This window comes from Sinorhizobium sp. KGO-5, assembly GCF_036245905.1.
In the GTDB taxonomy this organism is placed as follows: domain Bacteria; phylum Pseudomonadota; class Alphaproteobacteria; order Rhizobiales; family Rhizobiaceae; genus Sinorhizobium; species Sinorhizobium meliloti_A.
Map to the genome: position 1 here is coordinate 1093666 of NZ_BDIZ01000001.1, position 57671 is coordinate 1151336.

The 57671-nt window shown below is 62.6% G+C and carries 46 protein-coding genes, 1 tRNA gene and 1 pseudogene (2 of these 48 only partly in view); 32 read left to right on the forward strand and 16 right to left on the reverse strand.

Going from position 1 to position 57671, the window contains the following annotated elements; genetic code table 11:
• The 7 genes and pseudogenes from fliQ to BHD07_RS05200 form a co-directional block, all read left to right on the forward strand.
• On the forward strand, positions 1 to 45 hold the 3' end of the coding sequence (gene fliQ, locus BHD07_RS05170) for a flagellar biosynthesis protein FliQ (RefSeq protein ID WP_018094245.1). 222 nt of this gene lie to the left of the window's left edge; only the last 45 of its 267 coding nucleotides appear in the window; its start codon lies off the left edge, out of view; its stop codon occupies positions 43 to 45.
• A gap of 149 nt (positions 46 to 194) precedes the next feature.
• Entirely contained in the window at positions 195 to 2282 is a 2088-nt protein-coding gene (gene flhA, locus BHD07_RS05175; RefSeq protein ID WP_100669557.1) for a flagellar biosynthesis protein FlhA, read from the forward strand.
• Positions 2279 to 3031 (forward strand): flagellar biosynthetic protein FliR, encoded by a 753-nt coding sequence (gene fliR, locus BHD07_RS05180; RefSeq protein ID WP_324762917.1) that lies wholly within the window; start codon positions 2279 to 2281, stop codon positions 3029 to 3031. The genes flhA and fliR overlap by 4 nt, the downstream gene beginning before the upstream one ends.
• A 4-nt stretch (positions 3032 to 3035) precedes the next feature.
• Positions 3036 to 3444, forward strand: a pseudogene (locus BHD07_RS05185) (hypothetical protein).
• 101 nt (positions 3445 to 3545) lie between these two features.
• Positions 3546 to 4100 carry a rod-binding protein gene (locus BHD07_RS05190; RefSeq protein ID WP_338278219.1) on the forward strand — a complete coding sequence of 185 codons (555 nt, stop codon included), beginning with the start codon at positions 3546 to 3548 and terminating at the stop codon, positions 4098 to 4100.
• 124 nt (positions 4101 to 4224) lie between these two features.
• Positions 4225 to 4593, forward strand: coding sequence for a hypothetical protein (locus tag BHD07_RS05195; RefSeq protein ID WP_338278221.1), 369 nt, complete (start codon positions 4225 to 4227; stop codon positions 4591 to 4593).
• Positions 4593 to 5159: a hypothetical protein gene (locus tag BHD07_RS05200; RefSeq protein ID WP_100669551.1), complete on the forward strand. Its 567-nt coding sequence runs from the start codon at positions 4593 to 4595 to the stop codon at positions 5157 to 5159. Before BHD07_RS05195 ends, BHD07_RS05200 begins: the two co-directional genes overlap by 1 nt.
• A gap of 35 nt (positions 5160 to 5194) precedes the next feature.
• On the opposite strand, the gene BHD07_RS05205 is transcribed toward BHD07_RS05200, so the two are convergent.
• Positions 5195 to 6184, reverse strand: a complete 990-nt coding sequence (locus BHD07_RS05205) for a glycosyltransferase family 2 protein (RefSeq protein WP_338279320.1) — start codon at positions 6182 to 6184, stop codon at positions 5195 to 5197.
• A gap of 318 nt (positions 6185 to 6502) precedes the next feature.
• Here BHD07_RS05205 and folD point away from each other — a divergent pair, with 318 nt between their 5' ends.
• A complete protein-coding gene (folD, locus tag BHD07_RS05210) occupies positions 6503 to 7402 on the forward strand; it encodes a bifunctional methylenetetrahydrofolate dehydrogenase/methenyltetrahydrofolate cyclohydrolase FolD (RefSeq protein WP_324762920.1) in 900 nt (299 codons plus the stop codon).
• A gap of 82 nt (positions 7403 to 7484) precedes the next feature.
• On the opposite strand, the gene BHD07_RS05215 is transcribed toward folD, so the two are convergent.
• Positions 7485 to 8516, reverse strand: coding sequence for a substrate-binding domain-containing protein (locus BHD07_RS05215; RefSeq protein ID WP_338278224.1), 1032 nt, complete (start codon positions 8514 to 8516; stop codon positions 7485 to 7487).
• A 317-nt stretch (positions 8517 to 8833) separates the two neighbouring features.
• On the opposite strand from BHD07_RS05215, the gene BHD07_RS05220 reads away from it, so the two are divergent.
• The 6 genes from BHD07_RS05220 (at position 8834) to BHD07_RS05245 (ending at position 15801) form a co-directional block, all read left to right on the forward strand.
• Entirely contained in the window at positions 8834 to 10192 is a 1359-nt protein-coding gene (locus BHD07_RS05220) for an ABC transporter substrate-binding protein (RefSeq protein ID WP_338278226.1), read from the forward strand.
• Positions 10193 to 10341: 149 nt separating this feature from the next.
• A complete protein-coding gene (locus BHD07_RS05225) occupies positions 10342 to 11352 on the forward strand; it encodes a carbohydrate ABC transporter permease (RefSeq protein WP_338278228.1) in 1011 nt (336 codons plus the stop codon).
• Position 11353: 1 nt separating this feature from the next.
• Positions 11354 to 12496 carry a carbohydrate ABC transporter permease gene (locus BHD07_RS05230; RefSeq protein ID WP_275596752.1) on the forward strand — a complete coding sequence of 381 codons (1143 nt, stop codon included), beginning with the start codon at positions 11354 to 11356 and terminating at the stop codon, positions 12494 to 12496.
• 35 nt (positions 12497 to 12531) lie between these two features.
• Entirely contained in the window at positions 12532 to 14181 is a 1650-nt protein-coding gene (gene bglA, locus BHD07_RS05235) for a beta-galactosidase BglA (protein ID WP_275598139.1), read from the forward strand.
• An 18-nt stretch (positions 14182 to 14199) separates the two neighbouring features.
• Positions 14200 to 15288, forward strand: coding sequence for an ABC transporter ATP-binding protein (locus BHD07_RS05240; RefSeq protein WP_275596751.1), 1089 nt, complete (start codon positions 14200 to 14202; stop codon positions 15286 to 15288).
• Between the two features lie 102 nt (positions 15289 to 15390).
• Positions 15391 to 15801 carry a hypothetical protein gene (locus tag BHD07_RS05245; RefSeq protein WP_275596750.1) on the forward strand — a complete coding sequence of 137 codons (411 nt, stop codon included), beginning with the start codon at positions 15391 to 15393 and terminating at the stop codon, positions 15799 to 15801.
• A gap of 764 nt (positions 15802 to 16565) precedes the next feature.
• Here BHD07_RS05245 and edd read toward each other — a convergent pair.
• The 5 genes from edd to BHD07_RS05270 form a co-directional block, all read right to left on the reverse strand.
• Positions 16566 to 18386, reverse strand: a complete 1821-nt coding sequence (gene edd / locus BHD07_RS05250; RefSeq protein ID WP_275596749.1) for a phosphogluconate dehydratase — start codon at positions 18384 to 18386, stop codon at positions 16566 to 16568.
• Between the two features lie 102 nt (positions 18387 to 18488).
• Positions 18489 to 19187, reverse strand: coding sequence for a 6-phosphogluconolactonase (gene pgl / locus BHD07_RS05255; RefSeq protein WP_275596748.1), 699 nt, complete (start codon positions 19185 to 19187; stop codon positions 18489 to 18491).
• Positions 19188 to 19195: 8 nt separating this feature from the next.
• Complete coding sequence (zwf, locus tag BHD07_RS05260; RefSeq protein ID WP_018094259.1) at positions 19196 to 20671, reverse strand: glucose-6-phosphate dehydrogenase; 1476 nt, start codon at positions 20669 to 20671, stop codon at positions 19196 to 19198.
• Positions 20672 to 20868: 197 nt separating this feature from the next.
• Complete coding sequence (locus BHD07_RS05265) at positions 20869 to 22155, reverse strand: NAD(P)/FAD-dependent oxidoreductase (RefSeq protein WP_275596747.1); 1287 nt, start codon at positions 22153 to 22155, stop codon at positions 20869 to 20871.
• Positions 22156 to 22171: 16 nt separating this feature from the next.
• Positions 22172 to 23608 carry a glutamine synthetase family protein gene (locus BHD07_RS05270; protein WP_003527057.1) on the reverse strand — a complete coding sequence of 479 codons (1437 nt, stop codon included), beginning with the start codon at positions 23606 to 23608 and terminating at the stop codon, positions 22172 to 22174.
• A 124-nt stretch (positions 23609 to 23732) separates the two neighbouring features.
• Between BHD07_RS05270 and BHD07_RS05275 the strand changes: the two genes are divergently transcribed.
• The 3 genes from BHD07_RS05275 to BHD07_RS05285 all read left to right on the forward strand — a co-directional run bounded on the left by BHD07_RS05275 (position 23733) and on the right by BHD07_RS05285 (position 28190).
• The gene (locus tag BHD07_RS05275; protein WP_338278243.1) at positions 23733 to 24917 is read left to right on the forward strand and encodes an NAD(P)/FAD-dependent oxidoreductase; all 1185 of its coding nucleotides are present in this window, start codon (positions 23733 to 23735) and stop codon (positions 24915 to 24917) included.
• A 279-nt stretch (positions 24918 to 25196) separates the two neighbouring features.
• Positions 25197 to 25337, forward strand: coding sequence for a hypothetical protein (locus BHD07_RS05280; protein ID WP_010968761.1), 141 nt, complete (start codon positions 25197 to 25199; stop codon positions 25335 to 25337).
• 327 nt (positions 25338 to 25664) lie between these two features.
• The gene (locus tag BHD07_RS05285; protein WP_275596745.1) at positions 25665 to 28190 is read left to right on the forward strand and encodes a methyl-accepting chemotaxis protein; all 2526 of its coding nucleotides are present in this window, start codon (positions 25665 to 25667) and stop codon (positions 28188 to 28190) included.
• Positions 28191 to 28241: 51 nt separating this feature from the next.
• On the opposite strand, the gene BHD07_RS05290 is transcribed toward BHD07_RS05285, so the two are convergent.
• The gene (locus BHD07_RS05290) at positions 28242 to 28448 is read right to left on the reverse strand and encodes a hypothetical protein (protein ID WP_100669521.1); all 207 of its coding nucleotides are present in this window, start codon (positions 28446 to 28448) and stop codon (positions 28242 to 28244) included.
• Positions 28449 to 28537: 89 nt separating this feature from the next.
• On the opposite strand from BHD07_RS05290, the gene BHD07_RS05295 reads away from it, so the two are divergent.
• The gene (locus tag BHD07_RS05295) at positions 28538 to 29413 is read left to right on the forward strand and encodes a LysR family transcriptional regulator (RefSeq protein WP_100669519.1); all 876 of its coding nucleotides are present in this window, start codon (positions 28538 to 28540) and stop codon (positions 29411 to 29413) included.
• Positions 29414 to 29577: 164 nt separating this feature from the next.
• Here BHD07_RS05295 and BHD07_RS05300 read toward each other — a convergent pair whose 3' ends face one another.
• Together BHD07_RS05300 and aceA are read right to left on the reverse strand one after the other, a co-directional pair.
• Positions 29578 to 29817: an SMc00767 family acetate metabolism repressor gene (locus tag BHD07_RS05300; protein ID WP_003527087.1), complete on the reverse strand. Its 240-nt coding sequence runs from the start codon at positions 29815 to 29817 to the stop codon at positions 29578 to 29580.
• A 109-nt stretch (positions 29818 to 29926) separates the two neighbouring features.
• The gene (aceA, locus tag BHD07_RS05305) at positions 29927 to 31216 is read right to left on the reverse strand and encodes an isocitrate lyase (RefSeq protein ID WP_100669517.1); all 1290 of its coding nucleotides are present in this window, start codon (positions 31214 to 31216) and stop codon (positions 29927 to 29929) included.
• A 227-nt stretch (positions 31217 to 31443) separates the two neighbouring features.
• Here aceA and BHD07_RS05310 point away from each other — a divergent pair, with 227 nt between their 5' ends.
• The 5 genes from BHD07_RS05310 to BHD07_RS05330 all read left to right on the forward strand — a co-directional run bounded on the left by BHD07_RS05310 (position 31444) and on the right by BHD07_RS05330 (position 37227).
• Entirely contained in the window at positions 31444 to 32856 is a 1413-nt protein-coding gene (locus BHD07_RS05310; protein ID WP_275596740.1) for a helix-turn-helix domain-containing protein, read from the forward strand.
• Positions 32857 to 33133: 277 nt separating this feature from the next.
• Complete coding sequence (locus BHD07_RS05315) at positions 33134 to 34228, forward strand: polyamine ABC transporter substrate-binding protein (protein ID WP_018094267.1); 1095 nt, start codon at positions 33134 to 33136, stop codon at positions 34226 to 34228.
• A gap of 115 nt (positions 34229 to 34343) precedes the next feature.
• Complete coding sequence (locus tag BHD07_RS05320; RefSeq protein ID WP_338278258.1) at positions 34344 to 35486, forward strand: ABC transporter ATP-binding protein; 1143 nt, start codon at positions 34344 to 34346, stop codon at positions 35484 to 35486.
• Positions 35487 to 35490: 4 nt separating this feature from the next.
• Positions 35491 to 36402, forward strand: a complete 912-nt coding sequence (locus BHD07_RS05325) for an ABC transporter permease subunit (RefSeq protein ID WP_338278259.1) — start codon at positions 35491 to 35493, stop codon at positions 36400 to 36402.
• A gap of 3 nt (positions 36403 to 36405) precedes the next feature.
• On the forward strand, positions 36406 to 37227 hold the full coding sequence (locus BHD07_RS05330) for an ABC transporter permease subunit (RefSeq protein ID WP_100669509.1): 822 nt from the start codon (positions 36406 to 36408) through the stop codon (positions 37225 to 37227).
• A gap of 197 nt (positions 37228 to 37424) precedes the next feature.
• On the opposite strand, the gene BHD07_RS05335 is transcribed toward BHD07_RS05330, so the two are convergent.
• Entirely contained in the window at positions 37425 to 39251 is a 1827-nt protein-coding gene (locus BHD07_RS05335; RefSeq protein ID WP_338278261.1) for an AsmA family protein, read from the reverse strand.
• A 172-nt stretch (positions 39252 to 39423) separates the two neighbouring features.
• On the opposite strand from BHD07_RS05335, the gene BHD07_RS05340 reads away from it, so the two are divergent.
• The gene (locus BHD07_RS05340) at positions 39424 to 41376 is read left to right on the forward strand and encodes an acetoacetate--CoA ligase (RefSeq protein ID WP_338278262.1); all 1953 of its coding nucleotides are present in this window, start codon (positions 39424 to 39426) and stop codon (positions 41374 to 41376) included.
• A gap of 6 nt (positions 41377 to 41382) precedes the next feature.
• Here the strand turns inward: BHD07_RS05340 and BHD07_RS05345 are convergent, their stop codons facing one another.
• Together BHD07_RS05345 and BHD07_RS05350 are read right to left on the reverse strand one after the other, a co-directional pair.
• Positions 41383 to 43065, reverse strand: a complete 1683-nt coding sequence (locus tag BHD07_RS05345) for an ABC transporter permease (protein ID WP_275596735.1) — start codon at positions 43063 to 43065, stop codon at positions 41383 to 41385.
• Between the two features lie 122 nt (positions 43066 to 43187).
• Entirely contained in the window at positions 43188 to 46583 is a 3396-nt protein-coding gene (locus tag BHD07_RS05350; RefSeq protein ID WP_338278265.1) for a PAS domain S-box protein, read from the reverse strand.
• A gap of 232 nt (positions 46584 to 46815) precedes the next feature.
• Here BHD07_RS05350 and phaP1 point away from each other — a divergent pair, with 232 nt between their 5' ends.
• Together phaP1 and BHD07_RS05360 are read left to right on the forward strand one after the other, a co-directional pair.
• A complete protein-coding gene (gene phaP1, locus BHD07_RS05355) occupies positions 46816 to 47262 on the forward strand; it encodes a phasin PhaP1 (protein ID WP_003527110.1) in 447 nt (148 codons plus the stop codon).
• A gap of 161 nt (positions 47263 to 47423) precedes the next feature.
• A tRNA-His gene (locus tag BHD07_RS05360) sits at positions 47424 to 47500 on the forward strand.
• 93 nt (positions 47501 to 47593) lie between these two features.
• On the opposite strand, the gene BHD07_RS05365 is transcribed toward BHD07_RS05360, so the two are convergent.
• Entirely contained in the window at positions 47594 to 48412 is an 819-nt protein-coding gene (locus BHD07_RS05365) for a helix-turn-helix transcriptional regulator (RefSeq protein WP_338278269.1), read from the reverse strand.
• 194 nt (positions 48413 to 48606) lie between these two features.
• Here BHD07_RS05365 and BHD07_RS05370 point away from each other — a divergent pair, with 194 nt between their 5' ends.
• A complete protein-coding gene (locus BHD07_RS05370) occupies positions 48607 to 49374 on the forward strand; it encodes an SDR family NAD(P)-dependent oxidoreductase (protein ID WP_100669497.1) in 768 nt (255 codons plus the stop codon).
• A gap of 10 nt (positions 49375 to 49384) precedes the next feature.
• Positions 49385 to 50623 (forward strand): D-arabinono-1,4-lactone oxidase, encoded by a 1239-nt coding sequence (locus BHD07_RS05375; protein WP_338278271.1) that lies wholly within the window; start codon positions 49385 to 49387, stop codon positions 50621 to 50623.
• A 71-nt stretch (positions 50624 to 50694) separates the two neighbouring features.
• On the opposite strand, the gene BHD07_RS05380 is transcribed toward BHD07_RS05375, so the two are convergent.
• Positions 50695 to 51576, reverse strand: coding sequence for a LysR family transcriptional regulator (locus BHD07_RS05380; protein ID WP_100669493.1), 882 nt, complete (start codon positions 51574 to 51576; stop codon positions 50695 to 50697).
• Between the two features lie 115 nt (positions 51577 to 51691).
• Between BHD07_RS05380 and BHD07_RS05385 the strand changes: the two genes are divergently transcribed.
• Positions 51692 to 53188 (forward strand): CoA-acylating methylmalonate-semialdehyde dehydrogenase, encoded by a 1497-nt coding sequence (locus BHD07_RS05385; protein WP_338278273.1) that lies wholly within the window; start codon positions 51692 to 51694, stop codon positions 53186 to 53188.
• A 154-nt stretch (positions 53189 to 53342) separates the two neighbouring features.
• Here the strand turns inward: BHD07_RS05385 and BHD07_RS05390 are convergent, their stop codons facing one another.
• Entirely contained in the window at positions 53343 to 54383 is a 1041-nt protein-coding gene (locus BHD07_RS05390; protein WP_338278275.1) for a Fe(3+) ABC transporter substrate-binding protein, read from the reverse strand.
• A 189-nt stretch (positions 54384 to 54572) separates the two neighbouring features.
• On the opposite strand from BHD07_RS05390, the gene rirA reads away from it, so the two are divergent.
• From rirA to BHD07_RS05405, 3 genes are all read left to right on the forward strand, one after another.
• Positions 54573 to 55037, forward strand: coding sequence for an iron-responsive transcriptional regulator RirA (gene rirA / locus BHD07_RS05395; protein WP_018094280.1), 465 nt, complete (start codon positions 54573 to 54575; stop codon positions 55035 to 55037).
• Between the two features lie 455 nt (positions 55038 to 55492).
• On the forward strand, positions 55493 to 57088 hold the full coding sequence (locus BHD07_RS05400) for an ABC transporter substrate-binding protein (RefSeq protein WP_338278277.1): 1596 nt from the start codon (positions 55493 to 55495) through the stop codon (positions 57086 to 57088).
• Between the two features lie 104 nt (positions 57089 to 57192).
• On the forward strand, positions 57193 to 57671 hold the start of the coding sequence (locus BHD07_RS05405) for an ABC transporter permease subunit (RefSeq protein ID WP_338278279.1). The gene runs 526 nt beyond the window's last position; the window shows 479 of its 1005 coding nt (coding positions 1-479); the start codon lies at positions 57193 to 57195; its stop codon lies off the right edge, out of view.

A 57671-nucleotide genomic window follows, 5' to 3' on the forward strand; every position in this document is an offset into this window, starting at 1 on the left:
ATCTTCACAGATATCGTGTTCTCGCGAATACAGAGCGGGTTTTAGCTCGGGGAGCGGCGAAGTACCCCCCTCTGCCCTGCCGGGCATCTCCCCCGGATACCACCTTCGCGCAAGCTTGGCCCTCTAGGACTCTGCCATACCCTTGGGCAGATCTTACGATCGCTGCCCGCCTCTCATGAAGAGACGGAAGAGACATGGCACAACAGGCGACGCTGACCATCCCGAAACTTGCACCCAAGAGCCGGGACATCGGCTTTGCGCTCGGGATCGTGATGATCCTGTCGATCCTGTTCCTGCCCATTCCCCCCTTCCTGATCGATCTCGGGCTTGCCTTCTCCATTTCGTTCTCGGTGCTGATCCTGATGGTCGCACTCTGGATCCAGCGGCCGCTCGATTTCTCGTCTTTCCCGACGATTCTGCTGATCTCGACCATGATCCGCCTGGCGCTGAACATCGCCACCACGCGCGTCATCCTTTCCCACGGGCATGAGGGCCATGGCGCCGCCGGCGGGGTCATCTCCGGTTTCGCCAGCCTCGTCATGTCCGGGGACTTCGTGATCGGTCTCATCGTCTTCCTCATCCTGATCACGGTGAACTTCATCGTCATCACCAAGGGTGCCACGCGTATCGCCGAAGTCGGCGCCCGCTTCACCCTCGATGCGATCCCCGGCAAGCAGATGTCGATCGATGCCGACCTCTCAGCCGGCCTGATCGACGAGAAGGAAGCGCAGCGCCGCCGCCGCGAGCTGGAGGAGGAGAGCTCCTTCTTCGGCGCCATGGACGGTGCATCCAAATTCGTGCGCGGCGATGCGATCGCCGGCCTGATTATCACCGCGATCAACGTCTTCGGCGGCATCATCATCGGCTACCTGCGCCACGACATGGAGATCGGCGAAGCGGCCGACGTGTTCGTCAAGCTTTCCGTCGGCGACGGTCTCGTCTCCCAGATCCCGGCACTGATCGTTTCGCTCGCCGCCGGCCTGCTCGTCTCGCGCGGCGGCACCGCCGGTTCCACCGACCAGGCGGTCGTCGGCCAGCTCAGCGGTTATCCCCGGGCGCTGATGGTCGCCTCCGGGCTGATCGTCCTGCTCTCCGTCACGCCCGGCCTGCCTTTCCTTCCCTTTGCGGCGCTTGGCGGCGGCATGGCTTTCCTCAGCTGGTTCATTCCGAAGCAGATCGAGGCAGAGAAGGCGGCAAAACGGGACGAGGAGGCGGCAAAGGCGCAGCAGAGCAAGGAAAGCGACAAGGATTCGGTCAAATCGGTGCTGAAGACCGCGGAGATCGAGCTGCTGCTCGGCAAGCAGGTCTCCACCAGGCTGCTGGGCGCCCATCAGGAGCTTGCCTTCCGCGTCGGCAAGATGCGCCGGAAGTTCGCCCTCCAATACGGCCTCGTCGTTCCGGAGATCAAGGTTTCCGACGACATCACCATTCCCGACAAGGCCTATCATGTCCGCATCCACGGCACCACGATCGCTTCCAACACGGTCCGCGTGGGCGAAGTGCTGGTGGTTACCGGCGGCGGGCGGCGGCCGAGCGTGCCCGGCGACGACATCCGGGAACCGGCTTTCGGCATGCCGGCGGTGTCGATCCTCGAGACGTTCACGGAAGACCTGAAGCGCGAGGGCTTCCACCCGATCGACAACGTGTCGGTGGTGCTGACGCATTTGAGCGAAGTGATCCGCAACAACCTGCCGCAGCTTCTCTCCTACAAGGACGTGAAGGTGCTGATCGAACGGCTCGACCCGGAATACCGCAAGCTCGCGGACGAGATCTGTACCTCGCACATGTCCTATTCCGGTCTGCAGGCGGTGTTGAAACTGCTGCTCGCCGAACGCGTCTCGATCCGCAATCTGCATCTGATTCTCGAAGCCGTGGCGGAGCTGGCCCCGCACGTGCGCAAGACCGAGCAGATCGTCGAACACGTGCGGGTGCGCATGTCGCAGCAGCTCTGCGGCGACCTCGCCGACAACGGCGTGCTGCGCGTGCTGAGGCTCGGCAACAAGTGGGACATGGTCTTCCACCAGGCGCTGAAGCGCGACGCCAAGGGTGAGATCGTCGAGTTCGATATCGACCCGCGCCATCTCGAGGAATTCAGCGAGCAGGCGACGAAGGTAATCCGTGAACATCTCGATCGCGGCATGCCCTTCGTACTGGTAAGTTCGCCCGAATCCCGGTCTTATGTGCGCATGATCATCGAACGCCTCTTCGCCACATTGCCCGTGCTCTCGCATGTCGAGCTCGCCAAGGGACTCGAGATCAAGATCATCGGCTCGATTTCATGATCACCGACCCCGAGGGCACGGTCCTGGCGCTGTTTGCGGCCTTCTGCCGGATCGGGGGCTGCGTCATGATCATGCCGGGATTCTCGACGGCGCGCGTCCCCATGCAGATCAGGCTGTTCATAGCGGTGGCGCTCTCCATGGCCATCCTGCCGATCATGTGGACGGATATTTATCCGCAGGTGACGGGCAAAGGTCACACCTATCTCTATCTCGTCGCGACCGAGACCGCCATCGGCGCCGTGATCGGGCTCGTCGCGCGCTACTATGTGCTCGGGCTGCAGTTTGCCGGCACCGCAATGACCATGCTGATGGGGTTCAGCCCGCCGCCGACGGCGGATGTGCTGGAGGATACGGCGGAAAACCAGCTCACCAGCATGATCGGTTTTGCCGGGCTGATGATTCTCTTCATGCTGGATTTCCACCATGTGATTTTCGAGGCGATCGCGCAGTCCTACCGGGTTATGCCGATCGGCGCCGGCTTCGATCCGCAGGGCACGCTGATCACGCTCACCAATTCGCTCGGTCAGACCTTCATGATCATGCTCCGGCTCGCCAGCCCCTTCGTGATCTACGGCCTGCTGTTCAACGTGGCGATCGGCATGGTCAACAAGCTGGCGCCGCAGATCCCGGTCTACTTCATTTCCCAGCCCTACCTCATCATGGGCGGCCTGTTCCTTCTCTATCTCGGCATCGCCGCGATGCTGCGTCTGTTCGCCGACGGCTTCGCGCCCGTCATGCAGGGTGGCTAGCTCGATGAAGGCGCGGTCGGAAAAGCTGAAACGCCTGGTCGCCGTCCAGCGGCATCTGGAGCGGATGGCCGAAAGCGAAGTGGCCGAGACCGCCCGGCAGCGGACCGAACTTGCCGGAACGATCGACGTCGTGGTCGACGCCATGGGGTCGGCCCATCCGATGCATCGCGTGTTTTCAGGTCACTATGCCTCCCAACTCGGACGCCTCGTGCAGAAGGACCAGATGCTGCTCGGAATCCAGCAGGTGCATGAAGCCCGCATGATGAAGGAACGCGCCAAGGGCGACCGGCTCGAGGAACACATGAAGGACGCCCGGCTGTCGGAGGACCGCGAGGCTGCCGACAATTCGATCCTCGACCTGATCGACCAGCACGTCTCGGGCGGCGCCAGCCTCCGGTAAGGTTGACGGGTGATAATGCTTCAACCGGAGAGCCAGCAAGGGTGGCTTTCCGCTTCACGAACATCGCGTTGCCCGGCAAACGAGATGCCGGCTTCGGCTTTGAGAGGATCTGACATGGCTATTTCTCCGCCCAGCGATCTGGTGATGGACGTCGTCCGCGCGGCCGATCCGGCTGAGGTCCAGGAGGCGCAGGCGCGGCTCAAGGCGAATCGCGCCGCTTTCCAGGCGACCAGCCTCGCAGAAAACGGCGATGGCTTCGCAGCGCACGTTTCTTCGGTGCTCAATTCTTCCGAAGGATCGAGCGGGCTTGGAGACATCAGCAATCGTGCCGAAGCGAAGAAGATCCCGGAGACCTATCGGAAATTCGAGGCGATGGTCCTGCAGAATTTCGTGAAATCCATGCTTCCGAGCGAAAGCGAGAACGTCTTCGGCAAGGGCACCTCCGGCGACATCTGGAAGAGCATGATGGCCGAGCAGATTGGCGACGTGCTCGCCAAGGGCGGCGGGATCGGCATCGCCGATCAGATGGTAGGCGACGGTGCGACCGATCGGGTGAACGCCTCGCTGGACGGCGACAGCCGGAACCTCGCCGCTGGCATAGTCCAGGAATATGAGCGCAAGGCGCTCTCGTCCTTCCTGCCCAACGACGAAAAGAAGAAGCAGGCCTGATGCCGTCGCCCGGTCCGCGAAGCGGCCTGGCGAAATACATTCATACCAATGGAAACAAGCGGGCGAAAGAATGCCTGGGCATCGTTCCGCCCGCGCCCCGCGATAGTGCATATGGGAGTTGATTATGGAAGCTGTGGCATCCAACGACCTGCGGATCCAAAATGTTCTCGGCCGACTGGAGATGATCATCGACAATGAGAACAGCCGTATCGGTGCGGACCCCGAATTCGACCTCAAGACCTCGAACGCCCACAAGAGCCGGTGCCTCTACGAGTTGACCATGCTTCATCGCGACGCCGGACCCGGCGAGCTCTCGCCGGCCTTCGCCGCGCAGACGCGCCATCTCAGGAGCAAGCTGCAGGTCAATGCGCAGAAGGTGGCCGCGCACCTGGAAGCGGTCCGCTCCGTCGTCGACCTCCTCAAGACCGCCGCCCAGGACGCGGATGCGGACGGCATCTATACCGAAGCACAATTCCGCTACAGCGATTTCTGATGTTGAAGCTTGTTCTCACCGGGGTCTGGGTCTGCGCCGTCACGCTCGGGTCGGTTTATTTTTCGATGCAGCATGCCTCGGCGCCGGTGGTTTCGGATGCGGAGGCGGACCGGCGCGCGTCGCAGGAATATGTCCCCGGTGAGATGATAACGATCCCGTCCATCAAGGACGGCGCGGTGCAGGGTTATTTCCTTGCGAAGCTCTCCTTCTCGGCATCGCGGGAAGGTATCGCCAAGCTGCATGCGCCTCTGCGCCAGCTCGTCACTGACGAGCTCTACGACATGCTGGTGGGCTCGAAATTCATCGATGTCGCCGATACCGCTACGTTCGATCTGCCCGGCTTCAAGGTTGCGGTCAAGGATGGCCTCAACAGGAAGCTCGGAAACGAGGTCATTTCGGAAGTTCTGGTCGAGCAGCTTGAATATCTGACCAAAGAGGACGTGGAACGCGTCGCCAACAGCCAGAACCGCCCGTATCAGAAGCCTGTGCCGATCCTCGACAGGAACGGCCAGGCGGCCTCCGACCGGCTTCCGGAGAACGCGGTGCAGGCGACCAGCGCGCACTGACGCCGATAGTGCGGAGCGCCTTGCCGGCGACAGCGTCAGTCCCTGTCGCGATTGCCGTCCCGCGTATCGGCCGCGTCGATCCGGGCGGTCAGCCGGCCGATCGCGACGTGGAGGGGATAGAGGCTGGCCGCGGCAAGGCCGGTCTCTCTCCAGAGCCTGAGGCCTACCGGCAGCGATGAGGCGAGCAGCCATAGGGACTTGCAGAGGGTTTTCAATCGCCCGGAGAAAGTCGCATCGCGCTGACGCTCCATCAGCGTCGAGATCGCACCTTTCTCGATACTGCGGGCACGCGTCCAGGAAGCCGTCGTGTGATGCGCCGGAACCGACTCCGCCACCCAGGCATCCGCAGCCCAGGCGAAGGAGAAGCCTTTCGCCCTGCACCGGTCGAAGAAATCCGCATCGCCGATGCCGACGATATTGAGCGCCGGATCCAGGAACGGCTGCGGCATGCCTTCGAGCACCCGTCGCGTGATCAGGACGTTGCCTGCGGAGTAGAGGACGGGTACGGGCCCGCTCCCGTGGTAGGGAGGTGCGAAGACGGGGTGCCGCTTCCACTTCTGCTCCTGAGGATGCCCCAGGACGGGAAGCTGCGGACCGCCGACAATGTCCGCATCATGGGCTTCCTGCACCGCCATCAGACCATCGAGCCATTCGGGAGCGGCTATCTCGTCATCATAGATGAGAGCCACGAAGCCGAGGCTCGGAAAGAGCTCGAGAGCGGCTGTCAGTCCGGCATTGCAGGCATGGGCATATCCGCGGCGGCGTGCCACGACGACGGCGGAATCGAAAGAATGGCCGCTTAGGAAGTCTTTGGCCGACCGCGCGCCGGCAAATCCGTCCGCGTCGTTTTCGACGACAATGGTCGCGAGGGGGACATCGGGCCTTTGTGAGACGATGGTCTTCAGCGTCTTGACGAGATGATCCGGACGCCGGAACGTCGGCACGATCACGACGAGCTCGATATCCGACGCGTCTTCCAGCTTCGTCTGAAAATGAATGAAACTGTCCTGGCCGTCCGACGTCATCGTCAAAGCCCGCGCCGATTCGATGCAATGAGTACAGCAAATCTTCCTAAACAGAGGTTGAATCCAAAACGGCCTTTCGAATGAGGATTTTACGCCCGGTCTCGGCAATGCAAAAGCCGGAATCGTGGATGCGCCACCCAGGATCCGGGGCTGTCTCTCATCGTGCAAGGAAATTGCCGCACCGAAGCGGATGGCGCTTCCATACGCGCAGGGCACTTGCAATTATGCGTTTGGAACAGCATAGGGCGCATGCAGGCAATCGCCGGATGCGGCTTGATCTAGAGTGTGCCGCGTTCGGGACTAATCGGGAGATACGCCGTGACGACTGTGATTGATGGCAAGGACGTTGCTGCTTCGGTCATCGAAACCGTGAAATCCGCCACGAGCGCACTGGAAAGCGAAACCGGCGTGCGCGCGGGTCTCGCGGTCGTCATCGTCGGGGACGATCCCGCGAGCCACACTTACGTGTCGGCGAAGAGCAGGATGGCGAAGGAATGCGGCTTCCTGTCGGTTCAGCATACGCTGCCGGAGGAGACCTCGCAGGAGGAACTCGCGGCGCTGGTCGCCGAGCTCAATGCGGATCCGTCCATCCACGGCATTCTCGTGCAGCTGCCTTTGCCGAAACACCTCCGCTCGGAACCGATTATCCAGTCGATCCTTCCGGAAAAGGACGTAGACGGACTGCATGTCGTCAATGCCGGCAAGCTGGCGACCGGCGATCTCGAAGGCGGGCTCGTCTCCTGCACGCCGGCCGGCGCCATGGTCTTCGTGCGCCGGACTTACGGCGATGATCTTTCCGGTCTCGACGCCGTCGTCATCGGCCGCTCCAACCTCTTCGGCAAGCCCATGTCCGCCCTGCTTCTTGCGGCCAATGCAACGGTCACGACGGCGCATTCGCGCACCAAGGATCTCGCGGCCGTTTGCCGCAAGGCGGACATCCTGGTGGCCGCGGTCGGGCGCCCCGAGATGGTCAAGGCGGACTGGGTGAAGCCCGGTGCCATGGTGGTCGACGTCGGCATCAACCGCGTCCCGGCGCCCGAACGCGGCGAGGGCAGGACGAAGCTCGTCGGCGATGTCGCCTTCGAGGAGTGTGCGAAGGTCGCAGGCGTAATCACGCCGGTCCCGGGAGGCGTCGGGCCGATGACGATCGCGATGCTGATGGCGAACACGATCATCGCCGCCTGCCGCATGGCCGGCCGCAAGCCTCCGAAATTCTGACTGCCGCTTGGGACTAGACAGTCCATCCCCAACCTCTCCCACTTGTGGGAGGGGTGAAGCGGCTTGCCTAACGATCGCGGCTCTACCTGTCCGGTGCAGGCCCCGTCGAGGCGCGCACGATCAGTTCGGCGCGCCAAAGCTCCTGCTCGGGATAGTCTGCCTGATTGAGTATGCCGCCGATCAGCCGTTTGGCGATGCGTGCACCGGCTGCGCGAAGCGAGGAGCGCGTCGTCGTCAGTGGTATGCTGAAGTTCTCGGGCTTCAGCATCGGCAGGACGTCGTCATGGGCGATGAGCGAGATGTCGGTGCCGATAGTGAGTCCGGCCTGGTTGATCGCGCGCACCGCGCCGAGCGCCAGCACGGTACTGGAACAAAGGACGGCGGTCGGCGGGTTCGGCCGTTTGAGGAAACGCTGCATGCTCCGATAGCCATGCTCGTCGGTCATCGCAGAGTGATGGACGAGCGCATCGTCGAGGTTGAGGCCCTTTTCCGCAAGCGCGCGCACCAGCCCCTTCTTCCGGCGGATGGAGAAGGTGAGGTGTTCCGGCCCGTTGATCAGGGCGATGCGGCTGTGGCCGAGTTGGATGAGAAGCCTGGCGGCGTCGTAGAAGGCGCCGGTATTGTCCACGTCGAGGAACGGATAGTCCCGGGGACCGCCGATGGAGCGGCCATGCACCACGAAGGGAATGGAAAGAGCCTTCAGCATCTCGATGCGGGGATCGTTTGCGCGCATATAGGCGGTGAAGACAGCGTCGACATTGCCGCTCGCCGCAAGCCGGCGGAATGTCGCCTCCTCGTCTTCGGGCGCACTGGGGTTCAGCACGAAGTGGAAATCGTGCTCGACCGCTTCCTCCGCCAGCCCCGCCAGGAATTCACCGAAATGGATGTCCGAATCGATTCCCGATGCGATCGGCATGACGAGCCCGATCGAATAGGCTTTTCCGGTCGCGAGGCGCTGTGCGGCGCGGTTGGGCCTGTAACCCGTTTCGCGCACCGCCTCCAGCACCCGCGCCCGCGTTTCCGCATTGACCTCCGGATAGCCGTTCAGCGCCCGGCTGACCGTGGTCTGGGACAGACCGAGCAGTTCCGCCAATTGCTTGAGATTGACCGGCATGGCGAGAATCCCTTCCAAAGCGCTTTGAATATCTTTTTCATTTTTCTTGCTTCGGCAAGCACCTCTGATGTCCTGTATCATCGGGATCGGGTTCAAAAAAGCGAAAAACCAGTATCTTGCGCCGCAAAACGTTGCCGCAGAGCAAAAATCCCGCACAATTCCGGACGAGAAGGAAAGCTCTTGACTCTTTCTCTGCAGCGATGGAGTGTTAGCGAGCTCAAAGCGCTTTGAATGCTCCTCCTAGACGGAGCCATTAATTCGCGCTTTGACATTCGCCCGAGGCGTCCGCCCGGGCTTCTTTTTGGGGAGGACAAGAGGTGAAGAGATCGTTGCTGATCGGCGTGGCCGCATTCGCATTGCTTGCAGGGACTGCGGGCGGCGCCGACCTGAAGTTCAAGCCGGGAGAGGATTCCAGGTTCAACTGGGCGAGCCTGGAGGAGTTCAAGAAAGGTCACGACCTCAAGGGTCAGACGCTCACGATCTTCGGCCCCTGGCGCGGCGAGGACGAGGCTCTGTTCAAGAGCGTCTATGCCTATTTCGTCGAGGCGACCGGCGTGGAGCTCAAATATTCCTCCTCGGAAAACTACGAGCAGCAGATCGTCATCGATACGCAGGCGGGAAGCCCGCCCGATGTCGCAATCCTGCCGCAGCCGGGTCTCATCGCCGATCTGGCCGCCAAGGGCCTTCTGACGCCGCTCGGCGACGAAACCAAGCAATGGCTTCTCGACAACTATGCTGCAGGCCAGTCCTGGGTCGACCTCTCCACCTATAACGGCAAGGACGGAACGCCGGCGCTTTACGCCTTCCCGTACAAGATCGACGTCAAGTCTCTGGTCTGGTACGTGCCGGAGAATTTCGAGGATGCCGGCTACGAAGTTCCGAAGACCATGGAAGAATTGAAAGCGCTGACGGAGAAGATCGCGGAAGACGGCGAAAAGCCGTGGTGCATAGGTCTCGGTTCGGGCGGCGCGACGGGCTGGCCGGCGACCGACTGGGTCGAGGACCTGATGCTGCGGACCCAGCCCGCCGAGACCTACGACAAATGGGTGAAGAACGAGATACCGTTCACGGATGCGTCGGTCACGGGTGCGTTGGAGGAGTTCGGCTGGTTCGCGCGCAATGACGCCTTCGTCGACGGCGGTGCAGCGGCGGTGGCGTCGACCGACTTCCGGGACAGCCCGAAAGGGCTCTTCAGTTCTCCGCCGAAGTGCTACCTGCACCATCAGGCCTCGTTCATTCCGTCCTTCTTCCCGGAAGGCAAGGTTGTCGGAGAGGATGCCGACTTCTTCTACATGCCGCCCTATGAAAGCAAAAAGGAGCTCGGCAATCCGGTGCTCGGCGCAGGCACCCTTGCGATGATCACCAAGGACACGCCGGCGGCACGCGCCTTCATCGAGTTCCTGAAGACCCCGATCGCGCACGAGGTCTGGATGGCGCAGACGAGCTTCCTCACGCCTTACAAGAGCGTCAATGTCGACGTCTACGGAAATCCGCCGCTGAAGAAACAGGGTGAAATCCTGCTGAACGCCACGACGTTCCGCTTCGACGGCTCCGACCTGATGCCCGGGAAGATCGGGGCCGGCGCCTTCTGGACCGGCATGGTCGATTTCGTCGGAGGCAAGTCCTCGGCCGACGTCGCGGCCGGCGTACAGAAGGCATGGGACTCCATCAAGTAGGATCCGGTCAGCCGGACGGTGGGGGCATCGTCTGCCTGTTCCTCATTCGGCGGTCCTCCGGCTGGAGGGCCGCCTGATAACAACGGCAGCGGCCGTTATGCAAAGCGCCTGCAGACGCCCGCGAAGGCGTGAGAGGGGAGGAATGTGTCATGGAGCAGTTTATTGCTGCCATTCTGACGATGGTGGCCGGCGTTCTGGTTTGCGCAGCCTATTTCTGGAGCACGAATCTCGTTCTCGACTGGATCTTCCCATCCAAGGGCAAGTTCGGTGCCGTCGCCTCGCGCAACCTGCGTATCGCCAACAGCATTCGTCCCTGGCTGTTTCTCGCCCCGGCACTGCTGGCGCTGACGCTCTACCTCGTCTACCCCGTCGTCCAATCGGTCTGGCTGAGCCTTCATGGGCGGGGAGGCCAGAACTTCGTCGGCCTGAGCAACTATTCCTGGATGATCAATGACGGCGAATTCCGCCAGTCGATCTTCAACAATTTCCTCTGGCTTCTCGTCGTGCCGGCGCTTTCGACCTTCTTCGGCCTGATCATTGCGGCACTGACCGACCGCATCTGGTGGGGCAATATCGCCAAGACGCTGATCTTCATGCCGATGGCGATTTCCTTCGTCGGCGCAGCCGTCATCTGGAAATTCATCTATGACTACCGCGCCGCAGGCTCCGAACAGATCGGTCTCCTGAACGCCATCGTCGTCGCGCTTGGCGGCGAGCCGCAGGCCTGGATCACGCTGCCCTTCTGGAACAACTTCTTCCTCATGGTCATCCTCATCTGGATCCAGACCGGCTTTGCCATGGTCATCCTTTCGGCTGCGCTGCGCGGCATTCCGGAGGAGACGATCGAGGCGGCCGTCATCGACGGCGCCAATGGCTGGCAGATCTTCTTCAAAATCATGGTGCCGCAGATCTGGGGCACGATCGCCGTCGTGTGGACGACCATCACCATCCTGGTCCTCAAGGTTTTCGATATCGTGCTCGCGATGACGAACGGGCAATGGCAGAGCCAGGTGCTTGCCAACCTCATGTTCGACTGGATGTTCCGCGGCGGCGGCGACTTCGGCCGGGGCGCGGCAATCGCGGTGGTCATCATGATCCTGGTCGTCCCGATCATGATCTGGAACATTCGCAACGCGACCAGGGAATCCGGGGGGCACTGAAATGAATCCGTCGAGGCGTTCTCCACTCACCTGGGCCGTGCATCTTTCCGTCCTGCTTCTGGTCCTGCTCTGGACCCTGCCGACGGCCGGCCTTTTGATTTCCTCCTTGCGCGACAAGGACCAGCTCGCCGTTTCCGGCTGGTGGACGGCTCTTTCCAGCTCGTCGCGCAACGCCGTCGCCCGCGCGCCCTCGGCCGAGAACCAGGTCGAGCGCGACGGCAAGTTCGTGATTTCCGGGAACCTGCTGGAGAGCCGGGGAGAGGTTTCCGCCTTCGGATTTTCCAGCCGCGAACCCACCAAATTCAAACCCGGCGAAACGGCCGAGCTCAACGACGGCGAAAAGCTGACGGTGCAGGCAGACGGCAGTTTCGAGATCGTTTCGGACCAGCGGATGGAGGGCTCGCGCGGCCAGCGCATATTCTTTACGGCCACCACGCCACCGCGCTTCACGCTCGACAATTATGCCGAGGTCCTGAGTGCTGCGGGCATCGGCAGATCCTTCCTGAATTCGCTGACCGTCGCCGTACCGTCGACCGTCATTCCCATTCTGATCGCGGCCTTCGCCGCCTACGCGCTCGCCTGGATGCCCTTTCCCGGCCGCGCGATCCTGCTCGCAGTGGTCGTCGGTCTTCTCGTCGTGCCGCTGCAGATGTCGCTCATTCCGCTGCTGCAGCTTTATAACGGCGTCGGCGCCTTCTTCGGCGTGTCCGCCAAGACCTATATGGGCATCTGGCTCGCCCATACCGGCTTCGGCCTGCCGCTCGCCATCTATCTCCTGCGCAACTACATGGCCGGCCTGCCGCGCGAGATCATGGAATCGGCGCGCGTCGACGGCGCCAGCGATTTCGATATCTTCGTCAAGATCATTCTGCCCCTGTCGTTTCCGGCGCTTGCCTCCTTTGCCATCTTCCAGTTTCTCTGGACCTGGAACGACCTTCTCGTCGCCATCGTCTTCCTCGGCGCGGGGGACGACAAGCTGGTGCTGACCGGGCGTCTGGTCAATCTCCTCGGCTCGCGCGGCGGCAATTGGGAAATTCTCACCGCCTCCGCCTTCATCACCATCGTCGTTCCGCTGATCGTCTTCTTCGCCCTGCAACGCTACCTGGTGCGCGGCCTGCTGGCTGGGTCGGTCAAGGGCGGCTGATCGACTTCAGACAAGGAATCCTGAACAGCATGACAATGAACGAAACGACGAGCTCAATCCTCGAGCCCGACAGGGATTGGTGGCGCGGCGCGGTGATCTATCAGATCTATCCCCGCTCCTTTCAGGACAGCAATGGCGACGGCATCGGAGATCTGCAGGGGATCACTGCCCGTCTGCCCCACATTGCGGGGCTCGGCGCGGACGCGATCTGGATTTCGCCCTTCTTCACGTCGCCGATGCGGGACTTCGGTTACGACGTCTCGAACTATGTCGATGTCGATCCTATCTTCGGGGCGCTCGAAGACTTCGATGCGCTGATCGCCGAGGCCCACCGGCTCGGCCTCCGGGTGATGATCGACCTCGTGCTGTCACATACCTCCGACCAGCATCCCTGGTTCGTCGAAAGCCGCTCCAGCCGCAGCAATGCGAAAGCGGACTGGTATGTCTGGGCGGATTCGAAGCCGGACGGCACGCCGCCCAACAATTGGCTGTCGATTTTCGGCGGTTCCGCCTGGCAGTGGGATCCCACCCGCCTGCAATATTATCTGCACAACTTTCTCACCTCGCAGCCCGACCTCAATCTGCATAACGCCGAGGTTCAGGAGGCCCTGCTTGCCGTCGAGCGCTTCTGGCTGGAGCGGGGCGTCGACGGTTTCCGGCTGGACACCATCAACTTCTATTTCCATGACCGCGAACTGCGCGACAACCCCGCGCTCGTTCCCGAGCGCCGGAACGCCTCGACTGCGCCGGCGGTCAATCCCTATAACTATCAGGAGCATATCTACGACAAGAACCGGCCGGAGAACCTGGAGTTCCTGAAGCGCTTCCGGGCGGTGATGGACGAGTTCCCGGCGATCGCCGCCGTCGGCGAGGTCGGCGACAGCCAGCGCGGCCTCGAAATCGCAGGCGAATACACGTCGGGCGGCGACAAGGTGCACATGTGCTACGCCTTCGAGTTTTTGGCGCCCGATCGGCTGACGCCGCAGCGCGTGGCCGAGGTTCTGCGCGACTTCCAGAGGGCCGCCCCCGAAGGCTGGGCCTGCTGGGCCTTCTCGAACCATGATGTGGTCCGCCACGTCAGCCGCTGGGCCGATGGCGTTACCGATCATCACGCGCATGCGAAGTTGCTCGCCAGCCTGTTGATGTCGCTGCGCGGTACCGTCTGCATCTATCAGGGCGAGGAACTTGCGCTCGCCGAGGCGGAGCTCGCCTATGAGGATCTCCGGGATCCCTATGGGATTCAGTTCTGGCCCGACTTCAAGGGCCGGGACGGCTGCCGCACGCCGATGGTATGGGAGAGCCTGCCCGATGGCGGCTTCAGCAGCGCGAGGCCGTGGCTGCCGATTTCCGAGAGCCACATTCCGCGGGCGGTTGCCGTGCAGGAGGGCGACCCGGCCTCGGTGCTGCATCACTACCGCCGCTTTCTCGCCTTCAGAAAGGCGCATCCGGCCTTGGCCAAGGGCGAGATCGAATTCGTCGAGACCAGGGGCTCCTTGCTCGGCTTCCTGCGCAGCCATGGCAATGAGAGAATCTTTTGCCTGTTCAACATGAGCGACGAAGCTGCGACGAAGGAACTGCCGATGAAGCGGCTGGAGCCGCTCGAGGGCCACGGCTTCGTCACGGGGATACTGGATCACGAGGTCAAGCTGCCGGCCTGGGGCGCGTTTTTCGCGCGCCTGGCCTGAGAACCGAGGGAGGGTGCCATGACAGGCCTGCTGCTGAAAGATATCCGCAAGTCCTACGGGGCCGTCGACGTAATTCACGGCATCGATCTCGACATCAAGGAAGGTGAGTTCGTCGTCTTCGTCGGACCGTCCGGATGCGGAAAGTCCACGCTTCTGCGCATGATCGCCGGGCTCGAGGAAATAACCGGCGGCGACATGTTCATCGACGGCGAGCGGGTCAACGACGTGCCGCCTTCCAAGCGCGGCATCGCCATGGTGTTCCAGTCCTATGCGCTCTATCCGCATATGACCGTTTACGACAACATGGCCTTCGGCATGCGGATCGCCAGGGAACCGAAGGAGGAGATCGACCGCCGTGTGCGTGGAGCCGCGGACATGCTTCAGCTCACCCCATATCTCGACCGGCTTCCGAAGGCGCTTTCCGGCGGCCAGCGGCAGCGCGTGGCGATCGGCCGGGCGATCTGCCGAAATCCCAAGGTCTTCCTTTTCGACGAGCCGCTCTCAAACCTCGACGCCGCGCTGCGGGTGGCGACCCGCATCGAGATCGCCAAGCTCAGCGAGCGGCTATCGGACACCACCATGATCTACGTCACCCATGACCAGGTGGAGGCGATGACGCTGGCCGACCGGATCGTGGTCCTCTCCGCCGGTCACATCGAGCAGGTCGGGGCGCCCCTCGAACTTTACGAGCGGCCGGCAAATCTCTTCGTTGCGCGCTTCATCGGCTCCCCGGCCATGAACGTCATCCCGGCGACGATCACCGCGACCGGCCAACAGACCGCCGTCACGCTCGCGGGCGGAAAATCGGTGACGCTCGACATTCCGACGAATGCCTCCGAAAACGGTAAGACGGCAAGCTTCGGCGTGCGCCCGGAAGACCTGCAGGTGACCGAGACCGACGATTTCCTGTTCGAGGGCACGGTCTCGATCGTCGAGGCGCTGGGCGAGGTGACCTTGCTCTACATCGAAGGACTGGTCGAAAACGAGCCGATCATCGCCAAGATGCCCGGTATCGCCCGCGTCGGCCGCGGCGACAAGGTGCGGTTCACGGCCGACAAGGCGAAGCTGCATCTTTTCGACACCAAGGGACAGAGCTATCGGGCGTAGTTCGGCTGCAGGGCCGGGGGCATTTTCGGCCTGCAGCCCTGAACTCTCTGTTAAATTTCATGGGTTAGCGTCGTCGCAGTGAAATGCGAAAAGGCGAGTTCGATGAGCAGTGCAGCCCCCGTGATCAACCGGCACTTTCTCAACAAGGAAGAGTCATTCATGTACGATCGGGAGGCGAATTTCCCGATGGAGGACACGCGGAACGAGGCGCGGATCGAATTCACCGAAAAGGGTATGCAGAATCTCTCGTCGCGCCGCTGCGAGATCATCAAGCTCTCCAGGAGCAGCGCCCTGATCGGCATTCTGACCCAGTTCCAGCTGCCGCAGAATTTCTATCTGGACATACCGAGCGCCCGCATCCCCCTGATCGGCTGCCTCCTGAGGCGGGTGCATGCCAACAACATCATCGAGGCGCGGTTCCTGCGGCTCCTGAGCGAGCGGGACCTCAACCGGATCTTCGTCTACAGCACCCATCCGAACCATCGGAACCGCACGCTCGACATCTATCGCTGAAAATGACGCGGCCCTCCGGTCGCAAGGGACCGGGGGAACCGCTGCGCGGATGGTCTCGGCAGGTTACTCGGCTGCAAAAAGCCACTCGCGTCGCGCAAACATCAGGCCAACGGCGTAGATCGCGAATGCAAGGAGCGCTGTCGCCGGCGCAGACAGTTCAGAGTAGCCACCGCCCTCGGCGCGTTTCATTGCGTCACAGATTGACCATCCCCTCGCATATTCGCAAGCGAATGTTGTAGGAGCCGTACATCCCCCGGCTCCTCATTCCTGTGCTTGTCAGGAATCCAGTCAGACCAAGTCCTTGGGCTGAAAGAACGCTTCCTGCGCCGCAGACGCGGCGCTGCTGGATCCCTGTGACGAGCACAGGGATGAGGGTCGAGAGGTGCGGTCCCTCGGCGCGTCTCAAAAAGACGTAACTTTTCGTTGCGTGACGGGTTGACCATTCCCTCGCATATTCGCAAGTGAGGGTTGTAGCAACCGCTCATCCCGGTCCCTCATTCCTGTGCTTGTCACAGGAATCCAGCCAGACCAAGTCCTTGGGCTGGAAAGGCTCTTCCGCGCCGCAGACGCGGCGCTGCTGGATCCCTGTGACGAGCACAGGGATGAGGGGAGGAGACGTCGCAGTCCTCCAAAAAGTTTCCTACAGCGCCGCGCGTCTTATAAGACGCGCATCGCCCTGCGTGCCGACAAAACCAACCAGAGCTTCAACGCCATTATCCATCTCGCAGCAGCCGTCATAAACTCGAAATGAATCGCAACAGGCCCTAATGAAACAGCACGCTTCCGCCGCGGTCGGCCGCGCCGGCGATCTGCCTGAACGGAGCGAAGAGCTCGCGGCCCATTCCGAATTCGTTGTCGGAGAGGTCGATATGCGCCGGCACGCGCGTTTTCAGCGCGATGTCCTCGACGAGCACCTCGACCTTGCCGTTGATCGCGTCGATGCGGACGATGTCGCCCTCCTGGATGCGTGCGATCGGGCCGCCTTCCTTCGCTTCCGGGGTCACATGGATCGCTGCCGGAACCTTCCCGGAGGCGCCTGACATGCGCCCGTCTGTAAGGATCGCGACTTTCTGGCCCCGATCCTGCAGGATGCCGAGCACCGTCGTCAGCTTATGCAGTTCCGGCATGCCGTTGGCTTTCGGCCCCTGGAAGCGCACGACGGCTACGAAATCGCCTTCGAGCCTTCCCGCCTTGAAGGCGGCGTTCAGTTCCGCCTGATCGTTGAAGATCTTGGCCGGAGCTTCGATGACGTGGCTCTCCGGCTTGACGGCGGAGATCTTGATGACCGCCTTGCCGATATTTCCGCTCAGCATCTTGAGGCCGCCGGTGTGCTGGAACGGGCGCTCGACGGTCGCGAGCACCTTCGGGTCGGCGCTCGTCTCCGGCGCAGGCTCGCGCTTGACGCTGCCGTTTTCGCCGAGCTTCACGTCGATCGCATAGGCGCTGAGCCCCTGCCCGTAGACGGTACGGACGTCGTCGTGCAGCAAGCCTTTCCTGAGGAGCTGGGCGATCAGGAAGCCCATGCCGCCTGCGGCGTGGAAATGGTTCACGTCGGCCAGCCCGTTCGGATAGACGCGCGCGAGCAGCGGCACGAGATCGGAAAGCTCCGAAATGTCCTGCCAGGTAAGCACGATCCCCGCGGCGCGGGCCATCGCGACGAGATGCATCGTGTGGTTCGTCGAGCCGCCGGTCGCATGCAGGCCGACGACGCCGTTGACGATCGACCGCTCGTCGATCATCTCGCCGGCGGGCGTGAATTCGTTGCCGAGCGCGGTGATCGCAAGCGCCCGCTTCGTTGCTTCCCTGGTCAGCGCGTCGCGAAGCGGCGTGCCGGGATTGATGAAGGAGGCGCCGGGCAGATGGAAGCCCATGATCTCCATCAGCATCTGGTTGGAGTTGGCGGTGCCGTAGAAGGTGCAGGTGCCGGGGCCGTGATAGGATTTGGACTCCGCCTCCAGGAGCTCGTCGCGGCCGACCTTGCCTTCGGCGAAGAGTTGCCGAACCCTGGCCTTCTCGTCGTTCGGCAGGCCCGTGGTCATCGGTCCGGCGGGGATGAAGACCGCGGGCAGATGGCCGAAGGTGAGCGCCGCGATCGCGAGCCCGGGCACGATCTTGTCGCAGACGCCGAGATAGACGGCCGCGTCGAACATGTTGTGCGACAGGCCGATGCCGGCCGCCATGGCGATGACATCGCGCGAGAAGAGCGACAGCTCCATGCCGGGCTGCCCTTGGGTGACGCCGTCGCACATTGCCGGAACGCCGCCGGCGACCTGAGCGACGCCGCCCGCCTCGTGCGCGGCCTCCCGGATCAGTGCCGGATAGGTTTCGAACGGCTGATGCGCCGAAAGCATGTCGTTGTAAGAGGTGATGATGCCGAGGTTGGGGACGCGGTCGCCCGCAAGCGCCACCTTCTCGGCGGGGGAACAGACGGCAAATCCGTGCGCAAGATTGCCGCAGCCGAGAACGGTCCGGTGCGGTCCGTTCGTCGCAGCGCTGCGGACGCGATCGAGGTAGGGCTCGCGGTACGGCTTCGAGCGTTCGACGATGCGGGCGGTAATGGCGGCTATGCGGGAATCGGCGGACATGGACACATCCCTCTTCCGGAGTCTTGCGACTCCTTTCTTCATCGATCATCGGCTTTGAGCGCCACAGCGTGCGGGGAGCGTTGCGGCGCTTTCCGGGTCGCCTCAGGGCGCCCAGTATATCTGCAGCGGCGATGTGGCCCGCCGAAGCACGGCCCGGATGGGCATCTCTGCCTCGTCGCCGGGCGCCTGGGCCTGGGCAAGCACCTCTTTCTTGCCGCTGCCTTCGATATGCAGCACCAGATAGCCGGCATCCTGCAGGCTGGAGAAGGTGAAGGTGAGGCGGGGTTCGCCGGCGCCTTCCGCTTCCATGGTGATCACGCCGCGCGGCGTCGTGGGGTCGAGCGCCTCTTCAAGGCGCGTCCCCCCGGGAAAGAACGAGGCCGTATGCCCGTCCGTTCCCATGCCGAGCACCACGACATCGAAGGGTGCGCCGAGACTTGCCGTCCTGTCGCTCGCGATCGCCGCGGCCGCTTCCGCAGTCTCGGCCGCGTGATAGAGCGGAACGAAACGCGCCTGCGCAGCCCCGTCCTTGAGCAGGTTATCGGCAACCAAGCGATGGTTGGAGCGCTCGTTTTCGGGTGGCACGAAACGCTCGTCGACGAGGGTGACCGTCACTTTCGACCAATCGAGCTCGCGACGCGACAGCGACCGGAAAAAGGCCTTCGGGGTCGAGCCGCCCGATACCGCGAAGCTCGCCGTGCCTCTCGTAGCGATCGCGGCGGCGAGCCTTGCACCGACGTCGTCCGCGAGGGCCTCGGCCAATGCGGACGGATTTTCGAATATGTGCATGTTTGCGCTCATGATCGGCCCTAGATCGCATCGTTCCAAGTACGGCCGTCGCGCTCGATCAGCGCGATCGATTGGCTCGGACCCCAGGTTCCGGCGGTATAGCCTTGCACCTGCTGTCCGGTTGCTTCCCAGGCCTTGAGGATCGGGTCGATCCATTGCCAGGCCGCTTCCACTTCGTCGCGGCGCACGAACAGGGTCTGGTTGTTGCGGATGACGTCCAGCAGCAGGCGTTCATAGGCGTCCGCATTGCGAACCGCAAAGGCCTCGGCGAAGCTCATGTCCAGGGGCACGTTCCTCAGCCGCATGCCGCCCGGTCCGGGATCCTTGATCATCAGCGACTGCTTGACGCCTTCATTCGGCTGCAGGCGGATCATCAGCTGGTTGGCCGAAATGCGGCCGGCGCTCTGATCGAAGATCGAGTGCGGAATCTGCTTGAAGGTGATGACGATCTCCGACATGCGGCCCGCCATGCGCTTTCCGGTACGCAGATAGAAGGGCACGCCTGCCCAGCGCCAATTGCTTATCTCGGCCTTGATCGCGACGAAGGTTTCCGTATTGGAAACGCCTCCTTCGAGCTCTTCGAGATAGCCCTTGACCGGGCCTCCGGACGATGCGCCCGCGCGGTACTGGCCCCGGACCGTCACCTGCTCGACATTGGAGGCGGTGATCGGCTTCAGCGCGCGAAGCACCTTGAGCTTCTCGTCGCGCACGGCCTCCGCGTCCATCGACGTCGGCGCCTCCATGGCGACGAAACAGAGGAGCTGGAGGATGTGGTTCTGCACCATGTCGCGCAGCGCGCCCGCCTTGTCGTAGTAACCTGCGCGATTCTCGAGCCCGACGGCTTCGGAAACGGTGATCTGCACGTGGTCGATGTGGGCGGAATTCCACAATGGCTCGTACAGGGCGTTTGCAAAGCGCAACGCCATCAGATTCTGCACCGTCTCCTTGCCGAGATAGTGGTCGATGCGGAAAATCTGCTCTTCGCGGAAGACCTTGCCGATCGTGTCGTTGAGTTCCGTCGCGGAAGCGAGGTCGCGGCCGATCGGCTTCTCGACGACGATGCGGGTGTTCCTGGTGATGAGCTTGTGATCGCGGATCTTTTCGGAAATGTCGCTGAAGATCGCCGGTCCGACGGCGAGATAGAAGGCACGGGTACGGTCCTTGCCTTCTTCCAGGAGCTTCTTCAGATCGTCCCAGCCCTGCTCGGACTTGGCGTCGACGGAGACGTAGTAGAGACGCGAGGTGAATTTCTCGACTTCCGCCTCGTTGAACTCCCCGGCCTTCAGGTGTTCTTTCAGGGCGTCGCTCGCGAACTTGCGGTATTCGTCATGGGAAAGGCTCGCGCGCGAGGCGCCGATAATCCGCGTCGGCTCCGTGAACTGGCCTTCCATCTGACGGTGGTAGAGTGCCGGCAGCAGCTTGCGCTCGGCAAGATCGCCGGTGCCCCCGAACACCACATAGTCAAACGGTTCGACGGGAATGATCTGGCTGCTCATGGGATGTCTCGATCTCGTTGAGGTCTGGGCTGGTATAATCTAATCGATTTAAAATGGCTAGGGTGCACCGCAACAAAATGGCTGGCCGCACGGCTGCCGACACGCCGTTCCTTATATCATCACCGCCCGGGGAACAGAAATATGCAGCATTTCAAGGACTTTGCGCCCACCGTCTGGAATCTCGGAGGGCCTTCCCTTTAGAACCGGTCGCGCAGTGCGTACCAGCTGAGCGCCAGAAACAGGAGTGCCGAGCGGAACCGCGTTCCGCCGGGGAAGGCCGGTATTTTGAGCTGCTTCAGCAGATCGAGTTCGGTAGATTTGCCGAGCGCGAGCTCGGCATAGAGTTTGCCGCAATAATTGGCGAGCATGACGCCATGGCCGGAGTAACCGCCGATCGTGGTGACGCCCGGCATGACCTCGCGGCAGAAGGGTTGGCGCGGCATGGTGATGCCGACCGAGCCGCCCCAGGCGTGAGTGATCTCCACATCGGCGAGATCCGGGTAGATTTCGCAGATCTGCCGGCGTATGTGCGCCGAAATGTCGCGCGGATTGTCGGCAGTGTAGGCCTCGCGCCCGCCGAAGAGCAGCCGCCCGTCTTTCGATTTTCGGAAATAGCGTACGACGAAGCGCGAATCGTCGACCGATTCGCCCCCCGGCAGAATCCCAGTATGGCCGTGCAGCACCGTCGTCGCGCCGATGAAGGAGCGGATCGGCATGACGTGGCTCGCGGTCACGGGCTCGAGATTGCCGATATAGCCGTTGCAGGCGATCAGCGCCCGGTCGGCCGTGATCGTGCCGCTCGTCGTCTCGATGACGACCGCGCCGCCCTTCTTCTCGATCTTGAGCGCCTTCGTTCCCTCGTAGAGATGGGCGCCGGCGAGCGCCGCCTGTCTGACGAGCCCCACAACCAGCTTCATCGGGTGGATGTGGCCGGTCCCGGTGTCGCGGATACCGAAGTGGTAATGGCTGGAGCCGAGCCGGCTCACGGTTTCCTCGCGATCCATGAAGGAAAGGTGCGGATAGCCGTAGCGCTCGGTCATCGCCTCGACGTGGTTGCGATAGTCCCTTTCGAGGCTTGCCTTGTGGCCGACCGAGAGCTGGCCCGGCATGAATTCGATGTCGATCGCGTGCTCTTCGGCAAATCCCAGGACATAGCGCTTGGCGTTCTCGGCCATATCGAAGAGCCGCTGCGCCCATTCGCGGCCGAGCACCTCCTCCGTTTCGTCGGCCCAGACACGTTGCCCGGTGCCGAACTGCCCGCCATTGCGGCCCGAGGCGCCGTCGCCGAAGCGGCAGGCGTCGATCAGGGTGACGTCCGTCCCGCTCCGGGCGAGATTGCAGGCGGCCTGCAGGCCGGTATAGCCGCCGCCGATAATGGCGACGTCGGCCTTGCGGGAGCCCGGCATGACCGGGAAGGCGGGCCGCTCGGGAGTCGTCGCCTCGTACCAGGAATATCCGGGCGAAATCGGGCTTTGCCAGGTCATGGAAACCTATTCCGGATCAGACATTCAGGAGCAGGAACTCGCGTTCCCACGGGCTGATGACCTGCATGAAGGTTTCGAACTCGCCGCGCTTCACGCCGGCATAGATGGCGATGAACTCGGCGCTGAAGACCTCCGCCAGCGCGGGAGCCGATTCGAGCAGCGAAACCGCCTCGAGCAGCCCTCGCGGCAGTTCGATTTCGCCCTCATTGGCGGTGTGTTCAGTGGGCGGTGTCGCCTGCAGGCCCTCGATGATGCCGAGATAGCCGCAGCCGAGCGAGGCCGCGAGCGCCAGATAGGGGTTGGCATCCGAGCTCGGCAGGCGGTTCTCGATGCGCCGGGCGACCGGATCCGAGACAGGGATGCGGAACGCCGTGGTCCGGTTGTCATAGCCCCAGGCGGTGTTGACCGGCGCGGACATGTCCGGCGTGAGGCGCCGATAGGAATTCACATAGGGCGCCATCATCGACAACGTCCGAGGCACGTAAAGCTGCATGCCGCCTATGAAGGAAAAGAACGCCTGGGAGGGTGAGCCGTCGGGATTGGAGAAGATATTGCGGCCGGTCTCGATATCGATCACCGATTGGTGGATATGCATGGCGGAGCCGGGCTGGCCCTGCATGGGCTTCGCCATGAACGTCGCATAGATTCCGTGCTTCAGCGCAGCTTCGCGGATGGTCCGCTTGAAAAGGAAGACCTGGTCGGCAAGCTCGATCGGATCGCCGTGCCTGAGGTTGATCTCAAGCTGGGCCGGCCCCTCTTCGTGGATCAGCGTATCGATCTCGAGGCCTTGCTTTTCGGAGAAATGGTAGATGTCGTCGATGAGCTCGTCGAACTCGTTGATGCCGGCAATCGAATAGCCCTGGCCGCCGAGGATCGAGCGGCCGGACCGGCCCTTCGGCGGCCGCAGCGGATAGTCCGGATCGTCGTTCTGGGCGACGAGATAGAATTCGATCTCCGGTGCGACCACCGGTTTCCAGCCCTTCTGCCGGTAGAGCTCGATGACGCGCTTCAGCACGTTGCGCGGCGTATAGCTGATCTGCTCTCCCTGGGAGCCGACGATGTCGCAGATGACCTGGGCTGTCGGGTCGCTTTCCCATGGAACGATGGAAAGGGTGGACAGGTCCGGAACGAGCTTGATGTCGCTGTCGCGGGAATCATAGCGGAATTGCCCGGTCTCTTCCGGATATTCGCCGGAAATCGTGTGCCGGTAGATCGCCGAGGGCAAGGCGAGGGAGGTATTGGACGTGAACTTGGACGTCGGCATCATCTTGCCGCGCGCAACGCCCGCAAGGTCGGGCGTGATGCACTCGATATCTTCGATGCCGCGGATCTTGAGCCAGTCGACCGCTTCGGTCCAGGTCTTCACGCCACGGGCGGCATGCAGGGCGAGGGGTATTTTCGAACTCTTGCTGACCTTTGCTGTCTCTTGGGCAACACTTCTCTTGGAAGACATAAATCACCGGGTTTGGCTTCGGATAGCGCAATCATAGCCGCAGTTCGGCAATTAGCTAGATGCACGCGATTGACTTTCGCCCTGCTCACCGGAAAGGAGGGTACGGAAACAGAAGGGAGCTTCCGTGGCGCAAATGCAGGACGTGGTGATCATCGGGGCGGGCGCCGCCGGCATGATGTGCGCCATCGAGGCGGGCAAGCGCGGGCGCCGGGTGCTCGTCATCGACCACGCCCGGGCGCCCGGCGAGAAGATCCGCATCTCCGGCGGGGGCCGCTGCAATTTCACCAATATCCATGCGTCCCCCAGGAACTTCCTGTCCGGCAACCCGCATTTCTGCAAGTCGGCGCTTGCCCGGTACCGGCCGCAGGATTTCGTCGCTTTGGTCGAGCGCCATGGCATCGACTGGCACGAGAAAACGCTCGGCCAGCTCTTCTGCGATCATTCGGCCAAGGACATCATCCGCATGCTGATGGCGGAGATGAGGGCGGCGGGAGTGCAACTGAGGCTCGAAACCAGCATCGGGGAGGTTGAGAGGACCGCCTCCGGATTCCGTGTGACGACCAGCGCCGGCGCGGTCGACGCCGCCTCGATGGTCGTGGCAAGCGGCGGCAAGTCCATCCCGAAAATGGGAGCGACGGGTCTTGCCTATCGCATCGCGGAGCAGTTCGGCTTGCCAGTTGTCGAAACCCGCCCGGCACTGGTTCCCCTGACACTCGACCAGGCGCAGCTCACCAAGCTCGGCGTGCTTGCCGGCGTCGCGGCCGATGCCGAGGCGCGGTTCGGGAAGGCCGCCTTCCGCGAAGCTGTCCTCATCACCCATCGCGGCTTGAGCGGGCCGGCTATCCTGCAGATTTCATCCTATTGGCGTGAGGGTGAGGAGATCGTCCTCCGGCTGATGCCGGACATCGATATCGCCTCGATCCTCAAGGGAATGCGCCGGACGAACGGCCGCCAGGCAGTCCAGACGGCACTTGCCGACATCCTGCCGCGCCGGCTCGCGCAGTTCTTCGGGGACGAAGCGAAGCTGACGGGGCGCATGCTTGCCGACCTTTCCGACAAGGCGATCGACGCGCTTTCCAGCTCCATCCAGGCCTGGGCGGTGAAGCCGGCGGGATCGGAAGGCTACCGGACGGCCGAGGTCACGCTCGGCGGCGTCGATACGCGTGCGCTCGACTCCCGGACCATGCAGGCAAACGAGATCCCCGGCCTCTACTTCGTCGGCGAGTGTGTCGACGTGACCGGCTGGCTCGGAGGCTACAATTTCCAATGGGCCTGGGCGTCGGGCTTCGTCGCCGGTCAAGACGTGTAACCGTGCGGCAAAATTGGTGATTTGCTTCTTCAGCCATTCTTAAGGGAAATATAACGGAAATTACTGAACCTGTTTATCATGGCGCGACAGCCGCGAAGGCAGCGGAAGTCAACAAGCGGAAACCACATTGTTTCCATTTCGGGGACTTTCTTCAGCCGCAGGATGGATGCACCATGATCTAATGGCAAAGGCAGACCGTCTTTGCCGGCAACTCGTAGTGCTGCAGCGACCTTTGCGCGCCCGAGACGCTCGGTGCTGCAGCGACAAGGACAAGAGGCCATGAACCAGCAACGCCGCCGTCCCCGTGCAATAGCCATAGCCCGCGCAGAGAAAAGCCGCGGGCAGAACGAATTGACGGCTTACCTCGCGACGCTCGCTCTGTTTGCCGTCACGGCCGTTGCTCTCTTTTCCTGGCTTTGAAGCGTCGCTTCCGACGAGCCCCGTCGATACGCCGGGGGACCGGTATTCCGTCCGCACGGGGCCAATTCCGCTTATGGAATTCTTAATCGTTTGAAACGATTATGGCGAGCAAATGAGCACCGCCAGGTCCTCGCCGCCAAGCCGGCTGCGCGGTCCCGCAATGACTGCTGGCGGGCTGGCGGCGTGCGCCGCATGACTTTCCGAAAAACATCAGCCTGTTTGCGCATCGGGTGGCGCCCGAGCGCCTTTGGTGCGTTCACCTGACGCGCCCCGGAGCGCTTCGAGCCATCGGGGAGGCGAACGCGCGCTGTAGCCAAGGTGTTTTCCATGCTCATCGACAGGATACTTGCCCGCTTCAAGATTCAGACGAAGGTTCTGTTCTTCATCCTGCCCTTCGTCGTCAGCATCTCGGCCGTCGGGATAACCGGACTCTATGCCTCCGGACTGCTGCAGGGCCGCATGGAGATTTCGAACAGCGTCCTCAAGACGCTGAGCGGCTTCAAGGACGTCTATGCCCAGATGAACAGCTTCCTGCAGGGGACGACCGACGAAAGTCGCCGGATGCTCAAGGATGCAATCGTCACGCAGAAGGAAGTCCTGGCCGAAACTGCGGCGCAGGTTGCGGGCGGAAACGGCCAAGACGAGCTGGCTGCCGCCATTGCCGCGACCAGCGACATCGAGACCCGCATCGACGGGCTCTGGACATTGCATGAAGGCGAGCAGAAGCTCCGGGCCGACACGAGATCCGGTCTGGAGCGTCTGGCGGCCGAACAGGCGAAGATCAACGACGAGGCGAACCGGCTGCAATACGCGGTGCGCAAGGACGAGAATGCGGCGAAGACGATGCTGCGCAACGCCGAAAAACTCATGCGCGCCAGCCGCTTCTATGCCGAATTCGCGACCGAGGTGAGCGGGGCGATAACGGTCGAGGAGAAGCTCAAGGTCGCAGAGGGCCACTACCCGGCCATAGGCCGCACGCAACGGGATATCTTCGTGCTTTTGCCGAAGGGCGAGAAATCTCTTGCCGAAACCGTCAATTCTGCTTCCGGGGCGATCGGCGCCCTTATCAAAACGCCGCCCGGCCCCGAAACGCTCGCCGGCCTCTCCAAATATGTCGACCGTTTCCGCACCGCCAGTTTCCGATTGGAGGCAGCTTCGGTCGGCAAGATGCGCGAGGCGACGCAGATATTCAGCGAGCTCGACGGCAAGATCGCGGGCACCGAGTCGGTGCTGACCGCGACACGCAGGCTCTCCACATCGCTTACGGACATCCAGATCGCCGCCGCGGCATTTCTCGGAACGACGAGCGAGGAAAGCCGCAAAAAACTCCTCGACAAGTTCCTTGCAGTCCAGTCCAACCTCACCACTCTGCGCGGCATCGCGAGCGGCATGACCTTCTTCGATCAGGCCGCCGGCGCACTTCTGCCGATCATCGAGGGGATGAAGAAGGATGGCCTTGCGCTGGTCGAGATCTCGGATAAGCGCACTGTGGAATTCGAGGCCGCGGGCGCCGCGATCAACGAGATCTGGAGCGATCTCACCGGTTTTGCCGAGCAGCAGAAGGTCGCCGCCGGCAGCGAACGCGCGGAAGCCAATCAGATCTCCGTTGCGGCGACGATCACCGGCGTCGTGATCGCGCTTCTGGCAGGCATCGCGCTCACGCTCACGCTGAAAAAGCCGATCGGCCAGATCACGGCCGCCATGCGGCGGTTGGCGGACGGCGCGCTCGATACGTCGATCGACGGCGGCACGCGCCGCGACGAGATCGGCGACATGGCGCGTGCTCTCGGCGTCTTCAAGGAAAATGCGCTCTCCAAGGTGCGCATCGAGGCGGAAAGCGCCGAAGAGCGTGCCCGCGCGGAAGCCGAGCGCAGCCGCAACGATGCGGAGAAGCGCGAGCTCGACAGGCAGATCGATCTTGCGGTGAGCGAGCTCGCAGCCGGACTCGGACGCCTGGCCCAGGGAGACCTGTCGCGTCAGATCGAGGTGCCCTTCGCCGGCCGCCTCGAACAGTTGCGGCTGGACTTCAACGGATCGCTCGTCCGCCTTCAGGACACGCTGGCGCAGATTCGCGCCAATGCTCTGGCGATCCAGCAGGGTGGCGCCGACATGCATCGGTCCGCCGACGCGCTGTCGAAACGGACGGAGGCTCAGGCCGCTTCGCTCGAGGAGACGGCCGCGGCCGTCGACCAGATCACCGTGACGGTGCGCTCCTCGGCGGAGCGGGCGCACGAGGCGAACCAGGCCGTGTCTCATACGAAGCGGAGCGCCGACAGTTCGGCAACGGTCGTCACCAGCGCCGTCGCCGCCATGGGACGCATCGAGGCGGCCTCCCGCCAGATCGAGCAGATCATCGAAGTGATCGACGATATCGCCTTCCAGACCAACCTTCTGGCGCTCAATGCCGGTATCGAAGCGGCGCGTGCCGGCGAGGCGGGCAAGGGCTTTGCCGTCGTCGCGCAGGAAGTACGCGAACTGGCGCAGCGCTCGGCCGAGGCGGCGCGAGAGATCAAGGGGCTGATCGACAAATCGACCGAAGAGGTGAGTTCCGGCTCACGTCTCGTCAAGGAAACGGGCGCGGTGCTCGCCTCGATCAGCGCCGAGATCGTGACGATCAGCCAGCATGTCGAGATGATCGCCACCGCCAGCCGCGATCAGGCTGCGGCCCTGAACGAGGTAAACGGTTCCGTCAACCAGATGGACCAGATGACGCAGCAGAACGCCTCGATGGTCGAGGAGGCGACCGGCACCAGCCGGGCGCTCGCCAATCAGGCGGATACGCTGATGATGCTCGTCGAGCAGTTCCGGCTCGAGCCGGCGGCCGCAGCCGACCACAGCTACCGGGCGGCATAGCCGGATTCAAACGCATCGAATGGCGCCGCGCATCCCGCATGCGCGGCGCTTTCATTTGGCGCCGCCGGCGCAGGAAACAGTAAAGCTGCCGCCGCAACCATCGCTTGTCTCCGCCGGTTGCCGCTTGCGGAACACTGCCGCAAGCAGGCGTTTCGCGAAGGGCCGCCGACGGCTCTGCGGTGGGGGTTCGAACCTCTCGTCCCAGGGACGGTTCCTCGAAGCCATATCGAACAGCAGTGCCATTGCCATCATATCCATGGTGATGCTCCTTCATTCTTGGGCATCCCCTTTTTTATGCATCCGGAATTGTTTTACATACAGCCGATTTCCCCATATGTTTTTCAGCTATGAAAAACACCGACTGGGACATATACCGCTGCTTCGTCACGGTGGCGCGTACCGGCGGGTTGACCGGGGCGGCGCAGGCGACGGGGCTCAGCCCCGCGACGGTCGGCCGCCGGATGCTGGAGCTCGAGGAGCGCACCGGCCGCTCGCTCTTCATCCGCAGCCAGACCGGCTACACGCTGACGGGAGACGGCCGCTTTCTCTTCGAACAGCTGCAGGAAATGGAGGCGGCGGCCCGCAAGGTCGAAAGCTGGCAGAAGGAGGGCGAGGGGGCGACCGTTGTCCGCATCGCGGCCGGCACATGGGTCTCCTGGCTGATTGCCGAGAATTTTCCCGCCATCTGCACGGAAAGGGACGCTTTCGGCCTTTCTCTGACGATCGGCGAGGCGCGAGCGAATCTGGCCTATCGCGAAAGCGATATCGGCATCCGCGCCTTCGAACCGGAGGAAAGCTATCTTGCGGCGCGGCCGGTGGGGGAAGTCGCCTATGCCGCCTACCGGCAGAAGAACGCGCCGGGCGGAGTGGAACGCTGGGTCGCAGTCGCCGAAGAGGATGCAATATCGGCCTATCTGAGATGGCCGCACGAGCATGCGCCGGGCCGGATCGTTGCAACCGTCACACGGCCTCGCTCATTGCTGGACCTCGCGCGAGCTGGGGCGGGACGGGCGGTGCTGCCCTGTTTCGTCGGCGATCTCGATCCCTTGCTCGAGCGGGTGGGAGACGAGATCGAGCCGCTCAGACACCGGCAGTGGATCGTCATGAACAACGAGGATCGCTACAGGCGCGACATCCGAACCGTCGTAGACCGGATGACACGTTTCCTGCGCAGCCATACGGACCTTTTTGCCGGCAAGCGCCCGCCGCGCAATTTGGCATGAGCCTCCAAACGGGACCGGCCGGCGCTGCGGCCGGCCGGTCCCGTTTCATTTGTGTCGACCTCGTCCGGCGCGGACCTCGCGGACCGCCGGCCTCTGCCTGTTGAAGTGGCTGCAACTCAGGGCGGAAAGGATGAGTGCTATCGTTGTCCAGGTGACGACAGCCATCAGTGCCGTCCCTGGGTGACGATGACGGGGATCAGCAGATCGCCCCAGTTGCCGTCGCCGCCGTGATGGCGGGCCGAACGGACCAGTTCGACGGAAACGCCGGCGTCCACGGCCTTCATGACGGCCTGGTTGAGGCGGTGCAGGTCGTTGGCGACCATGCGGATCGCCGCCTGCTGTTCCGGTGTCATGGCCGACGATTGTTCCTCGGCCCGTTCCTTGACGCGTGTCTGTACAGTCATCGGAGTGCTCCTTTGGGCGATGGGTGCGGGGGACTTCTTCGACCCGCTTCAGTTTCGAGGTCTGGTTGGGGACGCGCGGCGGGGCAGGGGGGCCGCGCGTCCCGCTCGTTCATTCTGCTGCCGGGCGGAACTGATCGTGCTCGGTGGATTCCTTCATGGCAGTGGTCGACGACTGGCCGCCGGTGATCGCGACCGACACGGCATCGAAATAGCCGGTCCCCACTTCGCGCTGGTGCTTGGTCGCCGTATAGCCGTTGGCTTCGGCTGCGAATTCCGCTTCCTGCAGTTCCGAATAGGCCGCCATCTGCCGGTCCCTGTAGCCTCGCGCCAGTTCGAACATGCCGTAGTTCAGCTGGTGGAAACCGGCGAGCGTGATGAACTGGAACTTGTAGCCCATGGCGCCCAATTCGCGCTGGAACTTGGCGATCGTCGCATCGTCGAGGTTCTTCTTCCAGTTGAAGGACGGCGAGCAATTATAGGCGAGCAGCTTGCCCGGATGCGCCCTGTGCACGCCTTCGGCGAACTTGCGCGCCTGCTCCAGGTCGGGCTTGGAGGTCTCGCACCAGATGAGGTCGCAATGCGGCGCATAGGCGATCGCGCGGGCGATGCAGGGCTCGATGCCGTTCTTCACCTGGTAAAAACCCTCGACGGTGCGGCCGGCATCGTAGTCGACGAAGGGGCGGTCGCGCTCGTCGATATCGGAGGTGAGCAGCTTCGCCGCTTCCGCGTCGGTGCGGGCAATGACCAGCGTCGGCGTACCCATTACGTCGGCGGCAAGCCGTGCCGCGTTCAGATTGCGGATATGCGCCGCGGTCGGGATCAGCACCTTGCCGCCGAGATGGCCGCACTTCTTTTCCGACGCGAGCTGGTCCTCGTAGTGGACGCCCGCCGCACCCGCTTCGATGAAGGCCTTCATGATCTCGAAGGCGTTGAGCGGTCCGCCGAAGCCGGCTTCCGCATCGGCGACGATCGGAGCGAACCAGGTATCGACGGAGAGACCCTTGCCTTCCGCCGTCTCGATCTGATCGGCGCGCTGAAGCGTGCGGTTGATGCGCTTGGCAAGTTCCGGAGCCGCGTTGGCCGGATAGAGCGACTGGTCCGGATACATGGCGGAAGCGGTGTTGGCGTCGGCTGCGACCTGCCAGCCGGAGAGATAGATCGCCTTCAAGCCCGCGCGCACCATCTGCATCGCCTGATTGCCGGAAAGCGCGCCGAGTGCATTGACGAAGTCCTCCTCATGGATGAGCTTCCAGAGGCGGTTCGCACCCATTTCGGCAAGCGAATAACGGATCTCCACCGAGCCCCTGAGCCGCTTCACGTCCTCGGCGGAATAGGGCCGCTCGATTCCGTCGAAGCGCCCCTCCGGCGCATTTGGAACGAGCTTGTAAAAATCAGTCATACTTGCCTCCTCGTGAAATAGCTTCGTCTTCCGCTTTCGTATTTCGGCGCCTCTAAGCCGAAAGATCATGTGACAGTTTTTACATTGCGCTGCATAAACCCGCTACCGAATTCCCGCAGATAGCGGCCAGAAACGGGTTAGCTTGTCTTGTCTTTGACAGTATACGGAAGTAAAGTTGTAAAAGATGTCAAAGCGGATCGTTGCGGAACTTGTAAAGGGAATTACAAATGGCCGAGAACAAGATCTTTGCCGGGCCGCGGGTCAGGCGAATCCGAAACGGTCTTCAGCTGACGCAGACGGCCATGGCCGAGGCGCTTGGCATCTCTCCTTCCTATCTGAACCTCATCGAGCGCAACCAGCGGCCGCTGACGGTGCAACTGCTCTTGAAACTGGCCTCCGTCTACAAGGTCGACCTCGAAGAGCTCCAGGGCGAGGCGGGCAGCGGTCTTGCGCAGCTGCGCGAGGTCTTTGCCGATCCGCTGCTTGCCGGCGAACTGCCGGGGGACCAGGAGCTGGTGGAGGTCGCCGAAGCGGCGCCGAACGTCTCCGGCGGCATCGTCAAACTTCATCGCGCCTACCGCGAACAGGCGTCGCGACTGAGGGATCTCGCCGCCCTGCTGGCGGGCGAGGGACACATGGCGGCACTTGCCGATACGCGCCTGCCGATGGACGAAGTCCGCGAGGCGTTCGAGGCACGGCCCAATCACTTCGCCCGCATAGAGGAGGCGGCGGAGGCCCTGCATGCAAGCCTCTCGCCCGGAGACGATCTTTCAGGCGCAATGAAGGCTTGGCTCAGAAGGGAGCACGGCCTGGCGGTGCGGACGCTGCCGGTGCACGTGATGCCCACCCTGCGCCGCCGCTTCGACCGCCACTCGATGCGCCTCTTCGTCTCCGAACGCCTGTCGCCCTTCGATCAGCTGCGCGAGATCGCGATCGAGGTGGCTTCGATCGCCTGCCATGAGGCGATTGCCGCCGAGCTCGAGCAGTTCCGCTTTACCACGGCGGAAGCGCGGCGCATCGGCCGCTTCGAACTCGCGCGCTATGCTGCCCATGCGCTGATGATGCCCTATGCGGCATTTCTCGCCGCCGCGCAGCGGATGAAATACGATGTGGCTGTCCTGGCGGCGCGTTTCCAGGTTTCCTACGAGCAGGTCGCCAACCGTCTGACGATGCTGCAGCGGCCCGGTGCGGCGGGGGTTCCGTTTTTTCTCATCGAGATCGACAGCGCCGGCAACAGGCTGCGTCGCGCCGGAGCGCAGGGATTTCCCCATGCCCGCTTCGGCGGCGGCTGTCCCAAGCTCAACGTCCAGGCTGCCTTTGCCGTGCCCGGCCAGGTTCTCGTCGATCGCGTCGGAATGCCTGACGGCACCGAATTCATCACTGTCGCACGCACCGTTGACGGTCCGCAGGCCGCCTTCCACGAACGGGTTCGGCGCACGGCGATCCTCGTCGGTTGCGAGGCCGCCTTCGCGAGCGAGATGGTCTATGGCGCCGCCGCGGTCGTGCCGGCGATCGCAATCGGTCCGGCCTGCCGGCTTTGCGAGCGGCAGGGGTGCCTGGCGCGCGCCGAACCGCCGATCACCCGACCGCTCGGTCTCGACGAGATGGCCACCGGGCTGAGCGTCTTCGACTTTCAGTAAGGCCGCGCGAAATGGCACGCAATCCGCAGGCTGATGTCGTCATGACGCCAGCAACTCCCCGAAGCGCTCCCCATCCCTGCGACAAGGACAGGGTGCGGTAAGAGGAGGGAATTTTCGGGTGGAAAACCGCGAACCACTTTTTTCCTGGAACCGCTCTAACTCCTTGAGCTTATCGAGAAAGATGCCTAACCTCCGCATCGGCACGATCAAAAGACGGGGCGTAACGGCACTGGAGAAGAAATTACTGTCCCGAGCCGATAATCAAGAGGGGAGTTGCATGTCCAAACTCATCGTCGCAACCTTGACCACCGCGGTGCTTGCGGGATCGACCATGCTGGCTTCGGCCCAGGAGCGGGTCGTCAACGTCTATAACTGGTCGGACTATATCGATGACAGTATCCTCGAGGATTTCACCAAGGAGACCGGCATCAAGGTCGTCTATGACGTGTTCGACTCGAACGAGATTCTGGAAACGAAGCTGCTCGCCGGCGGTTCCGGTTACGACGTCGTCGTTCCGACGGCCTATTTCCTGCAGCGCCAGATTGCTGCCGGGGTGTTCCAGAAGCTCGACAAGTCGAAACTGCCGAACATTTCCAACATGTGGGACATGGTCATGGAGCGTACCGCGCAGTACGATCCCGGCAACGAATACGCCGTCGACTACATGTGGGGCACGACCGGCATCGGCTACAATGTCGAGAAGATGAAGGAGATTCTCGGCACGGACGAGAAGCCGAACTGGGATGTCATTTTCGACCCGGAGATTGCGGCGAAGTTCAAGGACTGCGGCATCCATCTCCTCGATTCCCCCACCGACATCATGCCTTCGGCGCTCGCCTATCTGGGGCTCAATCCCGACAGCCACGACCAGGCGGACCTCGAAAAGGCAGCCGACCTGCTGATGAAGGTCCGGCCCAATATCCGCAAGTTCCATTCGTCCGAATATATCAACGCGCTCGCGAACGGCGACATCTGCCTCGCCGTGGGCTTCTCCGGCGACGTCTTCCAGGCGCGCGACCGGGCGGCCGAGGCCAAGGCCGGCGTGACCGTCGACTACTCGATCCCGGAGCAGGGCGCGCAGATGTGGTTCGACATGCTGGCTATTCCCGCCGATGCGCCGCATGTCGCCGAGGCGCATGAGTTCATCAACTACATGATGAAGCCGGAAGTCATCGCCAAGGCCTCGAACTACGTGTTCTACGCCAACGGCAACAAGGCCTCGCAGGAGTTCCTCGACAAGGAAGTGCTCGAAGACACCGCCATCTATCCATCCGATGCCGTGATGCAGAAACTCTTCACCACGACGCCCTTCGAGGCCAAGGAGCAGAGGGTATTGACCCGGCTCTGGACCAAGATCGTCACTGGTCAGTAGGAAAACGAATTGCCCGGACCTCAAATCCGGGCAATTTTCTGCATGTTTCTGCGCTCAACTCTCGACGTGTCGGCGCCGGCCATTGCGTATGGGCTGCGCCATTCGAGGATAGATGATGAAGTCTCTCGGAAGTATCCGGCGTTCTTTCGCGCCATGGGCGGACCCCGCCTCCAAGCCTTTCATTTCCGTCAAGAACGTCACCAAGAAGTTCGGTGACTTCACCGCCGTGGACGATCTTTCGCTGAACATCTACACGCGCGAATTCTTCGCCCTGCTCGGCGCTTCGGGCTGCGGCAAATCCACCCTCCTGCGAATGCTGGCCGGTTTCGAGCAGCCGACATCGGGCGAAATCATCCTCGACGGCCAGAGCCTGGCGGGCATCCCGCCCTACCGCCGCCCCGTCAATATGATGTTCCAGTCCTATGCGCTGTTTCCGCACATGACGGTCGAAAACAACGTCGCCTTCGGCCTGAAGCAGGACGGAATGCCGAAAGCGGACATCTCCGAACGCGTCGCGCAGATGCTGAAGCTCGTCAAGCTCGAGAAGTTCGCCAAGCGCAAGCCGCATCAGCTTTCCGGCGGCCAGCGCCAGCGCGTCGCCCTTGCCCGTTCTCTGGCAAAGCGGCCGAAGGTGCTGCTGCTCGACGAGCCGCTCGGCGCGCTCGACAAGAAGCTGCGCGAGGAAACGCAATTCGAGCTCATGGACCTCCAGCAGGAACTCGGCCTCACCTTCGTCGTCGTCACCCACGACCAGGAAGAGGCGATGACCATGGCGGACCGCATCGCCGTCATGAGCCACGGCAAGGTCGTCCAGGTGGCGACGCCGGCGGAGATCTACGAAGCGCCGAATTCGCGCTTCGTCGCCGACTTCATCGGCGACGTGAACATATTTGACGGCAAGGTCACCTCGGCCGGAGACGGCTATATACGTGTCGAGACGACGGGCGGTATACCGGTCCGGATGGCGTCGCCGGAAACGCCGGGAAACGGCGCAAAGGCGGCCGTCGCCATCCGGCCCGAGAAGATCAGAATTGGCCGGCAGCCGCCGGCGCATGCGCCGGTGAACGCCGCCGAGGGCGAGATATGGGACATCGGCTATCTCGGCGACATGACGGTTTTTCACATCCGGCTGAAGGACGGCAAGGTCGTCAAGGCGTCATCGCTGAACGCCGCGCGGGCGGTCGAGGACCCGCTCGGTTACGACCAGCAGGTCTGGATCTCCTTCGGTGAAGATGCGGGCGTCGTTTTGAAGGATTGAAGCCATGGCGAAACTCGCCTCAGCCATCGTCAGCCGCCTGGTCATAATCATTCCCTATGCCTGGCTCCTGTTCTTCTTCCTCATCCCTTTCTTCATCGTCTTCCGCATCTCGCTGTCGCAGACGGCCGTCGCTATGCCGCCCTATATGCCTGTCTTCGACCTGGCGGGCGGCCTTTCCGGCGTCGTGGAGAAGCTCGGTGAATTCTCGCTCGACAATTACGTATGGCTGACGGAGGACGTCCTCTATTTCAACGCCTATATATCGAGCGTCGTCATCGCCGCCATCTCGACCCTGCTGACGCTCCTGATCGGCTATCCGATCGCCTACGGCATGGCGAAGGCGCCGCGTTCGCTGCGACCCACGCTGCTGATGATGGTGATCCTGCCCTTCTGGACGAGCTTTCTGATCCGCGTCTATGCCTGGATCGCCATCCTGAAGCCGGAGGGCCTGCTCAACCAGTTTCTGTCGGCGGTCGGCCTGATCGATCAGCCGCTCATCATCCTCAACACCAATTGGGCGATCTATATCGGCATCGTCTATTCCTATCTGCCCTTCATGGTGCTGCCGATATACTCGGCGCTTGAGAAGATGGACCATTCGCTGACCGAAGCCGCCCAGGACCTCGGCTGCACGCCTGCCGCCGCCTTCTGGCGCGTGACCTTTCCCCTGTCGCTCCCCGGCGTCGTGGCCGGCTGCCTGCTCGTTTTCATTCCGGCTGTCGGCGAATTCGTGATTCCCGACCTCCTCGGCGGCTCGGAAACGCTGATGATCGGCAAGACCTTGTGGAGCGAGTTCAATTCCAATCGCGACTGGCCGGTTTCGTCTGCCGTGGCGATCATCCTGCTCATGATCCTGGTGATACCCATCGTCTATTTCCAGAACATCCAGGCCAGAACCGACGGCGAGGGGAGGTGAGCTATGGAGAAGTGGTCCCGTTTCAATATCGCCTCGGTCGTTCTAGGCTTCGGCTTTCTCTATCTGCCGATCGTGCTCCTGGTGATCTTCTCCTTCAACGAGTCGAAACTGGTCACCGTCTGGGCGGGCTTCTCGACCAAGTGGTACAGTCAGCTCTGGCATAACCAGGGCCTTCTGGACGCGGCCTGGGTAACGATCCGGGTGGCGCTCCTTTCGGCGACCTGTGCGACCGTCCTCGGAACTCTGGCGGCACTCGCGCTGGTGCGCTACACCCGATTTCGCGGCCGCGTTCTTTTTTCCGGCATGGTCTATGCGCCTCTGGTGATGCCGGAGGTGATCACCGGCCTGTCGCTGCTGCTGCTCTTCGTGGCGATCGGGTTCGACCGCGGTTTCTGGACGATCACGCTCGCCCATATCACCTTCACCATGTGCTTCGTCGCGGTCGTGGTCCAGTCGCGTCTTCTGAGCTTCGACCAGTCGATCGAGGAGGCGGCGCTCGATCTCGGCGCGACCCCGGTCAGGACCTTCTTCGCGATCACGCTGCCGGTGATCGCGCCGGCCGTCTTTTCCGGCTGGATTCTCGCTTTCACGCTCTCGCTCGACGATCTCGTGATTGCAAGCTTCACGACCGGGCCGGGCGCCACGACGCTGCCGATGAAGATCTACAGCCAGGTCCGCCTGGGCGTGACGCCGGAAATCAATGCCATCTGCACGATCCTGATCGGCATCGTCGCTTTGGGTGTGATCGTCGCATCGATCGTCACGAAGCGTCGTGAAGTCCAGCGCGAAAAGGACGAGCGAGCAGCCTTCGCGGCGATTGGTTGAGCGAGGGCGTGTTGGGGTTCATCTCGCGTTTGTGACGGCTGCTCGGAGGAGTGCCATCTATTTTTCCTCCTCATCTCTCACGAGCACAGGGGTGAGGAGATCAAACAAGCCGCTGCGAAAATCTCAACAGGCTTCAAAGCACTTCCACGAAAAGTGTGTAACGGTTTTCCGTCCGGAAGTGCGTTGTCTCAAAGATGTTACTGTGGACTGAGGAGAACCGACAGCGGTGAGATTACTGCGTTCGGCCAGGACCCGCCGATGAAGAATTGCAGCGGCTCCTTGCCGGCCTCGGGGCCCGCGAGCGTTCCCGCCAGGGCGAGACTGCCGCTTCGATAAGGGATGACGCCGGTCACCGAAATATTGCCGGCGGGGCCGACGAAAGCGGCCCGGTCCAGCCGTGCGGTGCCGCTGCCGAAGGTCGCCTCGATGTCTGCCGTCTGGAACTCGAGCGTGCCGTCGCTTGCCTGCGACAGGGAGAAGAATTCCCCCTTGCGCACGAGATCGGTGAAGGCGTGAACGTCGAAATCGGCGAGCCTGCCGTTGGTGAGCGAATAATCGAGACGGCCGAAGACATCGGCGATCCCCGTCTCCCAGAGGGGGCGGCCGGTGGCAAGATCGACGCTGAGAACGCCCCGGCCGGTCGGAACGGGACCCTGGAGGCCGAAGCTGTCGAGGACGGCAGCGAAGTCGGCGTCTCTCAGGTTCATCTGCAGCTTGCCGCCTTGCCCCAGCCCTTTTTCCGAGAGCACGGCGCGGCCGCTCAGCCTGCCATTCGCATAGGTGCTGTCGCCGATGTCGAGCGAAACCCGGCTTCCATCGATCATCACCCCGGCAGCGACATCGGTCAGGTGCAACGGACCGGCCAGGACTTCCTGGGACGACAGCCGGACATCCAGACGCCAGCCCCCGACAAGAGCCTGGGCCATCCGCCATCCGCGGCCGTCCTCCTGCGCCGGCTTCAGCGTTGCCAGGGGCAAGCCGTTGAGGTCGATCCGGTCGAAGGCGAGCGTGCCTTCCACGCGCGGCTCCTTGCCGGACGGCAATTGCACATCCAGAACGCCCGTCGCCGTGGCTTCGCCGACCGCCAGCTGCAGGTCCTCGAGCTTCAACGCCGTCTCACCGGTGGTCACCCTCGTATCGATACTGAACCCGCCCGGAGGCAATCCCGCATCCGGAGCCCCACGGTACCACGCGGCAAGTGCTGCCAGTGAAGGTGCGGACATCTGCAGATGGCCGAAGGCGAAAGGCTGGGTGGAGAAATTGCCGGTACCCTCGAACGAAAAGGTCAACGGAGCCGAGGTGAGCGATGTCTTGAGAGCGGCGTTGCGCCTGGCAAAGAGGGCGAGCGGCTCCTCGCATACGAAGGCCCAGCCCACCGCTTCGCCGCCGATGAGCGCCGAGAATTGTGCGCTCAGCCGCCCTCCGAAGGAAGGCCATTTGAGGGTACCGGAAATCCCCGCGACGTCTATTCCCTCACCGGTTGGCGCCATGTGGTCGACAACGCGGAAGCGGCCATTCTCGATGGTGATGTCTCCGAAGGGAGCCTCGTCACGCGGCACGGTATTGCCCGGCGGCACCAGCCAGTCCGGTTTTTGCCAGTTGAACGCGCCGTCGGCCCCGCGCTCGAGCGTGAGGACCGGATCGACGAGCGTGATCTCGTCAAGAGCCTGTTCGCCACGAAGTGCGGAAAGCAGGCTGAACGAAGCGGTGATGCGGCCGATCTCTGCAAGCGGGCGCGGTTCGGGTCCGGTGGAGACGATCGTCGTTGCGGGGAGCGTCACCACGGGTTCCGGCCAGAACCGGACTTCCGGCTCGCCGCTGATCTTGCTTTTCCCGCCCGACCAGTCGTCGAGCATCCGCTCCATCGCCGCGCGGGCCTCGGTCGTCGAAACCACGAGCGGCAGCGCGGCATTGTATGCGGCGGCGAGGGCGATGCCTATGGCGGCCGACCAAACGAGGTGGCGCCGGCGAAGCCGCGCCCACAGGCGCGAATCGCCCAATATCTGGAACATCTTCCTCGTCATTTCGGTCGGACTGCCATCGCCTCGGGTAAGCCGCTTGGATAGGACTTCGGCCTGCATAATGCAAATGCCACTGACATGGAAATGTCGCCGTCGCGATCATGCGGAGCCGCATCCGCACTGTTTGTTCCGCGCTGCAGCATGATATAGAAAAGTCCGAAGAGCGGAGGAAAGCATGCAAGCAGAACGGCCTTTATGGATTCCGGACAGGGAAATTCTCGAGCGCAGCCCGATGGCTGAGTTCATCGCCTGGTGCGGGGAGCGCTTCGGGCGCAGCTTCCCCGACTATGATGCCTTTCACGACTGGTCGGTGACCGAGCGCGGCGATTTCTGGACCGCCGTATGGGAGCATTGCAAGGTGATCGGCGAAGGCGGAGAAAGGGCGCTCGTCGACGGCGACCGGATGCTCGACGCCCGCTTCTTTCCGGAAGCGAAGCTCAATTTCGCCGAAAACCTGCTGCGCAAGTCGGGGACCGGCGATGCCCTGATCTTCCGCGGCGAGGACCAGGTGAGCTATCGGCTGACCTGGGACGAACTGCGCGCCCTGGTGTCGCGTCTGCAACAGGCGCTGAAGGCGCAGGGGATCGGCGTCGGCGACCGCGTCGCCGCTATGATGCCGAATATGCCGGAGACGATCGCCCTCATGCTTGCGACCGCTTCGGTCGGCGCCATCTGGTCGTCCTGTTCGCCCGATTTCGGCGAGCAGGGCGTTCTCGATCGCTTCGGCCAGATCGCCCCCAAGCTCTTCGTCGTTTGCGACGGCTACTGGTATAACGGCAAGCGGCAGGACGTGGACGCGAAGGTGCGTGCGGTGGCCAAGGCGCTCGGGGCGCCGACCGTCATCGTTCCCTATGCCGGAGACAGTGCCGCGCTTGCGCGGACCGTCGATGGCGGGGTGACGCTTGCCGATTTCATCGCCGAATTCCAGGCCGGACCGCTTGCCTTCGAGCGCCTGCCGTTCAGCCACCCGCTCTATATACTGTTCTCCTCGGGCACGACCGGCGTACCCAAATGCATCGTCCATTCTGCCGGCGGAACGCTGCTGCAGCATCTCAAGGAACATCGCTTCCATTGCGGGCTGAGGGACGGCGAGCGGCTGTTCTATTTCACCACCTGCGGCTGGATGATGTGGAACTGGCTGGCCTCGGGCCTCGCCGTAGGCGCAACGCTGTGCCTCTATGACGGCTCACCTTTTTGCCCCGACGGCAACGTGCTCTTCGATTATGCCGCCGCCGAACGCTTCGCCGTGTTCGGCACGTCGGCGAAATATATCGACGCCGTGCGCAAGGGTGGATTCACCCCGGCAAAGACGCACGACTTGTCGTCCTTGCGGCTCATCACGTCCACCGGCTCGCCGCTTTCGCCGGAGGGCTTCTCCTTCGTCTATGACGGCATCAAGGCCGATGTCCAGCTCGCCTCGATTTCCGGCGGCACCGACATCGTCTCCTGCTTCGTGCTCGGCAATCCCCTGAAGCCCGTGTGGCGCGGAGAGATCCAGGGCCCCGGCCTCGGCCTCGCCGTCGATGTCTGGAACGACGAAGGCAAGCCGGTGCGCGGCGAAAAGGGCGAACTCGTCTGCACCAGGGCGTTTCCGTCGATGCCAGTCATGTTCTGGAACGATCCGGACGGTGCGAAGTATCGAGCCGCCTATTTCGACCGCTTCGACAACGTCTGGTGCCACGGCGATTTTGCCGAATGGACGCCGCATGGCGGCATCGTCATCCACGGCCGCTCCGACGCGACATTGAATCCCGGCGGCGTGCGCATCGGCACGGCGGAAATCTACAACCAGGTCGAACAGATGGATGAAGTCGCCGAAGCACTCTGCATCGGCCAGGACTGGGAGGACGATGTCCGCGTCGTCCTGTTCGTGCGGCTGGCCTCCGGAGTCGAGCTGACCGAAGGACTGACAAGGGAGATCAGGAACCGCATCCGGTCCGGCGCCTCGCCGCGGCACGTGCCGGCGAAGATCATCGCCGTCGCCGACATCCCTCGCACCAAGTCCGGCAAGATCGTCGAACTGGCTGTGCGCGACGTGGTGCACGGCCGACCGGTCAAGAACAAGGAAGCGCTGGCGAACCCGGACGCTCTCGACCTCTTCGCGGGGCTGGAGGAACTCAAGAGCTGAATTCGTCTATGACCTGCGTTCGAGCGACCGGGACACGAGGATGACGGGGACCATCCCGGCCAGGACGATGATCATCGCCGCAACGGAGGCGTCTTCCACCTTCGCCCGCGAGGCATCCTCGTAGACCAGCGTCGCGAGCGTATTGAAATTGAACGGACGCAGCATGATGGTCGCGGAAAGCTCTTTCATCGTCTCTATGAAGACGAGGAGCGCGGCCGTCAGCACTGCGGGCCGCATCATGGGCAGGAGGACCGCCCGCAGCGTCTGGCCGCTCGTGCGTCCGAGCGCGCGTGCGGCCATGTCCAGATGCGGCGACAGTTTCTGGAAGCCGGCCTCGAGCGTCCCTTCCGCCATGGTCAGGAACCGGACCGTGCAGGCATAGATGATGGCAAAGCCGGTGCCGCTCATGAGCAGGCCGGTGGAAATCCCGAAAAGCCCCCGCATCTCGGCGTCGATGGCGTTGTCCAGGGCCGCGAGCGGAAAGAGCACCCCGATTGCCAGGACCGTCCCGGGCACGCCATAGCCGAAGGAGGCGAGCCGCCCGGCGATATCGCTGATGCGCGAACGCCCGGTGCGCGCGGCATAGGCGAGCACGAAACCCAGGAGCACGGTCGCAAACGCCGTCAGGCCGGAGACGAGGATGCTGTGCAGCAGCGCACTCAGGAGGCGCGGCGCCAGGAACTGGTCGAGGCGTTTCAGGGCATAGTCGCCCAGAACGAGGAAGGGAACGGCAAAGCCCGACAGTGTCGGCAGAAGGCAGGCGGCCGTCGCTGCCCATTTCTTCCAGCCGGAAAGTTTCAGCCGCGCGGCATCGTGAACTGCGGCCGTGGTCTTCTGGCTCGCAAAGCGCTGTCTGCGGCGCGCCGCCCTCTCGACCATCATCAGCGCGATGACGAAAACCAGCATGATGCAGGCGATCTGCGCCGCGCCGGCGAGGCTGCCGCGGTTGAGCCAGGTGTCGAAGATGGAGAAGGTCAGGGTCTGCACGCCAAGAAATTCGACCGCCCCGATATCGTTCAGCGTTTCCATGGCAACGAGCGTGAGGCCGATCATGATCGCCGGCCGCGCCATCGGAAGCTGGACGCGAAAGAAGACCTTCAGCGGTCCGGCGCCGAGCGTCCGGGCTACGTCCGCGGCAGCGCGGCCCTGCATGAGGAACATGGAGCGGCAGGCGAGATAGATATAGGGATAGAGCACCGAGCTCAGCACGAGCACGGCCCCGCCGAGGGAGCGCACGTCGGGAAACCAGTAATCGCGGCTCGTCTGAAATCCGAAGAGGGCTCGGATCAGACCCTGCACAGGGCCGGTGAAGGTGAGCAGCTCCCCGAAGGCATAGGCCGAAAGATAGGCCGGTATGGCAAGCGGCAGCACCAGGGCCGCGGAAAGGAAGCGGCGTAACGGAAATTCATAGGTTGCCACCAGCCAGGCGGTGACGATGCCGATCACGGCGGTGGCGGTGCCGGTGAACAGGACCAGGAGAAGCGTGCGACCGGTTGCGCGCGGGATCACGTTTTCGATGAGATGCGGCCAGTCTGCGGTGCCGCCGGAAATGGCGAGCCACGCAATGGCAAGAATCGGCATGAGCACGACGGCGGAGGCGAGTCCGGCCCAGCCGGTGAGCAGCGGATGGTGAAGGCCGGTGCCGGAGCTGGCGTAGCGCCGCTTGAGGCTTTTGGCGGTGAAGTGCAAACGATCCGTCCGAAGCAATGCCGATCGAAATGACGAGTGAGGAAACGGCCCGCAGTTTCCTCAACCTTCGAGAACCGACAAACTGGTTCCTTCAGGTCAACATTTCCTTACAGCATTCGGTTTCAATTGGCCAAGACGCGTTGTGAGGGAAAGGATATTTCCACCAGTGTGCCCTCGTTCGGGGCCGAAGTGATGGCAAACTGCGCTCGGTTCGCTTCCGCCATCGCCTTCGTCAGCGGCAGGCCGAGGCCGGTGCCATCGCCACGCTTGCGGCCGCCGGTCGTGACCTGACGGAAGGGCTTCATCGCCTGGTCGAGCTCGTTGCGGGTCATGCCGATGCCGGTGTCGCGGATTCTCAGCATGACGCTGCCATTGGCCTCGTAGGACGTCGACACGACGATCTGGCCGCCCGACGGCGTAAAGCGGATGGCATTCGCGAGGATGTTCAGGGCGATCTGCTTGATCGAACGGTCGTCGGCGACGACTTCCGGCACGGAGCCCGACAGCGAGGTGCGGATGATCACGCGCTGGCTATTGGCCTGCGGCTGCACCAGCGACACGGCCTCGGAAACGGCCTCATTGAGATCAACGGCGCCGAAGTCGAGATCCATCTCGCCGGCCTCGATCTTCGAGATGTCGAGCAGATCGTTGACGATGTCGAGGACATGCCGTCCCGACCGGCCGATGTCGCCGGCATATTCGATATAGCGCGGATGGCCGATGGGGCCGAAATGCTCGCTGGCCATCATGTCGGAAAACCCGATAATGGCGTTGAGCGGCGTGCGGATCTCGTGGCTGACCCGGGCCAGGAATTCCGTCTTGTGAGCATTTGCCGTCTCGGCGGCGCGCTTGGCGTTGCGAAGTTCCTCTTCGGTCCGCTTCCACTGGGTGATGTCGCGGATGACGGCGCAGTAACCATTGGAGGAGGAGAGCCGACCGATGGTCATGAACAGCGGAATGAAGCCGCCGGCGGCCTCGCGGCCGATCACTTCCCGGCCATCGTTGAGCACGCTTGCGACGCCGTGGCCGGAAAGGCCCTGGAGATAGTCGATCACCGCCTTCTGGCTCTCATGGGCGAAGAGCGCGGCGAACGGCTTTCCGCGCATATCGGCCTCGTCATAGTCGAAAAGCGCGCTTGCGGAGCGGTTCATCGTCCGGATGTCGCCGTCCCTTCCGAGGACCACGACCCCATCGGTCGCGGTTTCCAGAATCGATCGGAGCTCGTCGATCTCCATCCGGAGCCGGCTTGCTTCTGCCGCTCCTTCGTCTTCGAGCGCCTGCTTCTCCGCTTCGCTTGCGCCGGCCGGGGTCAGCGCAAGCATCAGCGCGCTCTTTCCTTCCCAGCGGATCGAATGCAGGTGGGCGCCGACGGGAACGAGCCTGCCATCCTTGCGGACCAGCGTCATGGTTCCGTTCGGCTTTGCCGCGCCTGCCTCGTTTCCGAGAGCGAACAGGGCCTCGAGGCCACCCTCCTGCTCGAAGGCTTCGAGATCCTCATATCCGGTCAGCCGCAGGAATTCCGCATTGGCATGCAGCAAGGCGTCGCCATGGTGAACCAGCAACGCGACCGGCAGCCTGTCGAGGATCTCGCTGCTCATGGCTGCGCCGTTGCGTGCGGCGAGGCCGGGCTCCGTTGCCGCAGCAGGGGTCTCGCCCGCCGGCGTCGCATCGTGCCGTCCGCCTGGCGCCTCGGCTTCCTCCGTCTGTCGGCTTTCTTCCATGGCAGCCGGCGTGCTCAGGGAGGTGTCCGTTGCGTGCCGGCCTTCGGATTTGCCCTCCTGCGGCAGCGGTTGAGGGGCGAAATGCTCGCCGAGCTGCCTTGCAATCTCGCGGAAGGCCGCCTGCTCGCCGCGGGTCAGCGCGCCGGCTCCCGCCGGTCGGCGCTCGTCGAGGTCGATGACCTTGTCGGAGGCCTGCCGTCCGGCCGTTTCGACGACCCGCAGCGCGGGCTGTTCGCCGCGGAAAGGGTCTTCCGATACGTCCTGTGCAACCTCGGCCGCATCTTTCCCGCTCTCGGCGGCAGGGCCGGTCCTGGAGCCAGCTTCAGCCTGCGGCGCATCGGCGCCCTCAGCCGACATGTCGCTTGAAGCCTGCGCGATCTGCGCCGGTGCCGGCCGGTCGAGCGAAAGCCCGGCCGCCTTCGCGTCCGGCACGGCGTCGGCGACCCTGACAATGCCGAAGCCGCGGAAGCCGTCGAACTCGCGCGAACGGGAATAGGTGGGAAGGGCGGCGAGATCGACCGGCACCTTGAGATTGGTTCCCTGGACCGGCCAGAAGATCGTTTTGCCGGACCAGGTATCGCGGCGGTGCAGAAGCTCGTTGATCTTGTCGTCGGGGTCGAGATCGTAGCGGTCGGCGAGATCGGTGAAGGTCACGCCGATCACGTCGGCGGCCTTCGGGCCGACGGCTGACGCGAACTCTTCGGAGATTTCGCTGAAACGTCCCTCCGCGTCGATCTTCCAGACGAACCGAACCGCCCGTCCGCCGGCCGCAAACGCAAAGTCGGCGGTTTCGCCGCCACGATTCGCATCGCCAGCCGGTTCGCCGGAAGCCGGTTCGGCTTCAAGCGGCGTTTCAGGCTCGGCGAGATCGGCCGCCTCGGCCTCGTCCTTCGGAGCGAGCTCCCCTTGCGCATCCTCCGCGGTGCCGTTCTCGACAGGCACTTCGTGTTCTCTCGCTGCAGCCGCCTCCGGGGCCTCGGCTTCCTCAACGGGCGCCTCCGCCTGGTCCGTCTCCGCCGGTGTCGCGGACGGAGGAACCGCCTCTCGTGTTTCGCTCGACGGCGCAGGTGCGGCGGGGATCGCCTGCTCCTGCGTTGTTCCGCCGACGGCCTCTCCGGTCTCCGGTTTTTCCAGCACTGCCTCGACTGCGAAGAGCAGGTGAAGGGCCGGGTGGTCCGAAATCTTGCCGACTGCAGCCGGCAGGCGCCCTTTTTCCGTCGCGACCGGACGCTTGATCAGGCGATCCTTGTCGTTCGCAGCGGCTGCAACGAGCGTTCGGCGAATATCCGCCGAAAGGCCAAGACTCTCGAAGCCGGGCGAGCCGGCAATGATGGACCCGTCGCTATCGAGCACGGCCATGTGCGTGTCCGGGCCGTCGAGCCCGGCAATCATAGCCTCGGCGCGGGCCTCGGCCGAAAGCGCCTTGCCCTTGTTCGGCGCGGTGAACAGAATTGCCTCTTCCCCGGGTGCGATGCGGATCATCTCCACGGCGGCGTTGAGCGGAAGCCGGCGAAAGCCCGATGCCATACGGATCAGAAGCTGCCGGCGGTCCCCGACGGCGGCGAGCTGCGCCGCGGCGGCGCGCAGCTGGCGAAGCGAAAGATCGCTCGGATCGAGTTCGGTATCGATGAAATCGTAGACCGAGGCCGTCCCGAACAGCTTTGCGCCCTGGTCGTTGGCCCATAGCACCCGCGCGACACTCTTCGAAAAAAGGACGGACGCATCCCCCCGGGCAAAATGCTCCCGCACCCGTGCATGCACGGCAATGTCGATGAAGGGGTACTGTCTTTCGGGCATCGGCAGACCTACTGACGGATCGCTTGCGCGTTAACGCTCTATTAATACCCAGCCCATCGGCGAGGGTCCAGCAACGGTGCGGCCTCGGCCACGTCTTTCGGCGCGGAAGGTTAATGTGCGCGGTTTATTGTGCGCTGCACAAATTTATTGCAACGCACAAACAAATCCGCTATAGAACCGTCATCAATCAAAACGGCGCCTCTGAAGAGGGCCACACCAAGGAGCGCATGAAATGGCTACCAGGAAGACCGAAGACGCATTTTCTCTCTCTTTCGACCCGACCAAGTTTGCCGACAGCTTCCGCGAATTCGCCGAAAAGGGCGCCGCGCAGTCGAAGGAAGCTTACGCCAAGATGAAGACCGCGACCGAGGAAGCAGCGAAGACTGTCGAAGCGACGGTCGAGAGCGCTCAATCGGGCACCGTCGAACTCGGCCTCAAGGCCATCGACGCGCTGCGCACCAATGCCGAAAGCTCGCTCTCGCACATGGAAGCTCTGCTCGGCGTAAGGTCGCTCTCCGAACTCGTCGAACTGCAGACCGCCTTCATCCGCAAGCAGGCAGAGCTTGCCGTCGAGCAGGCGAAGACGATGCAGGAAGCAACGCGCAAGGTCGCCGAGAACGTTGCCAAGCCCGGCAAGGATGCCGCGGAAAAGGCGATGTCCAGCCTCAAGAAGGGCTGATCGGCCGCGCCGTATCAATCGGATTCGAAGCAAAGACCGGGTGGCTTGCCATCCGGTCTTTTTGCTGGATAATCTGAACTTAAGGCTTGCAAATCGGTGTGAGTGACCGTATGTGAGCCGCCAAGCGACGACCCGAATAACATTGGAGTCGCCTGTCGAGTGCGGTTGTAGCTCAGTTGGTTAGAGCGCAGGTTTGTGGCACCTGAGGTCGGTGGTTCGAGACCACCCAACCGTACCATTTCTTTCAAGACATACCCTTCCAGCCGGTCCACGATCCGCAAGGCTCGTGTTTGTGGTCGAATGCCCGGACGGCGAAAGAGCCGATAGGTTATTACCGTGCTTCCGGAGGAAGTGGGGGCAGTAGCCGCTCCACGAACATCGCAAAAAGTTCCCGCTGGCTCGAGATGTTCAGTCTCTTGTAGATGTTCTGCCTATGCAGTTTGACGGTTCCTTCCGTCACGGAGAGTATCTGTCCAATCGCATAATTGCTGTTCCCCCTCAGAATAAGCTGCACGATTCGCCGCTGCTGGTAAGTAAGGCGATCCTCGCAAAACGAAGCGAAGGCCGTCTCCATGAGGTCGTCCAGACGGAGCTGACGATCATTCGCGCGCGCGTCGCGCCAGTGCGAGCGCACCGTTTCGCGAACGAAGGGCTCGATCTGCTTCAGTCTTTCCACCTCGTCGGCTGAAAAAGGAAGGCCTTGCGAACGCATGAGCGAATACACGGCATTGAAGCCTCCCTCCAGCGGGATGAGAAAGCCGATTTCCTCCACGAGTGAGCCGGCCTGCATGGAGATGCAGGGGTGAACCTCTCTGGAACTGTAGAATTCGGAATCGAAGAATTCGTCCGGGGCGAGCTCCCGCATTCGCCAGATCCCCGGCTGAAGGTTCTCTGTGCAGGCAGTGTAGAAAGGGTCGAACAGATACGCGCCGTCGAGATAGGCTTTGAGAGCCGAGGCCTCGGCATGCTGCCGATAGCCGTCGTGCAAGAGCAGCGGCCTTGAATCAAAGGGGAAGCCGAAGATCGCCGACAGGTCGAACGGTGCCACTCTCGCGAGCATGTCGTCCAGCGCGTCCGGCAATGTCGGCCTGCCGATCTGTCCCACGACAGTGGCAATGGCCGATAGGTCTGGCACTTCGGTCTTCTGCACTCGATCCTCGTTGCGTCGGGGATGTGGCCCCGACCTTATCACCTTTGGAATATAGACTGCTTCGTCACGCTGCGGCAATCTGACCAAGTGGAACAAGCATCATAGCTGCCTTAGCCGACCTGGACATCAATACGCCGAGAGAGCTGTCCTCCAGTCCGCGCCGGCAGGCAGCACGACGACGGCTGGAGGAGCACGTGGCTGGTCGACTGGACGGAAAAATTGCGCTTATCAGCGGCGGGGCAGGGGGGTGTGGTCTCGCCGCCACCGAACTTTTCGCTCGGGAGGGCGCAGCGGTCGGGATCGTGGATCTCCCGCAGAGCGATGGCGAGGCCATCGCCGCCCGCCTCCGCAGCGAGGGCTTCAGAGCGGCATTCGCCTCGGCCGACGTGTCGGACGAACGTCAGGTAACGCAAGCGGTGGAGAGGGTTTCGGGAGAACTCGGACCGATCACGGTCCTGTTCAATCACGCGGGCACCATCGTCATTCGGCCGTTTCTGGAGACCACGGTCGACGAGTGGGACCGGCTGATGGCCGTCAACGTGCGCAGCATGTTCCTTATGACCCGCGCCGTCCTTCCCCAGATGATCGACGCCGGAGGCGGATCGATCGTCTGCACCTCTTCCATATCGGCGGTGGCCGCAACGCCGATGGAGGTCCTTTACAATACGACCAAGGGGGCGTGCCACATGTTCGCCCGATCCGTCGCCGTGGAGTTCAGGGATCGGAACATCCGGTGCAATGCGGTGTGCCCCGGTTTCATCCAGACGGCGCACGGCCAAAGGGAAGTCGAGGAGCTGACCCGCTACGGGGTCGATGTCTCCGAGGCGGCGATCGCCGCCCAGCAGGGGCGGATGTGCCGGCCGGACGAGGTCGCCAAGGCCGCCCTTTATCTTGCGAGCGACGACGCAAGCTTCGTCAGCGGCGCCCATCTGTTCGTCGACAATTGTTTTACAGCGGTGTGAGGGGAGAAACATGGCTTTCGAGAAGGGTGGAGTCTGGCGGAACTGGGTAGGCAATCAGTACTGCGTATCGCAATACAAGGCCTCGCCCGAAACCGAATCCGAACTGGCCGAGCTGGTCGTAGAGGCGGACAGGCGGGATCTCGGAGTGCGCGTTTCGGGTTCGGGCCACTCCTTCACGCCGGTCGTCGGGACCAGCGGTCTCCTTTTGTCGCTGGCAAATCTCAGGGGCGTTCAGAACGTCGACAAGGCGCGCAAGCAAATTACCGTAGCAGGCGGAACGCGCATCAACGAAGTGGGCAAGACGCTGAAGCAGCACGGACTGTCGCTGATCAATCAGGGCGATATCGACAGCCAGGCGGTCGCCGGCGCCTTTACCACCGGAACCCACGGGACCGGGATCAAGCTCGGAAACATGGCGTCTTCGATCGCCGGGATGAGGATCGTCAAGGCGAACGGGGAAATTCTCGACATCGATGGGAGCGACGAAGAACTGCTCCACGCGGCCCAGGTCTCGGTCGGCACGCTCGGCGTCATCTCCTCCATGACGCTCAACGTCATGGACGCCTATAACCTGCACGAGCGGCTGTGGCGTGACGACTTCGAGACCTGCATGGAGCGCCATGACGAACTGGCCGCAAATCACCGGCATTTCGGATTTTTCTGGTGCCCGACGCCGGAAAGCCGTCACCTCTACTGCCTGCCGGATACCTCGGCCGTCTCGTCCACGAACAAATTGGCCGATGTCTGCGAAATGAAGGTGATGGATATCACCGACGCGGCGCCCATGGAGAGCGAGTTCGAAAAGATCGCCTACAGTTCGGAAGTCTATCCCATCGAATACGTCCCCAACTTCGTCGAACTCGAATATGCGGTGCCCCTCGAACACGGCAAGGCAGCGGTCAGGGCCGTGCGCGATCTCATGCTCAACAAGCATACGAACTGCATCTATCCGATCGAATATCGCTTCACCGCCGGCGATCCGGCGTGGATGAGCCCCTTCCATCACCAGGACAGCATCACGCTCTCCGTCTCGGGCGGCCCGGGGATCGATTACTGGGCGTTTCTGAAGGACGTCGACCAGATCCTGCGCGGATACGACTCGCGGCCGCATTGGGGGAAGATGCATTTCCTCGACACCGACGATGTGACGCATCTCTATCCGCGCGCCGGGGACTTCCGCGCGCTGCGAAGGGAACTGGACCCGAAGGGGCGCTTCCTGAACGACCATCTGAAGATGCTGCTCGGCTGACGTTCATGATGTCAGGTCGAGTTCAGACGCGGGATGCGGGCGAAACCGCATACGGTTTTCCTCACCCCGCTCTAAACGAAGATCTGATGCTCCGCCGTCACCAGTTCCTGTAGAAACGCTGCGACCGTACGCACGCGCACCAGGTCGCGGGCGCTCTCGTGATAGGTCGTCCAATAGGCGCGGCGGATCGTCGTTTGGGGGAGCAGGCGTACAAGCTCCGGATATTGCCGGGCGATGTAGTTATGCAGGATCCCGATGCCGGCGCTGGAGCGGGCGGCTTCGGTCTGGCCGGTAGCGCTGGAGATTTCGAAGGAGGCGTTCCAGCTGCGCATGACCTCGCTGGAGAAATTGAGCGACGGTGTGAAGATCAGATCCTCCACATAGCCGATCCGCCGATGGTTCTTGAGATCGTCGACAGTCCCGGGTGTGCCGTAGCGGCCAAGATATTCTGCCGATGCGTAGAGGCCCAGTGTATAATCGGTAAGCTTGGACGAGACGAGCCGCCCCTGTTCCGGCCGTTCGATGGTAATCGCGATATCGGCCTCGCGCTGCGACAGCGAGAAGGAGCGCGGAACAGGAACGAGCTGGAGCTTCAGTTCCGGGTAACGTGCCGTGAGCCGCCCGAGACGCGGCGCCAGGAACGAGACGCCGAAACCATCGGGGGCGCCGATGCGCACCGTGCCCGCGATCGCCGTATCGATCCGCCCGACCTGCGATTGGGCGGCGAGCATCTCGGTTTCCATGCGCTCGGCCGCGGCAAAGAAGACCTCGCCTTCGGCCGTTAGTTCGCAGCCGTTGGGACGCCGGATGAGGAGCTTCGCTTTCAGCTTTTCCTCGAGCGCGGTAACCCGCCGGCTGAGCGTCGCGTGATTGATGCCGAGCCTTTTCGAGGCGGCGAGGATCTGGCCCGTCCGAGCGACGGCCAGAAATACCCGGACGTCGTCCCAGTTCATGCGAACGCTTTCATGGACTTTAATTTGTGCACAACGGTTCCTGAAATTCGGAAATTGAATTGTTGAAATCGTAGTGCGATCATGAGGGCACAATCAAGGGTCAGGAGAAACACTCATGTATGAACTCGGTCATTTCATCGACGGCAAGCGCGTTGCCGGTACGAGCGGTCGCGTCAGCAACATCTTCAACCCGGCAACGGGCGAAGTTCAAGGCACCGTAGCGCTGGCGAGCGACGCGGACCTGGCCGCCGCCGTCGAGAGCGCCAAGGCTGCCCAGCCCAAATGGGCAGCAACCAACCCGCAGCGCCGCGCCCGCGTCTTCATGAAGTTCGTCCAGCTCCTGAACGACAACATGAACGAGCTGGCCGAGATGCTTTCCCGCGAGCACGGCAAGACCATCGACGATGCCAAGGGCGACATCGTGCGCGGCCTCGAAGTCTGCGAATTCGTCATCGGCATTCCACACCTGCAGAAGAGCGAATTCACCGAAGGCGCCGGTCCCGGCATCGACATGTACTCGCTCCGCCAGCCGGTCGGCGTCGGCGCCGGCATCACCCCGTTCAACTTCCCCGGCATGATCCCGATGTGGATGTTCGCCCCGGCGATCGCCTGCGGTAACGCATTCATCCTCAAGCCTTCCGAACGCGATCCCTCCGTGCCGATCCGCCTTGCCGAACTGATGATCGAAGCCGGTCTGCCGGCGGGCATCCTCAACGTCGTCAACGGTGACAAGGGCGCGGTGGATGCGATCCTGACGCATCCCGATATCGCCGCCGTTTCCTTCGTCGGCTCGACCCCGATCGCCCGCTACGTCTATGGCACGGCGGCGATGAACGGCAAGCGTGCGCAATGCTTCGGCGGCGCAAAGAACCACATGATCATCATGCCGGACGCCGACCTTGACCAGGCGGCCAACGCCCTCATCGGCGCCGGCTACGGTTCCGCGGGCGAGCGCTGCATGGCGATCTCGGTCGCCGTTCCGGTCGGCGAGGAAACCGCAAACCGGCTGATCGACAAGCTTGTTCCGATGGTCGAAAGCCTGCGCATCGGTCCCTATACCGACGAAAAGGCCGATATGGGCCCCGTCGTCACCAAGGAGGCGGAGCAGCGCATCCGCAGCCTGATCGACAGCGGCATCGAGCAGGGTGCGAAGCTCGTGGTCGATGGCCGCGACTTCAAGCTGCAGGGCTATGAGAACGGCCACTTCATCGGCGGCTGCCTCTTCGACGACGTCACACCCGACATGGACATCTACAAGACCGAAATCTTCGGACCCGTCCTGTCCGTCGTCCGTGCCAGGAATTACGAAGAGGCCCTGTCGCTGCCGATGAAGCACGAATACGGCAACGGTGTCGCCATCTACACCCGCGACGGCGATGCGGCGCGCGACTTCGCCTCCCGCATCAATATCGGCATGGTCGGCGTCAATGTTCCGATCCCGGTTCCGCTCGCCTACCATTCCTTCGGCGGCTGGAAATCCTCGTCCTTCGGCGACCTCAACCAGCATGGGCCGGACTCGATCAAATTCTGGACGCGGACGAAGACGATCACATCCCGCTGGCCGTCCGGCATCAAGGATGGAGCCGAGTTCTCGATACCGACGATGCGATAACGCGGCAGCGAACGCCTGCTTCGACCGGGGCCTCCTTCGGGAGGCCCTCCGATTGGATCGAGGAGGCGGCGCGAATAACCGTTCGCCCCACTGGAGCCGGCACGAAAACGGCGGGCATGCGCCCGCCGTCCACGTATTGCTTCGATGGTCGGTCTCAGTCCTGCGGGCCGTCGTTGTAGCCGATCTTGTCGACGATTTCCGAGGCCTTCTTGCGGTTTGCCGCGATTTCGGCAAGCGGCAGCGTGTCCGGCTTGATCTCACCGAAGGACTTCACGACGTCCGATGGTTCGGCGCCCGGCAGAACCGGATACTCGAAGACCTGTTCGGCATAGATTTTCTGCGCTTCGCCTTCCGACAGGAATTCCATGAGCTTGAGGGCATTCTCCTTGTTCGGCGCGTTCTTGGCGAGCGCCATGCCGGAGATGTTCACATGCGTGCCCCGGTCCTTGGTGTTCGGGAACAGCACCTTGATCGCCGAAGCCCATTCCTTCTGCTCGGGCTCCTTCTCGTTGGTGATCATAAGGCCGACATAGTAGCTGTTGCCGAGCGCAATGTCGCATTCGCCGGCGAAGATCGCCTTGGCCTGGTCCCGATCGCCGCCGTCCGGCTTCTTGGCGAGATTGTTCCTGAGGCCGGTCAGCCATTTTTCCGCTTCGGCTTCGCCGTGGTGCGCGATCATGGAGGCGAACAGGCCGACATTATAGGAGTGCTGGCCGTCGCGGGTGCAGATCTTGCCCTTCCACTTCGGGTCGGCGAGTTCCTCATAGGTGATGTCGTCCTGCGCGACGCGCTCCTTCGAGGCATAGACGACGCGGCCGCGTGTCGTCAGGCCGAACCAGTTGCCGTCCGGATCCCGGAAATGGTCGGGAATATCCTTGTTGATGGTCTCGTTGACGACCGGCTGTGTCACGCCCGCGTCCTTGGCTTCGGTCAGGCGGCTGATGTCCACGGTCAGGATCACGTCGGCTGGAGAGTTTGCGCCTTCAGCCTGGATGCGCTCGACAAGACCCTTGTCGAGAAAGAGGACGTTGGTCGCAATGCCCGTCTTCTCGGTGAAGGCGTCCAAAAGCGGCTTAATGAGGTCCGGCTGCCGGTAAGAGTAGATGTTGACCTCTCCGTCGGCTCGGACCGCCGTAGAGGCAAGAAACGTCGCCGCTACGGACAGCGCTCCGATCAGCGCTTTTGAAATTTGCATGGTGCTCTCTCCTTTTTCGTGTTTTAAACTTAACTAACTCAATCATATTTCTGCCGTCCGCCGGCGCGTCAGTCAACAGCGAAAAGGTGAAGAGATAACCTTCGTGAATATTTCCACTTTTTGGAATTGTTCCAAACTGCGATCCGTCCTATATGATGAGGCACGAATTTATCGAATCCGGAGCAAAAAATGCGTCTGACGAAGCAAACCAACTACGCGGTACGCATGTTGATGTACTGTGCTGCGAACGGCGAGAAGCTCAGCCGCATTCCCGAGATTGCCAGGGCTTACGGCGTATCCGAGCTGTTCCTCTTCAAGATTCTGCAGCCGCTCACGAGAGCCGGCCTGGTCGAGACGGTGCGCGGCCGCAACGGCGGCGTCCGCCTGCCGAAGCCGGCGTCGGAGATCACCCTTTTCGACGTCGTCAAAGTCACGGAAGACAGTTTCGCCATGGCGGAATGCTTCGAGGCGGGCGAGATCGACTGCCCGCTGGTGGACAGCTGCGGCCTCAACGCCGCGCTGCGCAAGGCGCTGAACGCCTTTTTCGAAGTGCTTCAGGGATACACGATCGACGACCTGGTCAAGGCCCGGCCGCAGATCAACTTCCTCCTGGGCCTGGAAGAGCCGGTGCGCCCGCAGACCTCGGCCGCCTGAGTTCACTCGCGTCCGCGAGCTTGCGGCCGAGAGGCTCTGCCCTGTAGCAGCGTGAGAGCGGGACGGAAAACCCGCGCACGCTGGCGGCAACTCATCCGCGAACTGCTGCTTCCAGTCGACAGGTCTTGCTTCCGGCGGGCGATCTCGGCACCTTGAAGGTAGCGAGCACTTTCGAGGTCGAATGTTTCCCTTCGACAGCGCAGCTTAGAGTTTATCTGCATTCCCCTTGAGAATTCGCGACTCGCATTGCTTGCCTCGGAACCGCGGTTGCCTGCGAAAGTCGGGGATAGTTCCGCGTGCTCTGTTTGCGGAAGAATTTTTCGCATAGACAAAATTCCAAAGCGACTTATTGCATTGCGACGCCAAATGTCGTTCCATCCGCCCTTGACCGGGTGTAAACGTCATGCCGTGTCAGATAAATTGCGAGAACAAAAACAAATCTGGGAAGCAAGCTCATGAAAAAGCTCACTACTCTCTTGGCAGCGACGGCGATTGCCACGCTGATGGCCGGCACCGCCTGGTCGAAAACGTTCGTCTTCTGCTCGGAAGGGTCGCCGGAGGGCTTTGATCCCGGCCTCTATACGGCCGGCACGACCTTCGACGCCGCCGCGCATACCGTTTACAGCCGTCTTCTCGAGTTCAAGAAGGGCACGACGGAGACCGAGCCCGGGCTCGCCGAAAGTTGGACGATTTCCGACGACGGCCTTGAATATACTTTCAAGCTGCGTCCCGGCGTCAAGTTCCAGACGACCGAGTTCTTCACCCCCACCCGCGAACTGAATGCCGACGATGTGATCTTCTCGATCGAGCGCCAGTGGAAGTCCGACCATCCGTGGCACGGCTACGTAACCGGCGGTTCCTGGGAATATTTCGCCGGCATGGGCCTGCCGGAACTGCTCGAGTCGGTCGAGAAGGTCGACGACATGACGGTCAAGATCAAGCTGAAGCGCAAGGAAGCGCCGTTCCTCGCCAATCTTGCCATGCCCTTCGCGTCGATCATGTCGAAGGAATATGCCGACAAGCTGCAGGCCGAAGACAAGATGAACCAGCTCAACCAGATGCCGCTCGGCACCGGTCCTTTCGCCTTTGTCGGCTACCAGCAGGACGCGGTCATCCGCTACAAGGCTCATCCGGACTTCTGGGGCGGAAAACAGAAGATCGATGATCTGGTCTTCGCGATCACCACGGATGCGGCCGTTCGCTTTCAGAAGCTGCAGGCCGGCGAATGCCACCTGATGCCCTATCCGAACGCGGCCGATGTGGAAGCCATGAAGGCCGATCCGAACCTGAAGGTGATGGAGCAGGCCGGCCTCAACGTCGCCTATCTCGCCTACAACACGACGCAGGCGCCTTTCGACAAGGTCGAAGTGCGCAAGGCCCTGAACAAGGCGATCAACAAGCAGGCGATCGTCGACGCCGTCTTCCAGGGACAGGCGCAGCCGGCGGTTAACCCGATTCCGCCGACCATGTGGTCCTATAACGAACAGATCGAAGACGACACCTACGATCCGGAAGCGGCCAAGAAGATGCTCGAGGATGCCGGCGTCAAGGACCTTTCGATGAAGGTCTGGGCGATGCCGGTCGCGCGTCCCTACATGCTGAACGCCCGTCGCGCCGCCGAACTGATGCAGGCGGACTTTGCAAAGGTCGGCGTCAAGGTCGAAATCGTCTCCTACGAATGGGCGGAATATCTCGAGAAGTCCAAGGCGAAGGACCGCGACGGTGCGGTCATCCTCGGCTGGACGGGCGACAATGGCGACCCGGACAACTTCCTCGACACTCTGCTCGGTTGCGATGCCGTCGGCGGCAACAACCGCGCGCAGTGGTGCAACAAGGAGTTCGACGACCTCGTCACGAAGGCGAAGGAAGCCTCCGACGTCACAGAGCGCACCAAGCTCTACGAGGAAGCGCAGGTCATCTTCAAGCGCGAAGCTCCCTGGGCAACGCTCGACCACTCGCTCTCCATCGTCCCGATGCGCAAGAATGTCGAAGGCTTCGTGCAGAGCCCGCTCGGCGACTTTGCTTTCGACGGCGTTGATATTGTAGAGTAATCTTATCGACAGATCCGAAGGGGGCGTTTGCCGCTGGCGAGCGCCCCTCTTCCTTTTTGCCAGTGCCGCCACTCATGCGGGCACGGTTGGCATGAGGTTTGACTATGTTCCGATTCCTTCTGGGGCGTTTGGCAGTGCTGATCCCGACTTTCGTCGGGGTTTCCATCATCGCCTTTTCCTTCATCCGCCTGCTTCCCGGCGATCCCGTGGCGCTGCTTTCCGGCGAACGGGTGATGTCGCCGGAGCGGCACGCCGAGATCTCCCACCAACTGGGCTTCGACCGCCCCATCGTCATGCAGTACCTGGATTATCTCTGGGGCGTTCTGCAGGGCGACTTCGGAACGTCGATCGTCACCAAGAAGCCGGTGATCGATCAGTTCATGGAGCTCTTCCCGGCGACCGTCGAGCTGTCGCTTTGCGCCATCATCTTCGCGGTGGTCGTCGGCATCCCCGCTGGTGTCGTCGCGGCAGTCAAGCGCGGATCCATCTTCGACCAGATCATCATGGGCACCGCGCTCATCGGCTTCTCGATGCCGATCTTCTGGTGGGGCCTGCTGCTGATCATCGTGGTCTCCGGCATTCT

Excerpts from the sequence above, each read along its gene's own strand:
- flhA (WP_100669557.1), top strand. The coding sequence starts at position 195 with ATGGCACAACAGGCGACGCTGACCATCCCGAAACTTGCACCCAAGAGC.
- fliR (WP_324762917.1), top strand. The coding sequence starts at position 2,279 with ATGATCACCGACCCCGAGGGCACGGTCCTGGCGCTGTTTGCGGCCTTC.
- BHD07_RS05190 (WP_338278219.1), top strand. The coding sequence starts at position 3,546 with ATGGCTATTTCTCCGCCCAGCGATCTGGTGATGGACGTCGTCCGCGCG.
- BHD07_RS05195 (WP_338278221.1), top strand. The coding sequence starts at position 4,225 with ATGGAAGCTGTGGCATCCAACGACCTGCGGATCCAAAATGTTCTCGGC.
- BHD07_RS05200 (WP_100669551.1), top strand. The coding sequence starts at position 4,593 with ATGTTGAAGCTTGTTCTCACCGGGGTCTGGGTCTGCGCCGTCACGCTC.
- BHD07_RS05205 (WP_338279320.1), bottom strand. The coding sequence starts at position 6,184 with ATGACGTCGGACGGCCAGGACAGTTTCATTCATTTTCAGACGAAGCTG.
- BHD07_RS05215 (WP_338278224.1), bottom strand. The coding sequence starts at position 8,516 with ATGCCGGTCAATCTCAAGCAATTGGCGGAACTGCTCGGTCTGTCCCAG.
- BHD07_RS05225 (WP_338278228.1), top strand. The coding sequence starts at position 10,342 with ATGGAGCAGTTTATTGCTGCCATTCTGACGATGGTGGCCGGCGTTCTG.
- BHD07_RS05230 (WP_275596752.1), top strand. The coding sequence starts at position 11,354 with ATGAATCCGTCGAGGCGTTCTCCACTCACCTGGGCCGTGCATCTTTCC.
- bglA (WP_275598139.1), top strand. The coding sequence starts at position 12,532 with ATGAACGAAACGACGAGCTCAATCCTCGAGCCCGACAGGGATTGGTGG.
- BHD07_RS05240 (WP_275596751.1), top strand. The coding sequence starts at position 14,200 with ATGACAGGCCTGCTGCTGAAAGATATCCGCAAGTCCTACGGGGCCGTC.
- BHD07_RS05245 (WP_275596750.1), top strand. The coding sequence starts at position 15,391 with ATGAGCAGTGCAGCCCCCGTGATCAACCGGCACTTTCTCAACAAGGAA.
- edd (WP_275596749.1), bottom strand. The coding sequence starts at position 18,386 with ATGTCCGCCGATTCCCGCATAGCCGCCATTACCGCCCGCATCGTCGAA.
- pgl (WP_275596748.1), bottom strand. The coding sequence starts at position 19,187 with ATGAGCGCAAACATGCACATATTCGAAAATCCGTCCGCATTGGCCGAG.
- zwf (WP_018094259.1), bottom strand. The coding sequence starts at position 20,671 with ATGAGCAGCCAGATCATTCCCGTCGAACCGTTTGACTATGTGGTGTTC.
- BHD07_RS05265 (WP_275596747.1), bottom strand. The coding sequence starts at position 22,155 with ATGACCTGGCAAAGCCCGATTTCGCCCGGATATTCCTGGTACGAGGCG.
- BHD07_RS05270 (WP_003527057.1), bottom strand. The coding sequence starts at position 23,608 with ATGTCTTCCAAGAGAAGTGTTGCCCAAGAGACAGCAAAGGTCAGCAAG.
- BHD07_RS05280 (WP_010968761.1), top strand. The coding sequence starts at position 25,197 with ATGAACCAGCAACGCCGCCGTCCCCGTGCAATAGCCATAGCCCGCGCA.
- BHD07_RS05285 (WP_275596745.1), top strand. The coding sequence starts at position 25,665 with ATGCTCATCGACAGGATACTTGCCCGCTTCAAGATTCAGACGAAGGTT.
- BHD07_RS05290 (WP_100669521.1), bottom strand. The coding sequence starts at position 28,448 with ATGGATATGATGGCAATGGCACTGCTGTTCGATATGGCTTCGAGGAAC.
- BHD07_RS05295 (WP_100669519.1), top strand. The coding sequence starts at position 28,538 with ATGAAAAACACCGACTGGGACATATACCGCTGCTTCGTCACGGTGGCG.
- BHD07_RS05300 (WP_003527087.1), bottom strand. The coding sequence starts at position 29,817 with ATGACTGTACAGACACGCGTCAAGGAACGGGCCGAGGAACAATCGTCG.
- aceA (WP_100669517.1), bottom strand. The coding sequence starts at position 31,216 with ATGACTGATTTTTACAAGCTCGTTCCAAATGCGCCGGAGGGGCGCTTC.
- BHD07_RS05310 (WP_275596740.1), top strand. The coding sequence starts at position 31,444 with ATGGCCGAGAACAAGATCTTTGCCGGGCCGCGGGTCAGGCGAATCCGA.
- BHD07_RS05315 (WP_018094267.1), top strand. The coding sequence starts at position 33,134 with ATGTCCAAACTCATCGTCGCAACCTTGACCACCGCGGTGCTTGCGGGA.
- BHD07_RS05320 (WP_338278258.1), top strand. The coding sequence starts at position 34,344 with ATGAAGTCTCTCGGAAGTATCCGGCGTTCTTTCGCGCCATGGGCGGAC.
- BHD07_RS05325 (WP_338278259.1), top strand. The coding sequence starts at position 35,491 with ATGGCGAAACTCGCCTCAGCCATCGTCAGCCGCCTGGTCATAATCATT.
- BHD07_RS05330 (WP_100669509.1), top strand. The coding sequence starts at position 36,406 with ATGGAGAAGTGGTCCCGTTTCAATATCGCCTCGGTCGTTCTAGGCTTC.
- BHD07_RS05335 (WP_338278261.1), bottom strand. The coding sequence starts at position 39,251 with ATGACGAGGAAGATGTTCCAGATATTGGGCGATTCGCGCCTGTGGGCG.
- BHD07_RS05340 (WP_338278262.1), top strand. The coding sequence starts at position 39,424 with ATGCAAGCAGAACGGCCTTTATGGATTCCGGACAGGGAAATTCTCGAG.
- BHD07_RS05350 (WP_338278265.1), bottom strand. The coding sequence starts at position 46,583 with ATGCCCGAAAGACAGTACCCCTTCATCGACATTGCCGTGCATGCACGG.
- phaP1 (WP_003527110.1), top strand. The coding sequence starts at position 46,816 with ATGGCTACCAGGAAGACCGAAGACGCATTTTCTCTCTCTTTCGACCCG.
- BHD07_RS05375 (WP_338278271.1), top strand. The coding sequence starts at position 49,385 with ATGGCTTTCGAGAAGGGTGGAGTCTGGCGGAACTGGGTAGGCAATCAG.
- BHD07_RS05380 (WP_100669493.1), bottom strand. The coding sequence starts at position 51,576 with ATGAACTGGGACGACGTCCGGGTATTTCTGGCCGTCGCTCGGACGGGC.
- BHD07_RS05385 (WP_338278273.1), top strand. The coding sequence starts at position 51,692 with ATGTATGAACTCGGTCATTTCATCGACGGCAAGCGCGTTGCCGGTACG.
- BHD07_RS05390 (WP_338278275.1), bottom strand. The coding sequence starts at position 54,383 with ATGCAAATTTCAAAAGCGCTGATCGGAGCGCTGTCCGTAGCGGCGACG.
- rirA (WP_018094280.1), top strand. The coding sequence starts at position 54,573 with ATGCGTCTGACGAAGCAAACCAACTACGCGGTACGCATGTTGATGTAC.
- BHD07_RS05400 (WP_338278277.1), top strand. The coding sequence starts at position 55,493 with ATGAAAAAGCTCACTACTCTCTTGGCAGCGACGGCGATTGCCACGCTG.